This window comes from Mycobacterium sp. IDUB_19 (genome assembly GCF_055419445.1).
In genome coordinates, this window is the sequence record NZ_JBVAXR010000007.1 from 114,379 (window position 1) to 163,411 (window position 49,033).

General features: G+C 64.4%; 46 protein-coding genes and 1 pseudogene. 20 read left to right on the forward strand and 27 right to left on the reverse strand.

Annotated features, from left to right (window positions below):
- A pseudogene (locus ACZY0B_RS08610) lies at positions 1-718 on the forward strand (acyltransferase family protein); the annotation flags it as partial.
- 314 nt (positions 719-1,032) lie between these two features.
- Here ACZY0B_RS08610 and ACZY0B_RS08615 read toward each other — a convergent pair.
- Positions 1,033-1,677, reverse strand: a complete 645-nt coding sequence (locus ACZY0B_RS08615) for a TetR/AcrR family transcriptional regulator (RefSeq protein WP_463763737.1) — start codon at positions 1,675-1,677, stop codon at positions 1,033-1,035.
- A gap of 91 nt (positions 1,678-1,768) precedes the next feature.
- Here ACZY0B_RS08615 and ACZY0B_RS08620 point away from each other — a divergent pair, with 91 nt between their 5' ends.
- From ACZY0B_RS08620 to mhpA, 3 genes are read left to right on the forward strand one after another with little or no spacing between them, the layout of a single operon-like run.
- Positions 1,769-2,899, forward strand: coding sequence for a VOC family protein (locus ACZY0B_RS08620; protein WP_463763666.1), 1,131 nt, complete (start codon positions 1,769-1,771; stop codon positions 2,897-2,899).
- On the forward strand, positions 2,896-3,831 hold the full coding sequence (locus ACZY0B_RS08625; protein WP_463763667.1) for a fumarylacetoacetate hydrolase family protein: 936 nt from the start codon (positions 2,896-2,898) through the stop codon (positions 3,829-3,831). Before ACZY0B_RS08620 ends, ACZY0B_RS08625 begins: the two co-directional genes overlap by 4 nt.
- On the forward strand, positions 3,828-5,387 hold the full coding sequence (gene mhpA, locus ACZY0B_RS08630; protein WP_463763668.1) for a bifunctional 3-(3-hydroxy-phenyl)propionate/3-hydroxycinnamic acid hydroxylase MhpA: 1,560 nt from the start codon (positions 3,828-3,830) through the stop codon (positions 5,385-5,387). The genes ACZY0B_RS08625 and mhpA overlap by 4 nt, the downstream gene beginning before the upstream one ends.
- Here mhpA and ACZY0B_RS08635 read toward each other — a convergent pair.
- The 5 genes from ACZY0B_RS08635 to ACZY0B_RS08655 form a co-directional block, all read right to left on the reverse strand.
- On the reverse strand, positions 5,365-6,252 hold the full coding sequence (locus ACZY0B_RS08635; RefSeq protein ID WP_463763670.1) for a universal stress protein: 888 nt from the start codon (positions 6,250-6,252) through the stop codon (positions 5,365-5,367). The two genes, mhpA and ACZY0B_RS08635, sit on opposite strands and share 23 nt — an antisense overlap.
- Before the next feature lie 291 nt (positions 6,253-6,543).
- Positions 6,544-7,851, reverse strand: a complete 1,308-nt coding sequence (efeB, locus tag ACZY0B_RS08640) for an iron uptake transporter deferrochelatase/peroxidase subunit (protein WP_463763671.1) — start codon at positions 7,849-7,851, stop codon at positions 6,544-6,546.
- A 2-nt stretch (positions 7,852-7,853) separates the two neighbouring features.
- Positions 7,854-9,038 (reverse strand): iron uptake system protein EfeO, encoded by a 1,185-nt coding sequence (gene efeO, locus ACZY0B_RS08645; protein ID WP_463763738.1) that lies wholly within the window; start codon positions 9,036-9,038, stop codon positions 7,854-7,856.
- Between the two features lie 37 nt (positions 9,039-9,075).
- Entirely contained in the window at positions 9,076-10,683 is a 1,608-nt protein-coding gene (efeU, locus tag ACZY0B_RS08650; RefSeq protein WP_463763739.1) for an iron uptake transporter permease EfeU, read from the reverse strand.
- A gap of 93 nt (positions 10,684-10,776) precedes the next feature.
- The gene (locus ACZY0B_RS08655; protein WP_463763672.1) at positions 10,777-11,622 is read right to left on the reverse strand and encodes a DUF3097 domain-containing protein; all 846 of its coding nucleotides are present in this window, start codon (positions 11,620-11,622) and stop codon (positions 10,777-10,779) included.
- A 183-nt stretch (positions 11,623-11,805) separates the two neighbouring features.
- Here ACZY0B_RS08655 and ACZY0B_RS08660 point away from each other — a divergent pair, with 183 nt between their 5' ends.
- Positions 11,806-12,093, forward strand: coding sequence for a DUF3349 domain-containing protein (locus ACZY0B_RS08660; RefSeq protein WP_463763673.1), 288 nt, complete (start codon positions 11,806-11,808; stop codon positions 12,091-12,093).
- Here ACZY0B_RS08660 and ACZY0B_RS08665 read toward each other — a convergent pair.
- Genes ACZY0B_RS08665 through ACZY0B_RS08690 form a run of 6 tightly spaced genes read right to left on the reverse strand, consistent with a single transcriptional unit; the run spans position 12,090 to position 18,217 of the window.
- Positions 12,090-13,046 (reverse strand): patatin-like phospholipase family protein, encoded by a 957-nt coding sequence (locus ACZY0B_RS08665; RefSeq protein WP_463763674.1) that lies wholly within the window; start codon positions 13,044-13,046, stop codon positions 12,090-12,092. The two genes, ACZY0B_RS08660 and ACZY0B_RS08665, sit on opposite strands and share 4 nt — an antisense overlap.
- Positions 13,043-14,113, reverse strand: coding sequence for an ABC transporter ATP-binding protein (locus tag ACZY0B_RS08670; protein ID WP_463763675.1), 1,071 nt, complete (start codon positions 14,111-14,113; stop codon positions 13,043-13,045). The genes ACZY0B_RS08665 and ACZY0B_RS08670 overlap by 4 nt, the downstream gene beginning before the upstream one ends.
- 2 nt (positions 14,114-14,115) lie before the next feature.
- Complete coding sequence (locus tag ACZY0B_RS08675; protein ID WP_463763676.1) at positions 14,116-14,958, reverse strand: carbohydrate ABC transporter permease; 843 nt, start codon at positions 14,956-14,958, stop codon at positions 14,116-14,118.
- The gene (locus ACZY0B_RS08680; RefSeq protein WP_463763677.1) at positions 14,945-15,898 is read right to left on the reverse strand and encodes a carbohydrate ABC transporter permease; all 954 of its coding nucleotides are present in this window, start codon (positions 15,896-15,898) and stop codon (positions 14,945-14,947) included. Before ACZY0B_RS08680 ends, ACZY0B_RS08675 begins: the two co-directional genes overlap by 14 nt.
- On the reverse strand, positions 15,895-17,220 hold the full coding sequence (locus ACZY0B_RS08685; RefSeq protein ID WP_463763678.1) for an ABC transporter substrate-binding protein: 1,326 nt from the start codon (positions 17,218-17,220) through the stop codon (positions 15,895-15,897). Before ACZY0B_RS08685 ends, ACZY0B_RS08680 begins: the two co-directional genes overlap by 4 nt.
- Positions 17,210-18,217, reverse strand: coding sequence for a sigma-70 family RNA polymerase sigma factor (locus ACZY0B_RS08690; RefSeq protein ID WP_463763679.1), 1,008 nt, complete (start codon positions 18,215-18,217; stop codon positions 17,210-17,212). Before ACZY0B_RS08690 ends, ACZY0B_RS08685 begins: the two co-directional genes overlap by 11 nt.
- Before the next feature lie 187 nt (positions 18,218-18,404).
- Here ACZY0B_RS08690 and ACZY0B_RS08695 point away from each other — a divergent pair, with 187 nt between their 5' ends.
- The gene (locus tag ACZY0B_RS08695) at positions 18,405-18,761 is read left to right on the forward strand and encodes a DoxX family protein (RefSeq protein ID WP_463763680.1); all 357 of its coding nucleotides are present in this window, start codon (positions 18,405-18,407) and stop codon (positions 18,759-18,761) included.
- Here ACZY0B_RS08695 and ACZY0B_RS08700 read toward each other — a convergent pair.
- The 3 genes from ACZY0B_RS08700 to pncA form a co-directional block, all read right to left on the reverse strand.
- Complete coding sequence (locus ACZY0B_RS08700) at positions 18,758-19,417, reverse strand: hypothetical protein (RefSeq protein ID WP_463763681.1); 660 nt, start codon at positions 19,415-19,417, stop codon at positions 18,758-18,760. The genes ACZY0B_RS08695 and ACZY0B_RS08700 overlap by 4 nt on opposite strands.
- A 142-nt stretch (positions 19,418-19,559) precedes the next feature.
- Positions 19,560-20,360 (reverse strand): ketosteroid isomerase family protein, encoded by an 801-nt coding sequence (locus ACZY0B_RS08705; RefSeq protein WP_463763682.1) that lies wholly within the window; start codon positions 20,358-20,360, stop codon positions 19,560-19,562.
- Positions 20,360-20,920 (reverse strand): pyrazinamidase PncA, encoded by a 561-nt coding sequence (gene pncA / locus ACZY0B_RS08710; RefSeq protein ID WP_463763683.1) that lies wholly within the window; start codon positions 20,918-20,920, stop codon positions 20,360-20,362. The genes ACZY0B_RS08705 and pncA overlap by 1 nt, the downstream gene beginning before the upstream one ends.
- Positions 20,921-20,998: 78 nt before the next feature.
- Between pncA and ACZY0B_RS08715 the strand changes: the two genes are divergently transcribed.
- Positions 20,999-21,946, forward strand: a complete 948-nt coding sequence (locus tag ACZY0B_RS08715; protein ID WP_463763684.1) for a DoxX family protein — start codon at positions 20,999-21,001, stop codon at positions 21,944-21,946.
- Here the strand turns inward: ACZY0B_RS08715 and ACZY0B_RS08720 are convergent.
- Genes ACZY0B_RS08720 through ACZY0B_RS08730 form a run of 3 tightly spaced genes read right to left on the reverse strand, consistent with a single transcriptional unit; the run spans position 21,915 to position 26,001 of the window.
- Complete coding sequence (locus ACZY0B_RS08720) at positions 21,915-22,472, reverse strand: gluconokinase (protein WP_463763685.1); 558 nt, start codon at positions 22,470-22,472, stop codon at positions 21,915-21,917. The genes ACZY0B_RS08715 and ACZY0B_RS08720 overlap by 32 nt on opposite strands.
- Positions 22,442-24,436, reverse strand: coding sequence for a DUF7064 domain-containing protein (locus tag ACZY0B_RS08725; protein ID WP_463763686.1), 1,995 nt, complete (start codon positions 24,434-24,436; stop codon positions 22,442-22,444). The genes ACZY0B_RS08720 and ACZY0B_RS08725 overlap by 31 nt, the downstream gene beginning before the upstream one ends.
- Before the next feature lie 59 nt (positions 24,437-24,495).
- Positions 24,496-26,001 carry a carboxylesterase/lipase family protein gene (locus ACZY0B_RS08730; protein WP_463763687.1) on the reverse strand — a complete coding sequence of 502 codons (1,506 nt, stop codon included), beginning with the start codon at positions 25,999-26,001 and terminating at the stop codon, positions 24,496-24,498.
- Positions 26,002-26,079: 78 nt separating this feature from the next.
- Between ACZY0B_RS08730 and ACZY0B_RS08735 the strand changes: the two genes are divergently transcribed.
- Positions 26,080-26,784 carry a hypothetical protein gene (locus ACZY0B_RS08735; RefSeq protein ID WP_463763688.1) on the forward strand — a complete coding sequence of 235 codons (705 nt, stop codon included), beginning with the start codon at positions 26,080-26,082 and terminating at the stop codon, positions 26,782-26,784.
- A gap of 9 nt (positions 26,785-26,793) precedes the next feature.
- Here ACZY0B_RS08735 and ACZY0B_RS08740 read toward each other — a convergent pair whose 3' ends face one another.
- Genes ACZY0B_RS08740 through ACZY0B_RS08750 form a run of 3 tightly spaced genes read right to left on the reverse strand, consistent with a single transcriptional unit; the run spans position 26,794 to position 30,236 of the window.
- Positions 26,794-27,753 carry an SDR family NAD(P)-dependent oxidoreductase gene (locus ACZY0B_RS08740; RefSeq protein WP_463763689.1) on the reverse strand — a complete coding sequence of 320 codons (960 nt, stop codon included), beginning with the start codon at positions 27,751-27,753 and terminating at the stop codon, positions 26,794-26,796.
- A gap of 7 nt (positions 27,754-27,760) precedes the next feature.
- Positions 27,761-28,972 carry a cytochrome P450 gene (locus ACZY0B_RS08745; protein WP_463763690.1) on the reverse strand — a complete coding sequence of 404 codons (1,212 nt, stop codon included), beginning with the start codon at positions 28,970-28,972 and terminating at the stop codon, positions 27,761-27,763.
- A 49-nt stretch (positions 28,973-29,021) separates the two neighbouring features.
- The gene (locus ACZY0B_RS08750) at positions 29,022-30,236 is read right to left on the reverse strand and encodes a cytochrome P450 (protein WP_463763691.1); all 1,215 of its coding nucleotides are present in this window, start codon (positions 30,234-30,236) and stop codon (positions 29,022-29,024) included.
- 92 nt (positions 30,237-30,328) lie between these two features.
- On the opposite strand from ACZY0B_RS08750, the gene ACZY0B_RS08755 reads away from it, so the two are divergent.
- The gene (locus ACZY0B_RS08755) at positions 30,329-30,958 is read left to right on the forward strand and encodes a TetR/AcrR family transcriptional regulator (protein WP_463763692.1); all 630 of its coding nucleotides are present in this window, start codon (positions 30,329-30,331) and stop codon (positions 30,956-30,958) included.
- Between the two features lie 5 nt (positions 30,959-30,963).
- Here the strand turns inward: ACZY0B_RS08755 and ACZY0B_RS08760 are convergent, their stop codons facing one another.
- The 3 genes from ACZY0B_RS08760 to ACZY0B_RS08770 form a co-directional block, all read right to left on the reverse strand.
- On the reverse strand, positions 30,964-31,782 hold the full coding sequence (locus ACZY0B_RS08760) for a mycofactocin-coupled SDR family oxidoreductase (RefSeq protein ID WP_463763693.1): 819 nt from the start codon (positions 31,780-31,782) through the stop codon (positions 30,964-30,966).
- Between the two features lie 13 nt (positions 31,783-31,795).
- Positions 31,796-32,878: an NAD(P)H-dependent amine dehydrogenase family protein gene (locus ACZY0B_RS08765; protein ID WP_463763695.1), complete on the reverse strand. Its 1,083-nt coding sequence runs from the start codon at positions 32,876-32,878 to the stop codon at positions 31,796-31,798.
- A 94-nt stretch (positions 32,879-32,972) separates the two neighbouring features.
- Positions 32,973-33,761, reverse strand: a complete 789-nt coding sequence (locus ACZY0B_RS08770) for an SDR family NAD(P)-dependent oxidoreductase (RefSeq protein ID WP_463763697.1) — start codon at positions 33,759-33,761, stop codon at positions 32,973-32,975.
- 211 nt (positions 33,762-33,972) lie between these two features.
- Between ACZY0B_RS08770 and ACZY0B_RS08775 the strand changes: the two genes are divergently transcribed.
- The gene (locus tag ACZY0B_RS08775) at positions 33,973-34,572 is read left to right on the forward strand and encodes a TetR/AcrR family transcriptional regulator (RefSeq protein WP_463763698.1); all 600 of its coding nucleotides are present in this window, start codon (positions 33,973-33,975) and stop codon (positions 34,570-34,572) included.
- Between the two features lie 10 nt (positions 34,573-34,582).
- Here ACZY0B_RS08775 and ACZY0B_RS08780 read toward each other — a convergent pair whose 3' ends face one another.
- Positions 34,583-35,686, reverse strand: a complete 1,104-nt coding sequence (locus ACZY0B_RS08780; protein WP_463763740.1) for an NAD(P)H-dependent amine dehydrogenase family protein — start codon at positions 35,684-35,686, stop codon at positions 34,583-34,585.
- A 399-nt stretch (positions 35,687-36,085) separates the two neighbouring features.
- On the opposite strand from ACZY0B_RS08780, the gene ACZY0B_RS08785 reads away from it, so the two are divergent.
- The 10 genes from ACZY0B_RS08785 (at position 36,086) to ACZY0B_RS08830 (ending at position 44,630) form a co-directional block, all read left to right on the forward strand.
- Positions 36,086-36,733 (forward strand): hypothetical protein, encoded by a 648-nt coding sequence (locus ACZY0B_RS08785; protein ID WP_463763741.1) that lies wholly within the window; start codon positions 36,086-36,088, stop codon positions 36,731-36,733.
- 200 nt (positions 36,734-36,933) lie between these two features.
- Positions 36,934-38,463 carry a nitric oxide reductase activation protein NorD gene (locus tag ACZY0B_RS08790; RefSeq protein ID WP_463763699.1) on the forward strand — a complete coding sequence of 510 codons (1,530 nt, stop codon included), beginning with the start codon at positions 36,934-36,936 and terminating at the stop codon, positions 38,461-38,463.
- Positions 38,464-38,494: 31 nt separating this feature from the next.
- On the forward strand, positions 38,495-39,289 hold the full coding sequence (locus ACZY0B_RS08795) for an AAA family ATPase (protein WP_463763700.1): 795 nt from the start codon (positions 38,495-38,497) through the stop codon (positions 39,287-39,289).
- Between the two features lie 50 nt (positions 39,290-39,339).
- Positions 39,340-39,468: a hypothetical protein gene (locus tag ACZY0B_RS08800; RefSeq protein WP_267734882.1), complete on the forward strand. Its 129-nt coding sequence runs from the start codon at positions 39,340-39,342 to the stop codon at positions 39,466-39,468.
- Positions 39,465-40,196, forward strand: coding sequence for a hypothetical protein (locus tag ACZY0B_RS08805; protein WP_463763701.1), 732 nt, complete (start codon positions 39,465-39,467; stop codon positions 40,194-40,196). The genes ACZY0B_RS08800 and ACZY0B_RS08805 overlap by 4 nt, the downstream gene beginning before the upstream one ends.
- Positions 40,197-40,217: 21 nt before the next feature.
- Complete coding sequence (locus ACZY0B_RS08810; RefSeq protein WP_463763702.1) at positions 40,218-40,649, forward strand: hypothetical protein; 432 nt, start codon at positions 40,218-40,220, stop codon at positions 40,647-40,649.
- A complete protein-coding gene (locus ACZY0B_RS08815; protein WP_463763703.1) occupies positions 40,646-41,704 on the forward strand; it encodes an NAD(P)H-dependent amine dehydrogenase family protein in 1,059 nt (352 codons plus the stop codon). Before ACZY0B_RS08810 ends, ACZY0B_RS08815 begins: the two co-directional genes overlap by 4 nt.
- Positions 41,705-41,716: 12 nt before the next feature.
- A complete protein-coding gene (locus ACZY0B_RS08820; RefSeq protein ID WP_463763704.1) occupies positions 41,717-42,952 on the forward strand; it encodes a cytochrome P450 in 1,236 nt (411 codons plus the stop codon).
- The gene (locus tag ACZY0B_RS08825) at positions 42,949-43,365 is read left to right on the forward strand and encodes a hypothetical protein (protein WP_463763705.1); all 417 of its coding nucleotides are present in this window, start codon (positions 42,949-42,951) and stop codon (positions 43,363-43,365) included. The genes ACZY0B_RS08820 and ACZY0B_RS08825 overlap by 4 nt, the downstream gene beginning before the upstream one ends.
- Before the next feature lie 80 nt (positions 43,366-43,445).
- A complete protein-coding gene (locus tag ACZY0B_RS08830) occupies positions 43,446-44,630 on the forward strand; it encodes a cytochrome P450 (RefSeq protein ID WP_463763706.1) in 1,185 nt (394 codons plus the stop codon).
- Positions 44,631-44,706: 76 nt separating this feature from the next.
- Here ACZY0B_RS08830 and ACZY0B_RS08835 read toward each other — a convergent pair whose 3' ends face one another.
- Both ACZY0B_RS08835 and ACZY0B_RS08840 read right to left on the reverse strand, forming a co-directional pair.
- Complete coding sequence (locus ACZY0B_RS08835) at positions 44,707-47,289, reverse strand: sugar epimerase family protein (protein WP_463763707.1); 2,583 nt, start codon at positions 47,287-47,289, stop codon at positions 44,707-44,709.
- Between the two features lie 19 nt (positions 47,290-47,308).
- Positions 47,309-49,033 (reverse strand): SDR family NAD(P)-dependent oxidoreductase (locus tag ACZY0B_RS08840; RefSeq protein ID WP_463763708.1); only part of this gene is annotated, 1,725 nt, incomplete at its 5' end.

Below are 49,033 nucleotides of genomic sequence, written 5' to 3' on the forward strand. Positions count from 1 at the left end.
GTATCAGCTCGGAATCGCTTGGCGCGAAGGGCTATTGGGTGGCCGCAGGCCAGTGCTTCTGGCAGCAGGCTCGGCGGTCGCACTGGCGCTATTGATCTGGCTAGCACGGTATCCGGTGAGCATGATCGGCGTTCCCGGTGAAGCAGTGCAGAATACGACGCCACCGACCGTGGCCATGCTTGCCTTCGCATGCACACAAGCCGGATTGGTGGTGGCATTGGCGCCCGCGCTCAACCGCGCGCTGCGCGCCGGCTTCGTCAAGCGGGTACTTTCCGTGGCGAATAACAATGTGATGGCGCTTTACCTGTGGCACATGATCCCGGTCGTGATCGTGGCCGTCGTCGCCTACCCGGCGGGGCTGTTGCCCCAACCGACGGAGGGAACAGCGGCGTGGTGGCTGGCCCGGCTGGAATGGGTGGTCATCCTCAGCCTGGTGACAGGAGCCGAAATGGTGTTGTTGTGGTGGCAACGACGCGTTTTCGCGGCACCGCTGCCCATGCTCGGTGTACCGCTGACGGCTCGCTGGGGCGAGGTCGTCATGTGGGTCGGTGCCGTGATGGCTGCCTTTAGCTTGCACGTTTTCGCCTATGCGGGCTTCGCGCCGGACGGGCAATTTCCCTGGCTGAACGTGCTGGTATTCGCCGCCGGGGTGGCGCTGGTAGCGCTTCGCCCCGACCGGACGCCGTTGGGCCGATCACGTCCGGCGCTGTGCACCTAATTTGAACTTTAAGTATGGGTAGCCTAACCTATTTCCAACGAGGATGGGAAGGTCTGCCCGTGACACTTGCGTTGCCGATTGATCCGCATGCCGACGCGTCTCGGCGTGCGTGGCTGCCGTGCCCCAACTGCGACTGGGGCCGCGACAAGTGCGCGGAGTGCCGAAGCAGCCGCAATTGCCGTTCACATTGGCAATTCCTGTTGAGCAACTACGCGACACGCGTCAATCTCCAATGCCCGGGCTGTGCGACCCTGTGGTCGATCGACACCCGCAATAGCTAAAGTTCGAGCCGGCAGTCACGATGACGCCCCGGCTTAGGTCTCGGCGAGCGTGTGGTCGGGCAGCGGACGCCGGCAGACCGCGTGCGCCTCGTCGGCGCTGAGCCCGAACAGGCGCAGCACGTTTTCGGTGACGACGTCGGCGGCGTGTGCGTCGTCGCGGCCCGGGTCGTCGCGCAGCAACTTTCCGAGCCCCAGCAGCGCACCGCCGGCCATGGCCAGAGCGAGTTCCGGATCGTCGACGTGGAATCTGCCGGCATCGACGCCGGCCTTGATATCGCGCAGCGCGCGGGGAGCCAGCCCGCGTTCGGACGACAGCAAGGCGGGCCCGTGTGCCAACAGAATCTCGCTCTCCTGCGGGCGCCGACGAAACAGCCGACCGGTCAGCCGGAAGCTCGCGGCGAAGGTTTCGGCCGGATCCTGGATCGACTCGGTGAGACGGTCCAGCATCGCCCCATGGGTGTCGAGCACGTCGGCGATCGCGGCCTCGAACAGCTGCTCTTTGCTGTCGAAGTGGTTGTAGAACGACCCCATCCCGACGTCGGCGGCCTGGGTGATCTCCAGAATCGGCACGTTGACCTTTCCCTCGGCGATCAACCGCTGCGCGGCCTTGATCAGGGCCGCCCGGGTGCGCTGCTTGCGCCGCTCCAAGCGACTGGGCGCCTCGGCTTCCTCGGGCATCACGCTCATCCCCAAAAGTATGCATCACTTTTGAGGATTTCGTCAGAAACCTTGACTGAGCGTTGACCCGTATGTGACGATTTCGTCAGTTATGTTGAACACCGAAGATGCGCACCGGGACCTGCACAGCGAGCAGGGTGCACTCCCCGGCGAACCCACCGGCCGGTCACCGAATCCGTTGATCAAGGTCGTCGACATCGCGTGGCTGGAGTTCGAGAAGCCCGACCTGACGCGCGCCGAGGCGTTCGCGCGGGCCTTCGGGTTTGCGCCGGCACAACACGGTCCCGAAGAAATTCAGCTGCGCGGCACGCATGCGGGTGCACCCTGCGTGATCGTGCGGCGCGGGCGGCGAACGCGATTCACCTGCGCGGCCTTTCGGGCCGGTAACGAGGCCGAGGTGCTGCGGCTGGCCGAAAAATCCGGCACCCGCGCGCGGCCGCTACCGGAGACCATCGGCGGCCTGTCGGTCGACCTGATCGACCCCAGCGGGATGCCGGTGCGCGTGGTCGCGGGTATGCACGAGCTGCCGGAACTGCCGGGCCAGCGGCCCCATACGTTCAACTTCGGCGACAACGCGCAGCGCATCAACACCGGGCAGCGTCCCGCGCGCGTTCCCGCTCGAGTGCAGCGCCTGGGCCATCTGGTGGTGCAGACGACGAAGTACCTCGAGACCCTGAACTGGTATCTGGACAACCTGGGGATGGTCGTCAGCGATTTCTTGTTTTTCCCGGGGCAGCGCGAACGCGGGCCAACCATGAGCTTCATCCGCTGCGATCAAGGATCCATGCCCGCGGATCACCACACGCTCGCGGTGGCGTTGGGGCCGGCGAACCGTTACGTCCATTCGGCTTATCAGGTCAGCGATCTCGACGCGCTGGCCGCGGGTGGCGAATACCTGCAGGAGCGTGGCTACTTCCGGTCGTGGGGAATCGGCAGGCACATCCAGGGCAGCCAGATCTTCGACTACTGGCGCGATCCCGACGGCTTTTTGGTCGAGCACTTCGCCGACGGCGACCGATTCGACAACACCGTCGAACCCGGCTGGGCGCCGTTCAGCGCGTCGGGCCTGGCCCAGTGGGGGCCACCGGCGACCAAAGACTTCCTGGGGACTGACCTGAAATCGGCCCGCCACGAACTGGTTTCGATGATCGCCGCGCTTCGCGCTCGCAACGAGTTTGACATCAGCCGCCTGATCGGCCTACTGAAAGTACCCACATCATGACCGTTTCCGTATTGCGCACTGCTGACGCCTGGTGGCTCAAAACCGAAGCCGGCGCCGCGAAGATCGACACCACCGCGACCACCACCGGAGCGCTGCTGTCTGATCGGGCGGCAATCGAAGCTGCCGCAAGCGCGGACACCGTCGCCGTGGATGACCTCACATTCCTCTCACCGGTGACCCGACCGTGCCGAGTAGTGGCTCAGATGACGAACTTCGAGTCGCATGTCAGGGATGCGGGCATGGACCCGTCGTCGATTCCCCTGACGTTCTTCCGCAAAGCATCGGCCTCGATCAACGGCCCGTTCGACGACATCGTCAAACCCCCACACGTCCAGCTGCTCGACTACGAGGTGGAGATCGGGTTGGTGATCGGACGCGCAATTCCGGTCGGCACAACAATTTCGGAGATGAACTTGGCCGAGTTCATCGCCGGACTGGTCGTCACCAACGATGTTTCCGCCCGCGATGTCCAGCTTCCGCAAACCCAGTTCTACGAGGCCAAGTCCTATCCGACGTTCACGCCGGTCGGTCCCGAGCTGGTGTTGCTGACGGCCGAAGAACTCGCCCGCTTCGGCGATCTGCGGTTGCGTCTGAGCGTCGGCGGAGTCGAACGACAGAACGCGCTTGTCGACGGGGACATGTTGTATCGGCCGTTGCAGGCGCTGCAGTCGCTCACCCAGTTCCAGGAACTCGCCCCGGGCGACTTGGTGCTCACCGGCACTCCGGCCGGCACCGCGCTGAGCGCCCCGAGCAAGCCGGTGGCGATGATCGGAAACCTGTTGCCGACGACTCTCAAGTGGAAGGTGTTCTTCAGTCGTCAGGCCGGCAACCCGAAGTATCTGCAGCACGGTGACATCGTGGAGGCATCGGTAGCCACCGACGACGGAGCCATCGACCTGGGAACGCAGCGCAACACCGTCCGATTCGCGTGAGCACTAACGCTATTCGGATCATTCCCGTCGTTATCGTCGGCGCCGGACCGACCGGCATCACCGCAGCCACACTGTTGGCGCAATACGGCGTGGACAGCGTGGTCCTCGATCGCTGGCCCGGCGTGTACTCACAACCACGTGCCGTGCATCTGGACGACGAAATCTACCGTGTCCTTGCCCGGCTCGGCATTGCCGACGAGTTCGCGGCGATTTCGCGGCCGACGCTGGGATTGCGCTTGCTCGACGATCGATTCCGGGTCCTTGCCGAGTTCACCCGCGACACCTCGCGCAGCCGAAATGGGTTCCCGCAGGCCAACATGTTCGATCAGCCGGAGTTGGAGGCGGTGCTGCGGTCAAACCTGCTGCGCTACCCGCACGCCCAACTCCGGGGCGACGCCGAGGTTACCGATGTGACCGACACCGGGACACATGTACGCGTCACGTTCACCGACCGCACCGACGGCACCGTGCACCAGATCGATACCGACTACCTGCTGGGCTGCGACGGCGCCAACAGCCTGGTGCGCACCCGAATAGGCTCAGCTGTAAGAGATTTGAACTTCGAGCAGCGGTGGCTGGTGGTCGACGTCGCCACCGGCACCGACCTGCGCCAGTGGGAAGGCGTGCACCAGGTATGCGATCCGGTTCGCGCGGGAACCTACATGCGCATCGGAGCGTCCCGCTATCGCTGGGAGTTTCAGTTGCTCGCCGGAGAATGTGCCGACGACTTCACCACCCTGACCGCTTTGCGGCCACTGATCAGGCCTTGGACTGCCGAGGCCGCGGAGGGCGAACTGACGCTACTGCGGGTCACTGAGTACACATTCCGCGCTCGGATCGCCGAGCGGTGGCGCCGGGGCAACATCTTCATCCTCGGCGACGCGGCACACCTCACTCCCCCGTTCATCGGCCAGGGCATGGGGGCAGGCGTGCGCGACGCGATGAATCTCGCGTGGAAGATTGCCGGCGTTCACCACGGCACCCTCGCCCCAGACGTGCTGGATAGCTACGAACAGGAACGCAAACCGCACGCGCGGTGCATGATTCGCTTGGCGCTCAACGTCGGTCGCGCGATGACCGGCGGTGCCCGGGTGGGTAACGTGCTACGCCGCGTGGTGCTGCCGCGGTTGCGGCTGGTTCCTGGCCTGCGCGACAAGGTCGTCGACTCCACCACGCCGGCACTGCCGTCTTCCGCGCTGGTGTACGCATCGCGCCGACCCCGTCAACTAGCCGGCACGCTGTGCCCGAACCCGCAACTGCACGACGGTCAGCGGCTCGACGACGTGTTGGGAACCGGTTTCGCACTGATCACCACCCGCAGCCCTGGTGTCGCAGAACACGCCGCCATGCGGCAGCGCGGCATCGTCGTGCTGGTTACCCAGCCGGGCGATGCGCTCGCACAGTGGCTGCGCGGCGGCCGCGCCACGGCCGCGCTGGTCCGCCCCGATCGGACGGTCATGCGTGCCGGGCGCGACGTCTCCACGCTGTGCACGTGGGCATCCCGAGTCGTTGATGCCCGATTCGGCCAGGCCCTTACGCCGGCCGGGCGACGATGACAGGCACCCGCACCGAGTGCAGCACCGTGTTGCTGACCGAGCCCAGGATCAGACCGGTGAGACCACCGCGGCCATGACTGCCCACGACCACCAGCTGCGCCTCCGTGGATTTCGACTGTTGGATGAGCTGTTGAGCCGGCAGATCGCGGGCGAGCACCCGGCGCACCGTGACATCGGGATAGCGTTCGTGCCAGCCCGCCACGGCTTCGGCGAGACTGCGCTCGGCTTCGGCCTCCACCGCCTCCCAGTCGAATGCCGGAAGTTCGAGCACGGCAACGTCACTCCATGCGTGCAAGGCCACCAGGTCGACGCCGCGGCGAGACGCTTGGTCGAATGCGATCGCCGTTGCGAGTTCGGAAGCCGGTGAACCGTCGATTCCTACCAGGACGGGACCGCGCACCGGGTCCGGCACATCTTCATCACGGATGACCGCGACCGGGCAGCTGGCATGGCGCACCACGGTCGAACTCACCGAACCGAGCAGACCCCGCGCCAGTAGCCCGCGGCCGGAGCTGCCCACCACGATCATCTCTGCCTCACCGGACATCTTGATCAGGGGCAGCGCCGGGGTCGAATACACCGACTCCGTCTTGATGGTGACCTTGCGGTCGGCCGGCATCGCCTCCTCGGCCAGCTTGAGCGCATGAGCGATTTCCCTGCGCCCCTCGTCTTCCAGCTTCACCAACAGTGATTCGGGGTATGGAACCGGTGGATAGGTAGCGGCGGGAGTAACCACCGCGTGGAACAGGGTCAGCGGAATGTTGTGCATCGCCGCATCACGGGCCGCCCATACGACGGCGGCGTGCGACGCGGGCGAGCCGTCGACCGCGACGACGATACCGAGTTGCTTGGCAGGTGCCGACATTTCGTACTCCTTTGGTCAGGAGTAACGCTATTGACCGGGACCTCGCCGGTCGTGAGACTTTGGTCCCCAACTCGCGGGACTTCAGGACCCCCCTTTGGCTTTCAAGGTTTTTTTGCGGCGGTGGGGTTGCCTTGGCGCTACAGGACAGCCGGTCGAGCTCTCCACGCCGTTAGTGCTCGGCAGACGCCGATGCGTGACGGTCGGTCGGATGGATTTACCGAGACGACACGAAACATCACACGCCTGAAACGCCGCGGCCACCCTTGGCCGCTGCGCGCTCACGAAATTTGCTCAGCTGAACAGACTTTGCCCGATGTAGTGGCCCTCCGCCGGTGCGGGCGGCACCGCGAAGATAGCTGATCCGATGTGGCGGATGTACTCGTTGAGCAGATCGTTGGCTCCTAGCCGGTTCTGCAGACGAATAAAATCTTGCGGCTCTTTTTGATACGAAATGAACAGCAATCCGGCGTTCAGTTGGCCATTCGGGTCGAGGCCGTCGGTGTAGTTGTACGGCCGTCGACGGATCATGATGCCGTCATTGTTTTCCCGGGCGGCCAAACCGACGTGTGACAACGGATCGATGAGCGGGTTACCGTCGGCGCCTTTGGCAGTGAAGTTCGGTGTGTCGAATTCGGCCTTACCGCTCAGCGGTGAACCTTCCTCCTTGGTACGGCCGAAGATCTTCTGCTGGTTACCGATCCGGTCGACGTCCCACGTCTCCAGCAGCATCCGGATCTTGCGGACGACCTGATAGGTACCCCCGTTCATCCAGGGCTGATCGCTGTTGTCGACCCAGACGAAACGTTCGTATTCCGCGTCGGTGCTGACGTTGCGGGTACCGTCCTTGAACCCCAATAGATTTCGTGGAGTCTGCTGGCCGGGGCCCGCCGATGCTCGCCCGAAACCGAGCACGGCCCAGAACGGCGAGACGATATTGCGCCCGAGGCGGGCCAGGTTACGAACGGCGTGATAGCAGACCTGCGGGTCGTCGGCGCAGGCTTGCACCGACAGGTCGCCGCCGTGCAGACGCGGATCCAGGTTGTCTCCGTTGAGCGGAGGTAGGTCGGTGAATACCGCGGGACGCCGCGCGGCGAGCCCGAATCGATCGCCGAATAGCGACGGCCCCAGTCCGATCGTGGCGGTGAGACTGGCGGGACTCAGCCCGTAGGCCTCCCCGGTATCGGTGGGAGGCTGCACTTCGACCTGCGGCTGGACAGTTCCGACAGGCTTGCCCTGCTGCAGCACCGCGACGGCGGCCGACCAGCGTGCCAGCAGCGCCTGTAGATCCGCGCGGCCGGCGCCGGCGGCCAGCGAGAACGACATGAATACTGCGTAACGCTGTGGGAGCGTGGCGATTCCGCCCTGGTGGACCTGGCCGTAAAAGGGGTAACTGCGACGTAGGTCGACGGTGTCGTCGTCGCCTTGGTGATGCGCGTTCGCGGAGGCATAGCCGGCGAACCCGCCGCCGATGGCACCGACGGCGGTCCCCGTCAGCCCGGCCAGCATCGTGCCGCCGATCATGCGCCGGCGCGATACCGATGCGGTGTCGGCCGACGGCTCAGTGTCGTCGGAGGGTTCGGCCAGCTCGTCGTCAGCCATTATCAGTTGGCTGAGACTACTTTTTGAGCAACCGTGGACAGGCTCTGGTGCAGCGGCTGGATCACCGCCGTCAACTTCGGTGCATCGCTAGCCTGCAGTGCGGCAGTGTAGGTTCGGTACCCGCCCAGCGCCGACGGGTCGCGATATCCGTCCAAGACATTGAGCACCGCCCGGAACTGCTGATCGATCTGATTGACCAGATTGGTGTCGATCCTCTCCAGCCCCGGCCGCAGCGAGGCGTAGGCCTGTTGGGCGCCTTCGACGTTGCCCGAAAAGTCGACCAGGTCAATGTGACTGAAGGCCTCTTCCTCGCCGGTGATCTTGGTGTTCTGCACCTCTTCGATCAAATCGCTTGCACCGTTCGCCAAATCCTCAGGCTTGTATTGCAGGCCGGCGACCACGTTGCTCAATTTGCCGACATTACCCACCAATTCGGTGCTCAGAGCCTTGGTGCCGGGAGTGATCGCCCCGCCCTGCCAGAGATCGCGTTCGATGGCGTGGAAGCCCTTCCACCCGACTTTGGCATCGACGGGAGTGGAGGCCCGCATGTCCAGCAGATAGTCCAGGCTGCCCGCGTTGTCGCCCACCGCGAAGCCCGGCAGGACGAAGCCCTCGACGGTGGATTCCGCACGCTCCCAGAACAGTCGGGCCTTGGCGTAGGCCGCCTTAGACGCGTCGAGGTTGCCGGACTGTATCGCCGCATCGAGCGCCTTCACACCGTCACCGAGCTGACCGATCTGACTGACGATGTATGTCGCGTACTCCTTTGTGCCCTGGCTGAGGATGCTCGCCACCGTGCCCGTCGGCCCTGCCGGCGCCTGACCCGTCACCGTCAATGTTTGATACTCGGAGCTCGCACCCGGGCAGTACAGCTGATAAGAGCCGCCATCCAGAGTGACGGTGAACGACACCGGATCGAGGCCGGGCGCGAGGTTCTCCTTCTCCCCGACGATGCGCTGGTCCCTGAGCAACTCCATTTCGGTGATGCCAGGAGCACTGGTGTTGACCACGGTGAAAGTCACCGGACCGGCCGGCACGCTGGCGGTATCCAGTGCGCAACCGTCTTTTCCACCGTTGTCGGCCATCGTCACCTTGACCGCCTTGGTTCCGCCGGGTTGACCGGCTTGCCCGGATTTCGAAGCGCTGGACTGCCCGTTCGAGTGACTGCAGGCAGCCACCGGCAACACCGTCGTCGCAACAAGAACCGTTGCAGTCAACCAGAATTCACGAGACCGGCACGTTGCCCGGGCGGCGCGACTCACCATCAATCGATTTCCTCTCATCTGATTGCCTGCGGCCCACGCGCACCGAGGCTATCGCGGACAACGCGCAAGCCAGCGCAAAACCCGCTATTACCAGTGGAAGCCAGACCGCCCAGAGCTGCCGCTCCCCACGATTCCGATCGCTCGCGACGATCCCCGCCGCAGTCGAGTGGTCTTCGGCGCCGGACGTGGACCAGTCCGTCGGCAGCCCGCCAAGACTGACGGTCTTGGCCCCGGTCAGCCCACCGCCGGTCAGGATCGCCGTGCGGTTGCTGATCGCTTGCGCGCTTACCACGGAATCACCTTGCGCGAGCACGGTATACACGGTGGTCGTTGACCATTGCCCCTGAAACGGCCCCGGAGTGCGGCCAACCGCGAGACCGACCGGCAGCCGGCCCCCCGTCATGCTTAACAACTGATCCAGGGTGATTGCCGGCGCACCATCGGCCCCCTCAGCCTCGGGAGCCTGCCATACCTGTACCGGCAAGCCGTCCACGGTTTGGTCGCCTGCCGGGGCAAGCGGGATGCTGCGTTCGTTCCCGATGCCCTCGGAGACGATCAGCGTGCGGCCCTGCGGGCTCCCGGCCAGCGACACCCGAGCGGTGTGGCCGGCCCGGTCAGTGACGGTGCGAGTCCTCGCGCCGGATGCGGTGCCGCCGGCGGGCACCGCGATCGCCAGCGCTGCCGCGACCACCACCAGCACCGCCGTGGCCGCCGCCAGCAACCGGCACCGGGTTCGCGGTGTCGCGGCAAGGCGCGAGGGCCATAGGAATACGACGAGCACGGGCACCGCATAGAGCAGCCAGCCCAGCACCTCGACGAGTCGAGGGTCGGTGGGTATGCCGAACACGCCGGCGAGCAAGGCGCCCAGGACCGACTGGCTGGGTATCCAGGCCGAGAAGTCGAGCACCTGTTGCTGGCCGATGGTCACCCAGCCCGCCTCGTGCGCGGTGCGTAGCGCGCCCAGCACCAGTCCGGCGGCGATCAACACCAAGAACACCCCGGTGATCCGGAAGAAGCGGCCGAGGTTGAGCTTCAGGCCGCCGAAGTAGAGACCGATGCCCAGCACGATCGCCGCCCCGATCCCCACCGCCCCGCCCAGCACGGCGAACCACCGATTCCCGTGCGACGTCTCCGCGGCCGCCAACAGGAACACCGACGTCTCAAAGCCCTCCTTGAGGACCGCGAGAAAAGCCATGACAACGAGTGCCAGCTCGCCGCCGCGATTCAGCGCCTGTTGAGCCTCACGCTCGAGTTCACCCTTGAGCCGCATGGCATTGCGGTTCATCCAGATGATCATCGACGTCACGAACACCACCGCGATGGCGTTGATGACGGTCTCCATCATTTCCTGCTGGGCCTGCGGCAGCGTGGCCGAGAACAGATCCAGACCGACGCCAACCGCGACGCTGATCAGCACGGCCAAGGCCACACCGGCAAACATCGGCCGGGTCGATTGCCCGTTTCGCTTGAGGAAGGCGGCAACGATGCTCACTATGAGCGTCGCCTCCAGGCCTTCGCGCAGGCCGATGAGGAACGTGCCGAGGAAAACGCCGAATACGCCCTGCATGCGCCCGATTCCCGTCCCGTCCATCGGGACTTTCGACTTAGCCTAACCTAACTTTCGGTGGTAATTACGAGCAATGCCTCGCCGGCTCGGCGGCTAATCCACTTCGTCGGGGTCAGGCTCGGTCACGAAGTCGATGAGCTCTTCGACTTTGCTGATCAGCGCGGGTTCCAGATCGTTCCAGTCGCGCACCCGCGAACGGATGCGCCGCCACGCCCTGGCGATGTCAGCCTGGTCGGCGTGCGGCAAACGGAGCGCCTGGCACGCGCCGTGCTTCCATTCGATGTGTCGCGGCACGTCGGGCCAGGCCGACAGGCCGAGCCGCTGCGGCTTCACCGCCTGCCAGATGTCGACGTAGGGATGGCCGACGACCAGGGTTTCGGGGCCACCCGGTCCCCGGCGCACAGCCTCGGCGATCCGCGCTTCTTTCGAACCGGTGACGAGGTGGTCGACAAGAACGCCGAGCCTGCGGCCCGGGCTGGGGGCGAACTCCGCCACGATGCCGACGAGGTCGTCCACGCCACCGAGGTGCTCGACGACGACCCCTTCGATGCGCAGGTCGTCGCCCCAGACCTGCGCGATGAGCTCCGCGTCGTGGCGGCCCTCGACATAGATACGGCTGGCTCTCGCGACTCGGGCGCGAGCGCCCGGTACCGCGACGGAGCCCGATGCCGTCCGGTTCGCGGCTGCAGGCGCCCCGCGGGGCGGTTCGGTGAGGATCACCGGACGGCCCTCCAGCAGGTAGCCGGGCCCCAGCGGGAAGCCACGGACGTGGCCACGGCGGTCTTCCAGCTCGATGCGTCCGTACTCGACCCGGACCACCGCACCCACGTAACCGGTCTCGACGTCCTCCACGACGAGGCCCAGCTCAGCTGGGTGTTCGGTCGAACGCGGTTTGCGCCGACCGGCGGCCAGAACGTCGGTTCCGTAGCGATCCATCACGCCGCAATACTAGGAACGCTCACGGCCGAAATTCGTGATCGGCGCGCCCACGCCCACCGATGGGAATGTGCGCTAATGAAGCGGAAAGATTGACGCATACGTGTAAGGACTGCGTTGTCTCAACTACAAACGATATGGCCGCTGCTACCTTTACTTGGAGCGCTTGGTTAGTGAGGTGGAAGCATGGGGATGGCCGATCTGGTGTCGAGGGCTGTCGCGTTTTTGCGCGCCGGCTACCCGGCTGAGATGCCGGCGACCGGTTATCTGCCGCTGGCGGCGCTATTGCCCCGGCGCGTCACCGATGACGAGATCGTCACCATCACAGGCGAATTCATCGCGCCGGGAACAGCACCCATCACGACCGTCGATGTCGGAGTCGCGATCTTCCGGATCACGAACGCAATGCCGTCACTGGATGACATCAACCGCGTCGAACGTCACCTTGATGCGATTGGGTGCGCGCGGCGTTAGTCCGATGCGACCGGCCCGCCGCAGGCCTTCAGATAGCCGGCATAGTTCCACGTCTTCAGGAACGCCTGGCCCGCGAGCAATCCGCGCTGGTAGAGAGCATCGCGTTGTTCGGCGGTGATGTCGAAGTCGATCGGGCTGACCTCGTCGGCGGGCACGAAGATGGTGCGTCGCACCGTGCACGGATCGTCGATGTACGCGTTGTCCTGATTGCTCACCAATGTCTCTATTGCGGCAATGCCCAACGACACCGGCCCCTGCACGGGATGCGTGGGCGGTATGCCCGGCCGCGCCGACAGCCGGATCCCGAATGTCGGCCACCGCGGCTGCGGCCGGTCGAACAGCTCCACCGGAAAGCTCGACAACAACCCGCCGTCGACCCAGGTAGCGCCGCCCACCCGCACCGGCTCGAACACGTAGGGAATCGCCGCCGAGGCGTGCACCGCGCGGGCCACCGGGAATTCGTCCGGGTCGATCCCATAGGAGTCGAGGTCCCACGGGATACGCACCAGCCGGCGCCGGGACAGATCGCTGGCGGTGACGACCAGCGACCAGGCAAACTGTTCGGGCTCCTCGCCGGTGCGCAGGTCGCCGAAGGTCCGCACGCCCAGGTCGCCGAGCAGGCCGGCCAGCAGGTGCTCGAGGTAGGCACCGCGGTAGACACCATCGGATACCAGCAGCGAGAGGCCCCCGCCGATGAGCGGGACATGCCCGATCAGGTTGCGGTCCAGGAACTTTCGGTAGTCGAGCGAGCGCATGATCTCCTCGAGCCGGGTCAGCGGTTCGCCGGCCGCTTGCAGGGCTGCCACCAGCGATGCGACGATCGCCCCCGCGCTCGTGCCGGCGACGCGTGGAAACCGGTAGCCGGCTGCGGCGAGCGCGTCCACCGCCCCGACCAAGCCAATGCCCCGAACGCCGCCGCCTTCGCACACTAGATCGACCGAGTCCGTGCTCATGAGAACCGCTCGCCGTCAACACCAAAGAAATGCAGGTGTCCGGGTTCCGGATGCAACCGCACCCGGCTGCCCTTCTGCGGCGGGTTGTGACCGTCGACGCGTGCAACGACGTTTTGTGCGATTACCTTGCCGGCGTCCGCGATTCGGCCATACAGGTAGGCATCCGCCCCGAGCTCTTCGACCACGTCGACTTCCATTTCCACCCCGAGGCTGCCCAGTTCAAAGTGTTCCGGACGAACCCCGACCACGACCTCACTTGCCGCACTTCCGATTTCGCGTGGCAGCTGGATGGGCCAATCCCCCAGCGAGACAGTCGAATTTACGATTGGAAGAGTGAACAGATTCATCGCTGGAGATCCGATGAATCCGGCCACAAAGACGTTGGCCGGGTTACGGTAGAGCTCGCGTGGCGCCGCGAACTGTTGCAAAAGGCCGTCGCGCAGTACTGCGACGCGGTCACCCATCGTCATGGCCTCGACCTGGTCATGGGTGACATAGACCGTCGTGGTTTTGAGCCGGCGCTGCAGGGCGGCGATCTGATTGCGGGTTTGTACCCGTAATTTGGCATCGAGATTGGACAACGGTTCGTCCATCAAAAACACCTGGGGGCGGCGCACGATCGCGCGCCCCATCGCCACCCGCTGGCGTTGGCCGCCGGAGAGGTCTTTGGGTTTGCGATCCAGATACGGTTCCAGGTCAAGCAATTTCGCCGCGTCCAGGACCCGTTCTCTGATCTCGGCCTTCGGAGTCTTGGCGATCTTCAGCGCAAAGCCCATGTTCTGTGCCACCGTCATGTGCGGGTAGAGGGCATAGTTCTGGAACACCATGGCCACATCGCGATCCTTGGGATCGACGTTGGTTACGTCACGGTCGCCGATCCGGACGCATCCGGCGTCCAGCGTTTCCAATCCGGCCACCATCCGCAGCGAAGTGGTCTTGCCGCAACCCGATGGCCCGACCAGGACGACGAACTCGCCGTCGTCGACGGACAGATCGAGACCGTCCAGGGCCGGCCGATCCGAACCCGGATAGCGTCGTGTTGCCTGCTCGAAGCTCACCGAAGCCACTGTTACCCACTCATTCCGGTCACCGCGATACCACGGACAAACGAACGTTGGGCGACCGCGTAGATGATGACCAGCGGCACCATGATCAGCATCGAAGCCGCCATGATGATCGGCCAGCGCGCGACGTACTCCCCCCGCAGCCGGACCAGGCCCAGAGTCAACGTGGCCAGGCTGTCGCGCTGAAGCATCAGCAACGGCCACAGGAAGTCGTTCCAGACGTTGACCCAGGTGAGCACGGCGAGCACCATCACCGCCGGCCTGGCATGGGGCAGCAGAATCCGCCAGTAGATCTGCCACGGCGAGCAACCGTCGAGAATTGCCGCCTCCTCGAGATCGCTTGGCAGTGTTTGGAAGAACTGCCGCATGAGATAAGTGCCGAACGCGCTGCCGAACAAGCCCGGCACGATCATCGCCCAGGGAGTGTCGACCCAGCCGGCGATCCGCATCAGAATGAACTGCGGGATCACGGTGACGGTCAGCGGAACCATCAGCGTGCCCAGGTACAAAACAAACAGCGTGTCGCGGCCGCGAAATTGCAGGCGCGCGAAGGCATATCCGGCCAGTGAGCAAAAGAAGACCTGTCCCGCTGTGATGCATCCGGCATACAGCACGGTATTGAAGAACATTCGCCAAAACGGCATCACCGCGAACACCTCGGTGTAGTTGGACCACCGCGGGTGGGCGGGAAGCAGCTTCGGCTCGCTGATCTCACCTTCCCTTTTCAGCGAACCCGAAACCGCCCACGCAATCGGGAAGAGCCAGAACCACGCGATGCCGATCAACGCGGCGTAGACCGGAACAGCGCGAATTACGCTGCGCTTGACCACGCGCTCAGCCAAGGCCACGAGAAGCCTCCAAGGAACGCTGCCGGGTGATCCGCAACTGCAGCACGGTCAGCACCAGCAGGATGGCGAACATCACCCATGCCAGTGCCGAAGCATAGCCGAATTCCAGGAAGGAGAAGGCGTGCTGGAACAGCATGATGCCCAAAACATAAGTCGACGTTTCCGGGCCGCCGTTGGGTCCATTGAGGACATAGACGACGTCAAACGCCTGGAACGCGTGGATGATTGAAATGACGACGACAAACGAGATCGCCCCACGGATCAGCGGCAGCGTGATGAATGCGAATTGCCGTATCTCGCCCGCACCGTCGATCTTGGCTGCCTCATAGACGGTCTCCGGAACTCCTTGCATTGCGGCCAACAAGATGACGGTCGCGAACGGAACGCTCCGCCATACGCTGATGACACACAGTGACGTCATCGCCCAGTTGGGGTCGACCAGCCACGGGACCGGGCCGAGCCCAACCCAACCGAGCATGATGTTGAGCAGCCCGTTGTCGGTGTTGAAGACGAACTGCCACACGACCGCCATCACCACCGACGAGATGGCCAGCGGCATGAAAACGATGGTCCGGAAAATCCCGATGCCCTTGACTTTCCGGTTCAGCACACCGGCCACAACCAGACTGATGACAACGGTCGGCACTACCGTTCCGACGGTGAAGACGACGGTGTTGCGGACGGCGATCAGAAACAGTGGGTCCGACGTGAAAAGTTGTTCGAAGTTCGCCCACCCCACGAACTTCGCCGGGTTGAACACATCCCAGCGGTGAAAGCTCATATATAGCGAGAAGCCGAGTGGAAAGAACATGAACACGGTGACGGCAAGCAGGTTAGGTGCGACGAACAGGCGCCCTGCCCATGCGCGTCGACGCCAAGGACGGGGTCCGTTGGGCAATTTCTTCTCGCCGGCCGGCGTGGATTCAACGAATGACGTCATGGGTTTCGCACTACCTCGTCGACTGCGTCCGACAATCCGGTCAGCGATGTCGCCGGGCGGGAACCGCGCAACACGGGTCCCATGTTGCGATCGATCAGCGCCGCGATTTTTTCCCATGCCGGCGTAACGGGCAGGCCTTCGGAATAGGAAGGTCCTTCGGTGAGCACGGCGAGGTTGCGAATCCTGTTGTGGGCCTTGGCGAATCCGTCCGACGCGAGCACAGACCGCAACACCGGCACGAAGAGGGAGGATTCAGCGATCACCGCCTGCCCAACGGGGCCGGTGGCGAACTTCACGAATTCCCACGCCTGCTCTTTGCGTTTGCTGCTCGCCGAGATGGCCAGTCCGGTGGTGCCGATATTGGAGCAGGCGCTATGCCCGCTGGGCAGGGACGGCCCCACCGGCAGCGGGGCAACATCGAAATCCAACCCCTCGGCCCCGATGAACGTCTGGTATCGCCAATGACCACCCAGCGCGATCGCTGCCTTGCCCGACGCGAACAGATCAGGCGTCGACATCGACTGCACCTCGGAGGCATTGGGTGCCACCTTGTGCCTGTTAGCGAGGTCGGCGTAGAACTGCACCGCCTCCATGAACGCCGGGTCATCGAAATTGAAATGGGTCGGATTCCGCCGCGGCGACGACCACGGCACGCCATTGTTCAAGGCGAACAACCCGGCCGAGTAGTACGAGACAAAGGTGTTGACGAACCCCCACTGCGTGACCCGCCCCGAGCCGTCCCTCCTGGTCAACGCCTTGGCCGTGTCCAGGAATTCGGCGAAAGTCCACCTCTTGTCCCAGGCTGTGGGCGGAGCCGCCACGCCGGCGTCGGCGAAGAGCCGCCTGTTGTAGAACAAGAAATTTCCGGACCACTGCTCCGGAAAAGCGGATTGCCCACCGTCGTACGCGAACGTGTCGTACAGCGACCCAACGCTGTCCGCCTTCAACTGGGCAGCAAAGGCTTGGTCGCGCGCCAATGGGTCGTTGAGGTTCAGCAACACTCCCTTGGCAGCCAACTCGGCATAGCTCAGATCCCACGTCTGCAGCACATCCGGACATTTGCCGCCCGCGCAAAACGTGGACAACTGTTGCATCACTCCGGGCCCAGACCGCACCGCCCGAACCTTGATGTCGGGATGGCGGCGCTGGAATTCGCCGACGACACGTAGGCGGGCAGCGGCCTCGTCGGGGTTAGCGGCGAAGAAGAACGTCACGGCGTCGTCGTCGGGAGCGCAGCCGCCGGACCACGGCGCCAAAGCCGCGGCGGTGAGCGCGCCAGCGCCCCGCATCAGGCTTCGCCGTCCGAACGGCTTACCGAGCATCGTGCTCCCGTTCTCGCCCCGTGGCCGACCACCTCGCCGGCCGTGTCTGATGTCCTTGGTACCCGATGGGGCTGGAATGTGCCTGAGACGCGCGCCGCGGCAGCGCAAGAACGGCGCGGCGCCGCCGGCCGGCGTCGGCGCTGATGTCGATCTCGTGGATGCGGTTGTCGGCGCCTATGCCGAGCTGCAACACGATCTCTGCGCGCCCGCGCGGCGCGATCACGATGCCGGGAGCACCGTCGATCAGCATGACGACACCGGCCCTTGCGCGCGCGGCGAATCGACGGGTCTCCTCGGCGACCTCGCGGGCCCCACTCAGCTCGGCCGGCACGTCTGCCGGAATCAGCACCCGATCGACCCTGCGCACCACGTCGGGCGCCAGCAGCTCGAGCAAGGTGGCGATGTCACCGCCGCGGGACGCCGCCAGAAACGCCTCGACGATCTCGAGGTGCTGGGTCACGCGGCCTGGTTGGGCGGGCGCGCTCTCGTGCAGTCGCGAACGGGCCCGACTCGCCAACTTCTTCGCGGCCGTTGGCGATCGGTCCAGCACGTCTCCGATCGCCTCGAAGGGCACGGCGAAAACGTCGTGCAGGACGAACGCGACACGCTGCGCCGGCGATAGACGGTCCAGCACGACCAGCATCGCGCGGCCGACCGAGTCGGCCAGCAGCACCTCCTCGTCCGCCGATGCCGACGCGGCGGCCGCAAGCCGGTCGAGTTCTCCCGCGTCGGCCAGCGGTCGCTCGGCGCGGCGTTTGCGCGCTCGAAGCTGGTCGAACGCCTCGTGCGCGGTGATCGTCGTGAACCAGCCGGTCAGGTTGACGATGTCGCCGATGCTGTCCGCTCGACTGACCTTCAGCCATGCTGACTGCACCGCATCCTCGGCATCGGCGATCGAGCCGAGCAGCCGAAACGCCACCGCCCGCAAGTGCTGACGGTCGGCGTCGAACCGTTGTGCCAGATCGGCGAGGTCTACCCGATTTTTGGTTGTGCTCATGGGGTCACCTTTTCCGCGCGGGAGTCGTCAAGAAGATGACCGCACCGATGGAACTCCGGGTCCCAAGCAGACCAGCACATGACCCTACCGAATGTGCGCCGCAGCGCGCGCAGCAGCCTTCCGGCTCGCTGGTGCGGAAATAGCTGCACCCCAACGGATTGAAACGAATGAAAAGGACCTGGTTCGAATGCACACCGCATCCCTGGTGATCACGCTGATCACCGCGATCATCACCGGCGCCATCGCCATTGCCGACTTCATTCCGGCGCGATTCGTCGTGGCAAACTCGGCCGAGGTCGGTGTGCCTCGTTCGTGGTTGCCGGCGCTGGGGGCGACCAAGCTGGCCGGGGCCGTCGGACTGGTTTCCGGGCTGGTGGGTTTACCCGCCTTGGGTATCGCGGCCGCGGCCGGCCTGGTGCTGTTTTTCGTCGGCGCGGTTGCGACTCACCTCAGGGCACACGTCGTGTACAACATCGCCTTTCCCGGCGCGTTCCTGTGCCTGTCGGCGGCGTCGCTGGCGCTGTTGGTAGCGCAGCGCTACTAGCTGGTCATGCGGCTCTTGACCGCGTCGTCCTGCTTCTTGGCGACGTCAAGCACGAAGTCCTGGGGAGCGGCATCGTTGGGCCCGCTGTCGAACTCCAGGTCGACGACGACCTTGCCCTCGGCGAACACCACGTACGTCACCGATTTGGTGTTATCGGGCGACGGGCCGACGACGATGATCCCGTTCGTGCCCACCGCGAACGGCTGTGCAGTACCCGTGACGTACTTGCCCAGCGAGGACGGGCGGTCTTTGGCCCCCTGCGTAGCCGAAGCCACATCGGTAAAGACCACGAGGAGGTCGTCGATGGTGTGAGTTTTGGCGTTGTTGCTGAACGTCACCGCCACACCGGCCACGCCCCCGGGGTTCTGTTGCGGCGGACCCAATGTCGTGTCGGCGCCGATGTCGCTGGCCGAGATCAACAAGTTGGAGTAGTCGGCCAACGGCGCCGTTCCCGACGGTGGCGCGCTCGATGCGGACGATGATGCCGCCGAGCTCGATGACGCCGCTGAAGTCGACGAGGACGTCGCCGACGACGATGACGACGAGGAAGATGACTTTTCGTCTTTGCCACAGCCTGTCGTGACTGTCAGCAAGGCGGTGATCGCCACCCCGACACCGACGGTTCGTACCACGCTCATCGTTTGCCTCTGTTCCATGACAGCTATTTCTACGGCACCCATCATGTCCGCGGCAATACATGCGACCATGCGATTCGCGTTGCCGTGCGAGCAGCGGTGACCTGCAAGCTCAGCGGGTGCTCAGGGGCGGTGCTGATGGAGACGGAATCGGCGCGCGTGGTCAGGCAGGAAAATAGCGGATCTGGTCGATCACTTTGCCCCGCCAAGCCACGTCGGCGAACACGATGCCGCGCCCGTGACTTGAATTGAGCGAGACGGCGACCGTGGCGCCCGCTCCAATTGTCTTGGCCCAGGTAGCCCCGTTGAGCGCCTCCGCGAATTCGGCGACATCGAGGGGCTCTTTGTCACCCAACGTGATTGCGGCAGAAGGTGATAGCGCGTGCGCAGCGACTGATGTATCGCCACGCGAAACGGCGCCGAGGAATGTCTGCACCAGCCGTTTGTGCCGCGCACCCGCCCTGCGGAAGCCGCTCATGAAACCCGCGGTTCCCGACAGCCCTTGATTGCCCAGTAGATCTCGCGACAGTTGTACGGCAGGCGACATTGCTCCCGATCCGGTTCGCAGGAACTGCAGCATCATCGCGGGCAACTCCCAATACGCCCGCAGGCGATCAATCTGCCACTCCCCGTCTGCTTCTCGGAGGTCGTAGCGCAGCAACGCCGGAATGTACATCGTGACGGCCGAACCCATCGCCACCTCAAGCTCGAGATCACGCAGCACGACAGTGCCGAAGACGATGTCGAGATCGCGATGGAATTTGATGTCGCGCGGACCGATGAAGGTGTCGTAGAAGTTCCCGATCTGCACGCGGCCCACGTGCGGTCGCGAGCCGACCGGGTCTTCGATTCGGCCGTCGCCGGTGAACAACCCCACCCATCCATCGCGGTCATGCGCGGCGGCCGCCCGCGGCGACCGATCCACGGCAGCCAGCAGAGATTCGCGATCCATTGGCACCACCATCAGATGACCTCAATCAATTCGACTCCGGCACTTCGCATCTCGGCCAACGCTTCCGCGGCCGAAGTTGGCGCCACCGCCGCCGTGAGGCCGACCAACACCCGGGTGCTCAAACCGTTGCGTGCCGCGTCCTCGGCCGTCCTGCGGACGCAGTGGTCGGTGGCGATGCCGACAATGTCGACCTCGTCGACGCCCCGCTGGCGCAACCACTCGAGTAGCGACGTTCCGTGCTCGTCGGAGCCCTCGAAGCCGCTATACGCCGCGGCGTGCGCACCCTTGCGGAAGACCGCCTCTATCGGCCGGGTGTCGAGGTCGGGACGAAAGTCCGCTCCGGGGCTTCCGGCGACACAGTGCGGCGGCCAGGACGACGAATAGTCGGGGTGCTCGGAGAAATGGTCACCGGGGTCGACGTGGAAGTCCTTGGTCGCCAAGACGTGTTGGTAGCCGCGATCGCCGGCCAGATAGTCGTTGATTGCGCCGGCCAGTGCGGCGCCGCCGGCTACCGGCAGCGAGCCGCCCGCGCAGAAGTCGTTTTGCACGTCGACGATGATCAACGCTCGCACGCGCTCCACCATATCGCCGCCAGCTGGGGCGATGGGCCGGTCGGTTTGTTTGCCGATTCGCCGGGTAACCCCCCTGCCATGGTGATCCGCAGAATTGCACGGCCGCTGTTGTCGGTTGCCTTCATCGGCCAAGGAGTTGAATCGCTGCTCAATCCCAAGTCAGCTGCGGAAGCCGCGGCGCCCGCGGTGGACGGCCTGCAGGCGTTGCCTGATCAGGTCGCCCGCAGCATGCCGAACGACCCGCAGACGTTCGCGCAGGTGACCGCCGCTGTTCAGATCGGGGGCGGGCTGCTGCTCGCCACCGGCAAGCTGCCGCGGCTTGCGTCGGCCGTATTGGCGGTCACGGTGCTGCCGGCCAACTTGGGCACCTACTCGTTCTGGAACGAGACTGACCCGGAGCGCAAAGCCGAGCTGCGCCGCGAGTTCCTGAAAGATCTGAGCCTGCTGGGCGGATTGATGATCGCGTCCGCCGATACCGCCGGCAAGCCGTCGCTGGGATGGCGCGGTCGCCGGGCAGCCGAGCGTCTCTCTGAGCGGGTGTCATCGGCGCTACCGGGATCCGACGACGCGTCGTTCGACGGCGACCTCGGCGAAAAAATCGCGCACGGACTGCAACTCGGCGCCGAACGGGGCCGCGAACTGGCCAACACCGCAGCAGAACGAGGCGCACCGTACGCCGAAGCCGCCCTGGACCGGGGCCGCGAGTTCGCCAGCGCCGCCGCCGAACGAGGAGCGCCGCTGGCGAAGAAAGCCCGCAAGCGGGGCGAAAAACTGGCCGCCGAGGTGGCCGAGAAAGCCGAAAAGGCACGCAAGCGCAGCGAAAAGCTGGCGGACGAGGCGGCCGAGAAGGCCGGGCCGCTCGCGAAAGAGGCACGCAAGCGCGGCGAAAAGCTGGCCAGCACGACCCGGGTACGCGGCGAGGAGCTGGCCGAAACGGCGCGCACGCACGGCAGCCAGCTGGCCGATGCCGCGCGCGAGCGAGTCGGCGGGCAAGTCAAGACCCGTCGTCGCAAGCGCCCCTGGTAGCCGCCAGGAAGATGTCGACGATGGCGTCGACATCTTGCCCGATATCCACCGTCACACCGGACTCGTCGGCGCCCAGCGGTTGCAACGCGTCGAATTGCGACCGCAGCAGCGCCGCCGGCATGAAATGGGCGGGCCTGGCTGCCAACCGCGCGCTGATCACCTCCGGTGAACCGCGCAGGTGCAAGAACTCAGCGCGCGGACAGTGCGCCCGCAGCTGGTCCCGGTACCTGCGTTTGAGCGCCGAACAACTCACCACCCCACCATCGCGATGGTCGGCCAACCACTCCCCGACTATTTCCAGCCAGGGATGGCGATCGTCGTCGTCAAGCGGTTGCCCGGCACTCATCTTGGCGACGTTGGCCGGTGGATGCAGACCGTCGGCGTCGACAAAGGGCACGCGCAACCGTTGTGCGAGAGCGGAACCCACCGTCGACTTGCCCGATCCGGAGACGCCCATCACCACGATGGGTGACGCGGGGGCGGTCGGCACCGCGGCTAGGTCTGCTGCGCGAGGTTGCGATTCCATTCCATCCAGCCGACGCCGGTGCGGCCGTCCGTGGTGTCGATGCTGACCCAGGCGCGCGCGAACTCGCTTACCTGTCCGTCGGGGCCGGTCAGCAGCACGGGTGCCTGGCCATGAATGTCCACGTCGCCGGCGATCCCACCCGGGTTGAGGCTCAAGGTCATCTTGAGCGGTAACCCGTTGTCGCCGAAGGCTCGCGGATTGGTCACGGTGTGCAGTTCGGTGACGTTTCGGTCGGGGTCCTGGATATAGCCGATACCGATCGGGGGAACATTCGGAATATTGATGTCCAAGGCGTGCAAGTGGGTGCCGTCGTCGAGGTGCAGCGCGCTCCACATCCAGTCCATGCTCCACCAGTCGCGCACACCCCACGAGTGGTCACGTTGTCCGGGAACGGAATCCATCCGGTAGGTGGTGTCGTTGACGGTGACGGTTCCCGTTACGGTGCAAGGGATTTCGTAGCGGGTAGTAATCCGGTACTTGTACGGGGTGCCGTCGGTGGTCCACACCAAATTCATCGTCATGTCGACGGGAGTTCCCGATTCTCCGCGCAATAGCGCCGACGGGTCCGGATAGGACTGGCCCTGCGCCCGCACGTCGACCCGGTAGGTCTGCAGTGGCGCGGTGGCAGCATGGCCGATTTCAAGGGCGTCGGTGTGCAACACCCACGGGTCTGCCGGCAACGGAACTTCGTAATCGAGAACGGCCACGGTCGGGAGGTCGGGCCCGCACAGTAGCACCTGAACCCAGGCAGCCTGCTGGTTCGCGACCAGACCGATGCGGAACCAGCCGCCGAATCCCTGTGCCGCATCGACGAAGTCGGCATACCAACTCTCACTCCAGAGTGGTTCGTCGGTGGGAACGTGGGCGAGTTCGTCATCGTCCGAGGGCCGCAGCGGCTCCGGCGCCTCCGCATCGGGCAGCGTCGCCAACGCGTCGGTATCGAGCACGTGATCGCAGTGCCGTTGCAACATCGTCATGAACATGCGGTCGCCGCGCTCGGTGCGTTCCACCAGCATCGATGACACAATCGCCATCATCACGCCGAAAAAGCCTTGCCGGCGGACACCTTCGGCGACCTCGGCAAGCGTGATGGGCGCTTGCGGCCCGAGCGCCTCGTGGTAGGCCCGCAGCAACGCGTCGTAATGCGCCCGACGATCTTCTGCCGGCAGTGCGCAACCGAGGAAGTAAGCCAGGTCGGTCAATGCCGGTCCCCAGGAGACGGTCTGCCAATCGACCACGGTCAGCGCGCGGTCCGCTCCGTCGATGCCGAACAACATGTTGTCCAGTCGATAGTCGCCATGGACCAGGCCCTGCACCGCGTCCCGCTCCCCTTCGGCGGCAAGGTAGCCGTCAAACGCGTCGACCAGGCGTTCGCACACCATGCGGTGCGCCGGCGCGATCTGCTCGCCGTAGCGGTCGAGGAAGCCGGCGTAGAGCGGGGCGATCATTGCCTGGTTCAGCGGAGATTCCCGGTTGAGCCACGGCGCTTCGGCCAGTGCCGCGTCACCGAGCAGCGGGCCGTGCAGGCGCCCCAACTCGACGACGCCAAGTGTGGCCTGTTCGATTGTGGCACCGGCGATTTCGTCACCGACGACCGCCGGACCGGCGTCGCCGAGCAGCAGGTCGAAAACCCCGGTCGAGGTGTCGATCGCGGCGTGATAGCAGGGCGCGATCGGGCCCCCAAGGCGTGGCGCGATATCGCCGTAAAAGCGGACTTCGCGCTCGTAGAGACCCAGCGCCAACCCGGTTTGCCGACTCACCGGATCGCTGGCCGCGACCTTCAACACCACCGACCCCGGTCCCGCGGCCCCATCCGCGTAGCCGAGCCGCACGCGGTAGCACTCGCTCATTTGGCCGGTACCGATGCGCTCCACTTCGAAGTCGGCGACCTCTCCGGCACCGATCGCGGCGGTCAGCCACGATGCCGTGAGATCACTGGGTCGTTCGACTGGCTGGGTCTCCATTGACGTCCTCTGCCGAGTTTTTTCGCTGACAGTTTTTTGTGCCACGTCAGCGTGCCAGGTCACTGCGCCAATGAGAAGCCGGCCCACGCCATCCTGCGATGCGGGTGCGGATCAAACTCGATACGCCACTTGCGGTCGAAGACCATGACGGCGCGGTCGTCGGCGGTATAGGCGGGCCAGTCGTCACCGGGCACGCCGCTGCGGCTGAACGCTCGCCAACGACGCTGCACCTGGTTGCTGACCCGAAGCGCGGCGCGCTGGTCGGCCGCGGCGGTCAAAAATCCGCCGAGTCGGGTGCGATAGACGTCGAAGACGGCCAGCAACTCGGTGGCGTGGGTAGCTCCCAAACCCGACCAGCGCAGCATCCGCGGCGCGTAGTCGTACCGGTACAGGTAGGTGGGCGTGTGATTGCTGTGCGCCTCGGCGATCTGCCAGGCGGCCGAGCTGAAGGCGAAGTCACCGCCGAGCTGGATGCATGCCGAGGACGACGGGTAACCCGGATAAGCGGCGGTAATGCGTTCGCGGGCAGCCGGTCCCGCATCAGCCAGCAATTCTTCGATCATCGATTCGTTGGTGGGCAGCATTCGCAGGAAGCGGGTGAACAACCGGCCTTCCTCGGCGTTGGTGCCCACGATCAGCGGCACCCGATGCGCCCGTCCATGCTGCATCGCCTCGACGGGGTCTTCGGGCAGGCAGTCGTCGCCGATCACCGGCCCGATGGGAAATGCGCCCAGCCTGTTCTCCATGCCCTGATCGATCAGCCGGTGTTGGGCCTCCACGAGTTGGCCCCACGAGGCCTGCATCAGCGCGTTGGCGGCATCGCCCGGGTGTGCGCCCAGCAGGTTGGCGAACCGTGTCGCGAACTGCGCCGAAATCTCCCTCGACCGCACCAGGCCCGATGCCGGGCTTTCGGAGATCGCACGGGCGAACAGGCCCTCGGCTGCCGGCACGGCCAACAATGTGGCGGTGATGCACGCACCCGCACTCTCGCCGAAGATGGTGACGTTGTCCGGGTCACCACCGAATCCCGCGATGTTGTCGCGAATCCATTGCAACGCCAGCACCAGGTCGCGCAGGTACAGGTTGCTGTCGATGGTGATGTCCGGCGTGGACAGCGAGGACAGGTCAAGACATCCCAGCGCGCCCAGACGGTAGTTGACCGACACGTACACGCAACCGCGGCGGGCCAATGCGGCGCCGTCGTACAGCGGGGTCGCCGAGCTGCCCAGGATGTACCCACCGCCGTGAATGAAGACCATGACCGGCAGTGGTTCGTCGTGGGCGTTTTCCGGCGTGACCACATTGAGGGTCAGGCAGTCCTCGCTCATGGACTGGTATTTGCCGACACCGAGCAATGTGTAGCGGCGCTGTTGGGGCGCGCAGTCGGTGAAGCCGTGGCAATGACGCAAACCCGACCAGGGCGCAGCCGGTTGCGGCGCCTTGAATCGCAGCCGCCCGACCGGCGGCCGCGCATAGGGGATAGAACGCCAGCGGTTGACGCCCCCGCGGGTAAAGCCTTCGACAGTGCCGTTGACGGTGCGTGCGCGGATAGTGCGCTCGTGCATACGCCGACGGTAGCCGACGCTACGTATGTAGGGCGCGCGGAGCGCCTAAATCCATGGTGTGACGGTTAGCCTGTCGGGATGCGAATGGCCGCGCTGGTCACACTCTCGGTACTGGTTGCCGGATGCTCGCACTCGGGCGGAAGCCAGTCCGGGCAGTCGCAGACCCCGAACACGACGGCGGTTTCCGGTTTCTCCCCGACCACCGCGGCCCCGCCGGGGAGCAAACCGCCGGGGCCGTCGGCCGCACCAGCGGCCGGCGCGGCGATCTCTGACGTCATCGCATGGATCGAGGCAGGTCATCCCGCCGATCCGGCTCGCTATCACGCCGTCACGCGCGACGGCGTCACCACGCAGCTGGGTAACGACGTCGCCTTCACCGTGGCGGCCAGCCCTCCAGGCCGCCCCGTCGCGTGCACGACGGATTCCGCCCACACCGGCGGCACGCTGACCTGCCTGGTCGACCTGACCAATCCCCCACCCCGGCCGGAAACGGCGTACGGCGAGTGGAAAGGCGGTTGGGTCGACTTCGATGGGACGAACCTGCGGGTGGGGGCGGCCCGCGCCGATCCGGGTCCGTTCGTCAACGGCAACGGAGCCGAGTTGGTGGGCGGGGACACGCTGTCCTATGACGACTACCGTTGTCGCGCCGACCAGGCGGGCCTGTTCTGCGTGAACTACGCCCACCAGTCGGCCGTGCGGTTCAGCAGCGCCGGAATCCAGCAGTTCGGCTGCCTGCGGTCGGTGCCGCCGCCCGATGGCATCGGTACCGCGTTCGGCTGCTGATCTCGCAGCTCAAGAAGCCATGATCGTCGCGAAGAGCTCGCTCATCTCGTCGCCGGGTCCGCCGGGCACCGTGTATCCGGCTTCGTCGCGGATCTCCGCGAGGTGATCGCGCACATCCTCGATTGACAGTCCGGGACTGTAGAAGCCCTTGGTACGCCCGATGAAAAATCGGGAAACATGGCCTGCACCAACGGTATAGATCTCGCCCGATACCGGACAATCACGATGGATCAGGAAGGCGGCCACCGGTGCCACCAGAGCCGGATCCAGCTTCTTCAGGTATTCGTTCACCAGGTCGTCCAATACGGCCTGGGCCGCCGGATCGTCCGGCTGTCCGGCACCGTCGATAGAGTGCGCCAGCATCCGTGTGTAAGCGATCGGGGCGATCGCGTTGACCTTGATGTCGCGGTCTGCGCCCTCCGCAGCCAGAACGCGGGTGAAGCCGATCAACCCTGTCTTGGCGGAGCCATAGTTGCTCATACCGATGTTGCCCAGGATGCCGGCCGCCGAGGTCGTGTTGAGGATTCGCCCATATCCCTGCTCGCGCATCACTTTCCAGGCCGGCCTGGTGACGTAGAACGCGCCCCTCAAATGCACATCCAGCAACGGCTCGAAACGGTCGGAGGTCATCTCCTCGAACGGGAAGTCACGCACGATTCCCGCGTTGTTGATCACGATGTCCACTCGCCCCCAGGCGCTCAGGGCGGAGTCGATAATTGCCTGTCCCCCTTCGGAACTCGTTACGCTATGGCTGTCGGCAACGGCCTGGCCGCCGAGCTGCCGGATTTCGGCTGCTGCGGCCTCAGCCGCCGTGGTGTCGGAACCATCCCCCGTCACCGAACCGCCAATGTCGTTGACCACCACGCGCGCCCCGCGGGATGCCAGCAGTAGGGCGTACTCCTTGCCCAAACCACCTCCCGCGCCTGTGATTACCGCAACCTGATCGTCGAAACGCAGCTCGTTCGTCATCGTATCCTCACCAGCTGACCGGCAGCTCTTTCATCCCGTAGATGTCGGCTTCTTTGAACTTCAGGTCATCCGGAGCGACCGCCAATCTCAACCCGGGCAAGCGCCTGGCCAATGTAGTGAACGCCGACTGCATCTCAACTCGAGCGAGATTCGCCCCGATGCATTGGTGAACGCCATACCCAAACCCCAAGTGCCCGCGAGTATTCCGTTCCACATCGAAGGATTCCGGATTGTCGACGTAGTCGGCGTCCCAGTTCCCGGCGGGAATATTCATTAGGACCATGTCGCCGGCGTGGATCAGCTGACCGCCGAGTTCGAAGTCCTCGGTAGCCACCCGATCCACCTGGCTGTGCACGATGCTGAGATAGCGCATCAGCTCTTCGACGATGTTGGCGACGACGGCGTGATCGTCGGTGTCGCCGAGTAGCTTGAAGACCTCGGGATGTTCCAGCAGCGCAACCGTTCCCAGTGAAATCATGTTGGCGCTGGTCTCGTGGCCGGCAACCAGCAGGGTCATCCCGGAGAAGGCCGCAGTCTCGCGGTTGAGCTGGCCTGTCACGACGTAGTCGGCAACCAAGCGGCTGATCAGGTCGTCAGCCGGATCTTGCTCCTTGCGCGCCACCAATTCCAGGAGGTAGCCAAACATCGCGGCACCGGCCTGTGCCTTTTCGTCGTCGGATGCCCTCGTATCCAGCCCAACCGCGGTGTATTGCTGGAAGGACCCGAGGTCCTCGGACGGCACCCCCAGCAGCAAAGCGATCACCAACGACGGCACCGGCAAGCCGAAGTCACGCACCAGGTCGGCTGGCGCCCCGTTGCGGATCATCTCGTCAAGGTGATGGTCGACCAGTTCCTGTATCTGGGGCCGCATCGCTTCGCAGCGCCGGAAGGTGAAGTCGCCGGTCAGCATGCGCCGCAACCGATGATGCTCGGGGTCGTCGACCCGGGCGAACATGACCGGCGTGTTGTCCGTGTTCTTCTGCCTCAGGTATTCGGGGATCGTGTCGGCAGACAGACGCGGGTCGACCAGCGCCGCCCGGATGTCTTGGTACCGACTCACCACCCAGGCCGGTTGGCCGTGGTACACGGCCCGTCGCAGTCCGGATTCCTGGCGCCAGTTAACAAATTCAGGCGGCGGATGCAGCGGACAGTGCGCAGCGCGCGGCACAGGTATCACCGGAAGATCGGTGTCGGAGCTCAGATCGGAAGTTGTTGACATCAGGGGCGTTTCCCGATCGTTGAACGTGTATTCCAGCACGAGTACATCGTCACCAGCTGACCGGAAGTTCTTTCATGCCATAGATGTTGGCTTGTTTGAACTTCAGCTGCTGCGGCGGCACCGCCAGTTTGAGCGCAGGCAGGCGGCGTGCCAGCGTGGCGAACGCGACCTGCATCTCGACGCGGGCCAGATTCGCTCCGATGCATTGATGCACGCCGTACCCGAAGCCCAGGTGCCCGCGGGTGTTTCGGCCGGCGTCGAAGGATTCGGGATTGTCGACGAATTCGGCGTCCCAGTTCCCGGCGAGCAGACTCATCATGACGAAGTCACCGGCGCGAATCAGCTGACCACCGATCATCAGATCTTCGGTCGCCACGCGGTCGACCTGGCTGTGCACGATGGTCAGGTAACGCATCAGCTCTTCGACGATATTCGCGATCACGGCAGCATCGTCGGTCTGTCCGAGGCGCTCGAACACGTCGGGATGTTCCAGCAGCGCAACCGTTCCCAATGAGATCATGTTGGCGGTGGTTTCGTGGCCGGCCTGCATCATGATCACACTGTTCATGGCCGTCGTGGCATGGTCGAGTTGGCCCGTCGCCACATATTCGGTGACCAGCCGGCTGATCAAGTCGTTGCCGGGTTCGCGCGCTTTGCGCTCCACCAACTCCTCGATATAGGCGTACATGGCCCCGAATGCCTGGCCCTTTTGCTCGTCGGTGGACCTCTGGTCAAGCCCGGTCGTGGTGTGGCGCTGGAAGATCTCGAGGTCTTCGGGCGGCACCCCCAGCAGCAGTGCGATCACCAATGACGGTACTGGCAGCGCGAATTCGAGTACCAGATCTGCCGGCGCGCCGTTGTCGATCATCTGGCCGAGATAGTGGTCAACCGTTTCCTGAATATGCGGGCGCATCGATTCGCAACGCCTGAAGGTGAAGTTGGTGGTCATCATGCGCCGCAATCGCTGATGCTCGGGATCATCGGTTCGCGCGAACATCACGGGGACTTTGTTGTCGGCGTCCTTCGGCATGATGGATTCCGGAATGGTCTTCGCAGACAATCGCGGATCGACCAGCGCCGCCCTGATGTCCCGGTAGCGGCTCACCACCCAGACCGGGTTGCCCTGGAACATCGCCCGCTGCAGCCCTGGTTGCTCCCGCCAGTCCGCGAAGTCGGCTGGGGGCGCAAGCGGGCACCGCGCGGCCCGCGGGACGGGCAGCACGGGAAGGTCGGCGTCGGAGCGGACTTCGGAAGTTGTTGACATATCCCGCGTTTCCCATTAAGTGTCAGGTGCCTGCCAGTTATAGAGCGTAAAGCTACGCTCGTTGGCAGTCAACTGTCAGTTAGGCTGTCACAATGACCGCGGTTGAAGACCGACCGCTGCGGGCCGACGCGGCGCGCAACGTCGAGCGCATCCTGCGCGCGGCGCGCGAAGTCTATGGCGAGCTGGGGCCCGACGCCCCGGTGGAAGCAGTCGCACGCCACGCCGGTGTGGGTGAGCGAACGCTCTACCGCAGGTTTCCGGCAAAGGCCGATCTGGTCCGCGCCGCGCTGGATCAAAGCATCGCCGAGGACCTGACGCCGGTGATCGAGAGTGCCCGCCGCACCAATGATCCGCTGCGGGGTCTCACCCAACTGATCGAAGCGGCGATATCGCTGGGCGCCCGCGAACACAACCTGCTGACCGCCGCACGCCGGGCCGGGTCACTGACGTCCGACATCTCGGTTTCGCTCAACGAGGCGCTTGGTGAACTTGCCCGCGAAGGTCAGCGAATGGGCAGCATCCGTGCCGACCTGGTCGCCGACGACCTTCCCCGCCTGGTCGCGATGCTCTTCGGCGTGCTGTCGACGATGGATGCGGCCGGCGACGGCTGGCGACGTTATGTCGCCCTCGTTGTCGATGCGATATCGGTCAACGAACGACAGCCGCTGCCTCCGGCTGCTGAGCTGCGTTATGAGGTGGGGCCCAATAGCTGGCCGCTGTAGGCCCACTAGTTGATGGTCACCCCGGCGTCGACCTTGAACTCCAGCCCCGTCACATATCGGGACTCGTCGGATAGCAGGAACAGCACCGCGTTGCTGACATCTGCCGGCTCCACGGCCGGGGTGGGCATCGCATTGACGAAAATGGGAATCAGGTCAGGCCGTTGCTCACCCAGGAGCGGTCCGAACGACGACGGAACCATCCCGGTAGGCACACCGGTGGGAAGCACAGTGTTGACCCGCACATTCTGTGCCGCAAGTTCATTCGCCAAGGCCAGCGTCAGGCCAACCACGCCATGCTTGGCCGCCGTATAGGGCGTCTGCAGCGGAAAGCCTTTGATGGCACCCGCAGAGCTGACGTTGACCAGACTGCCTCCCCCCTGGTTGAGCAAGTGGGGTATCGCGGCCGCGCAGGTGTTCCACACCCCGATGAGATTGACGTCGACCACCGTGCGCCACTGATCGGCAGTCGTCTTGTCCCAGGGAGCCACCGTTAACACGCCGGCGTTGGCCACCGCCCCGTCGAGGCCCCCCAGCTCGCTGACGCCGTCGTCGACCGCGGCGCGCAGTTGTGCCTCGTCGCGAACATCGACAACACAACTAACGCAGTGGCGACCGAAATCTTTTACCAGTCTTACTGTTTCGGCCAGGTCGTCTTGGGTGGCCAAGGGATACTCGATCTGCGGCAACGATTGGCAGATATCGGTCAGGATGAGATCCGCACCTTCTTCGGCAAGCCGCAACGCATGGCTGCGCCCCATACCGCGGGCGGCGCCGGTAATCAGAATGCGCTTACCGGCAACGCGTCCCGGGAGCGATGTCGTCATGCCGCCGGTCCGGCTAACGCTCGTTCCACATCACACCGCGCATCGTCGCAGAGAGCGGGATGTCCTCCACCGCGACCAACCCCTGCGGCGCGCGACATACCCACTCGATCGCATTCACCGCCCTGCCGGCCGTCGAGATACACCCTGCGTCAGTCGAATCGTAAAGAGGATGGGATACGTGGGTGTTGATTTCCACCCGCGGTTCGCCCTCGACGACGACCCGGTGCACGCCGGTGTGCCCCTCGGGCGGGAACTCCCAGTCGGGCGCGGCGGCGGTGGTGAGCCTGGTGACGTGCTCGAGGGTGATCACCGGCTTGCCGTCGCGCACGCCCTCGGTGGCAAAACGCACCGCGCCCATCTGTCCCGGCTCCACCGTCATCATGGTGCAGTCGATTCGTTCTGGCGTGTACCACGGTTCGACGCGCTGGCGCACTTCGTCGAGTTTGATGTCGAGATGATCTGCCAGACTGCGGACCTGACCGCCCCACATCGACACGATCACCCCGGGCAGAAACATCATCGGCGAATCGTCGTCTTCAGTTGATCCGAAACCCATTGCAGCACCGGTGAATTCGGCATCATCATAATTTCCGTAGTCGAAGATCTCCTGCACGGTGATCGAATCCACCCGGGTAGTAAGGCTGACCGCCGAGTGCACAAGCGTGTCGCCGGAGAAGCCGGGGTCGATGCCGTTGACGTAGAGCGAGGTGTTGCCGGCCGCGCAGGCACGCTCCAATGGCTCGCGCAACCAGTCTTCGGCGTGGTGCGGCGTGACCAGCCAGACCATCGACGTACCGACGACGTTGGTGCCCGCGGCGAGGAACTTGCTCATCTGCTCGATGGCTTCCATCGGCCGGGTCTCCCCCTGCGAGGTGTAAACCACACAGTCGGCGCCGAGGGCCACCAGCGCATCGATGTCGTCAGTGGCGACGATGCCGGTCGGTGCGTCGATTCCGCACAGCTGCGCAGCGTCCTTGCCGATCTTGTCGGCACTGGCGGCGTGCACCCCAACAAGTTCGAGATCTGGCCTGCCGATGATCGCTCGCAACGAATGCCGGCCCACGTTTCCGGTGGAGAATTGAATGACTCTGCGCACTGTTACCTCATCCTTCCCGTGGACGATACTGTATCGCTTTCAGTCACCCGGCACACCTGGCGATTTCTCGCCCCGGTGCCGGCACCCCGCGGGCTTAATAATCGGGTATCGGGAGCGGCGAATTGTTAGAGTCGATGCCGCCGTCGACGTGGAAGGTCGCGTTGGTCGCGTAGCAGTCGCGCGTGGATAGATACACCGCGAGCCGCCCGAGGTCCTCGACGTCGCCCAGCCGATGCAGCGGCGTGGACTCTTGCATCTTCTCCAGCGACCCGGGCATCAGATCCAGGCTGCCCTTCAGACCGTCGGTGGCAAAGGAACCCAGGGCGATGGCGTTGACGCGAATCTTCGGCGCGAGTTCCTGTGCCATCGCGCGAGTAAGCGCTTCCAGGCCACCCTTCGCCACGCAATAGGCCGTCAACGCCCGGATACCGAACCGCGCCGAACCCGACGAGATGTTGATGATGGAACCGCGTCCGCCACTGAGCATGTGCGGTGCCACGAGCTGACTCATGATGAAGGCGGAGGTCACACACCAGTCGAACGTGTGCCGGAAGTCTTCGTCGGTGATGTCCAGAAACCGCGCGTAGGTGGAGCCACCGACATTGTTGACGAGGATGTCGATCCGGCCGAACCGCTCCATGGCCGTGTTCACGACGCGCTCTCCGTCCGAACGGCTCATCGCGTCCGCAACCAGCGGCAGCCCCGAGCCGCCCGCGGCCTCGATACCCTCAATCGTGCCAACGATATCCGCCTTGGTACGTGCGGTCCCGACAACCGTGGCCCCGGCCTCCGCCAAGACGCGGGCAATACCTGCCCCGACACCCTTCCCGGCGCCCGTGACGATCGCGACCTGTCCGTCCAGCCTGAACTGCTCCAACGCCATGCCGAACTCCTTCGATCGTGTGTGACGTCTGCGCCGTTCAATCTATGAACCTTGCTGACTAAAGTCAATGAACACGAAGGATGGCCGTCGGTAGCGATGGGGACGGCCCGACAATGGCCAAGTTATGCAAGCCATTTTGGCTGCAACACGGCATAATGATTTGGTTAGCCTCGGTACTCTTGCATGAGTCAGGTCAATTGTGAGGAAAGAAATGGCTGTGACGGATCGGGTGTCTGCGCGAGAAGCCAAGCGCTTGCAGACGCGAGAGCGCTTGATGGGCGCCTCGATCGCGGAGTTCGCCCGCGCCGGGATGGCCGAGGCCGACGTCAGTGCGATCGTGGCCGCCGCAGGAGTTGCCCACGGGACCTTCTTCTTCCACTTCCCCACCAAAGAGCATGTGCTGCTGGAGCTGGAGCGCCGCGAAGAGGACCGCATTGCCAAGCAGTTCGCGCAATTCTTGAAGTCCAAGCACGATCTTGTTTCCGCATTGAATGAGGCGGTCCGCCTAGTGGTCGGATTAGAGCGCCGACTCGGCGATCGGCTCTTCAATGACTTTCTTGCGCTGCACTTCTCGCAAACCCGTCCGCAGACCGAAGACGGCAGGGATCACCCCTTGATCGTGTTGGTCGCCCAGGAAATCGCACGTGCGCAAGAACGCGGCGAAACGGATACGCAAGTTAATCCGATGAACAGTGCGGTGTTCTTCTTGCTCGGTCTCTACGCACTGTTGATCACCACCAACCACTGGCCGACCGGCCACACCCTGCTGGAAGATTACGTCGCGAGGACTTTGCGCGGTCTTCAGCCGTGACCCAGGCGCGTCACGGGCGTATCACGCCACGCAGCGGCATCAGTCCGAGCTCGTTGTGGGACATGAACCCCGGTGACGCATCGCAGACGGCGGGAATCGCGTTCGCGGGGCCCATCGCGGTCCAGGTATAGCCGGGCAACGCGTAACCGCCGTCCCGGTCCTGGGCCCCTTGCAGGATCAGCTCGGTGGACGAATCGCCTTCGATCACAATCCGGTAGTGATAGTGCTGCGGCCAATCCTCCTGTGGCTCAATGGCATCGAAAGAATCCATTGTGTATATCTCGTGAAAGACGATGAGGGGCTTGGCATCCACCCACGCTGTCCATTTGTGATGCTGGCGGGCGACCGTGCCCTTCTCGATCACGCCCTTGAAGCCCGGCATATCGCTGGTCGCGCCTCCCTCGAAGGGGATGTCACGGGTGGCGACCCCGAGCTCCACCTCGGTCGTGTACTTGTCGACTGTTTTGCCCATGCCTTCCACAATCATTGCCATCGACTGGGCGAAGAGCGGCCAGGCCTGGCCCAGTAGATTCGGGCCGTCCTCGAATCCGGCGGGATCGCTCCCCATCCCCATCTCGTGCAAGTACTTCAGGGTGTCCCTGCCGAAATTCACGACTTCGTAGATATGGATAGTGTCGATCTGGCTGACGATCCGGGCCAACGTCAGAACAAGCAGGTCTCCCGCGAATCCGGGGTTGATGCCGCCGGCGTGAAACGATGTACCGCCCTCTAGGCATGCGGTGTGGATCTTGTCGATGTCCGCCTGACTGTGCTCGGTTCTGTACCACCATGCGCCACCCGATGCGACCACGTTCTTCCCGCCGCGCAGCAGGCGGCAGACTTCATCGGGATCAGACCACAGCGGCGCGTAGAACACGCAGTCGGCATCAAGAGCCTCTATGGCCGACTTGTCGTCGGTGGCGAGCACTCCGGTCGGCGGTTTGCCGCAGAGCTCACCCGCATCCTTGCCGACCTTCTCCGGACGGTTGCAAAGCACTCCGACCAATTCGTAGGCCGGGTTGTGGGCGAAATGGCGCAGCGCGACCGTTCCTACATTGCCGACGCCCCATTGGATTACGCGATACTTCCGGTCGGCGGGCGACTTTCGCGTCACTGTCTTCTCTTGGGTAAGCGTCATTGCTGCTCCTTTGGATGCACCGACAGCGGCCGTGCGCCCGCTGAGCGTAGGCATTTCTCCAACAGCGTGTCAACGACTTACAGCTGACTTCTGTCAGCTGGGGAGCTTGCTACCTGCCTCTGGGCAGTCGTGGTATCGCCGTCAATCACTGCAAAATAACCATGAGTCCAGTCATATCCGACATAGCCGGGAGTGCTGCGAGGGCTATATTGCTGACTAAAGTCAGTGCTATAGTCCACAAACGTACTCAATCAGCCTCGACAACGCGGAGGGTTCGTGAACCTGCCGAAGCTGCGCCAGCGCGACGTGGGCGGCATCGCCACGGCCGGCGGCGAGAGCGGCTCTGCCCTAACGGGACTGACGTTCGACGAACACATGGAGCAGTCGGAGCTCGCGCAGCGCCGGGCCGACAAATGGCTCATCTCCGGCAGTCTTCTGATCGGCACCGCGGCCCTGGGCGTCTTCGGGCTGCCGCTGTTCCTGCGGGGTGTGCAGTTGCTGCGCCGCGCGCAGCGGGATGGGCTCTCGGTTCGACCGATGCTGGTCACGTTGCTCGGCTATCTGGTCATCATCGACGCCGCGATCAATACCGTGGGATGGGCACTTGACCTGGTGGCAAACCACAGCCTGCTGGCCCGCGTGCTGTTGAACGGCTGGGGCAACATGTTCGATGCGGGCTACTTCTGGCACTACAACGAGCTATGGGTCGGCGGCGCGGCGGGCCCCGGCGAAAAAGCGCTGGAGGTCGGTCTCATCCTGACTGTCTTCACGATGCGGATTGCCGCTGCCATCGGCTTCCTGCAAATGAAGCGCTGGGGACATCAGTGGATGGTCGTCACCTGCTGGATGGGTGTGGTGATCTGGGTCGGCTACGTCTTCAACATGACCATGTTCGCCGACGTGCGCTTTGCCGGAGTGGTGTTGCCGGTGGTCGGCTGGTGGCTTTACGACATCTTCTACATCACGCCCTTCCTCGCGATCCCCTATCTGCACACCGTCAACCGCGAGCTCTTCTCCGACTGAAAGCCGCCGATGATCACGCATCAGTCGGCCGAAACTGCACCACCGAGGAGGTCAAATCATGGGTTATCTCTGGGAGATACTTCGATATGTCGCGGCATGGGGCGGCACCGGCCTGATCATCTGGTTCTGGTACTGGCTCTTCTCCAACATCGGCACGTTTTGAGCAGCGCACCCGGGACAGGATGCGTGGGACTTGGCCAATGACCGACAGTTCCGATGCCCATGCGCTCGCGCTGGAACGTAGTTGCGCCGTGACCGCGGTCGCATTCAGTGAGCAACGCCGCGAAGGCGTCCGGCTCGTCACGGGCACCCGCCGCGGTTTCGGGCTCAATGCGGCGCTCACGTTCGTACATGTCCCCTACCCCGCGCTGTCGGATTGGACGCGCAGAACGCTGACCTGCGGGGTGGCCCTGCAATGCTCGCCATCGAAAGAGCGCATCACCGAATACCGGCTAAACGAGCTATCCGCTCGCGAACTGCGTGCGCTCACACTTGTCGAAGCCGGCGTCGCCCTCGGCTGGATAGCGTCGCGTTGGCCGGGCCTGCTACCCGAGATGCGTCGCGTACTACCGGAAGTGCATGCCGAAGCGGGTGACATGGCTGCCTCCGAGATCCTCAACCGTGCAGTTGCGCTGGCGGCCAGCGAGCGGGCATTGACGCTTCATCCGCTGCTGGGCAATTTGCCACTGGCCTACACAACGCCGCAGGGCTTGACCGACAAGTTGCGCCGCAGCTTCGGCAGGATGCCTTGGACCACAACGCAGAAGCGTCTTCCTCGGCCGTACTCGGTTGCCGTCGGCGGCGACGGCGGCGTCCGCAACCCCAACCTGCCACCGCCGAGCCGCCCGCAAGACAACGACCTCGACATCACACCGGACCACCGGCCCGGGATTCCGTATCCCGAGTGGAACGCATGGACACAGAGTTTCATGCGAGACCACGTCGCGGTTCTGGAGCACGCCCACGCCAGTCACATTCGCCAACCTGGATCGATCTCCAGCGACCTTCGGAAATGGTTTGAAGAACACACTCATCGCGCGATGAAGAATCGCCTAGAAGACGGCTCCGATCTGGACGTCGAACAATACGTCAGGCACTACATCGACACCGTGACCGGCGAGGCGAGCCAACCACGTATCTTCCGCGACCTGCTACCCGGCAGTCGCGACGTCACCACCGCGCTGCTTCTCGACGGGAGTTCGTCGTTGGGAGTGCACGGCGGACGCGTCTTCCGGTTGGAATTGGATTGTGCCGATGCGCTTTCGCGCGCGATGAACCGCGCCCGCGAGCGCCACGGCATCTTCGTATTCACCGGAAACACCCGGCACCGAGTCGAAGTCCGCTGCCTGAAGGACTTCGAGGACCGCCGGTTCGTGCCACCGGGCGGTCTCGGGCTTAAGACGGGCGGGTACACCAGACTGGGTGCGCCACTTCGCCATCTGACGAGCCGACTGCTCGCACAGCCGTCCGAGCGACGGCTGCTGATCGTCATCGGTGACGGCCTGATCTCCGACGAAGGTTACGAGGGGCGTTACGCCTGGGCAGACGCCGCGCACGCCGTCGAGGAGGCAAACGACGCGGGCGTGTCGCTGTACTACGTCGGCGTCGGACCTACTCGAGTCGATCCCCTGCCGGAAGTGTTCGGACCTCGTCGATCCCAGCGCATCCGACGAATCGAGGAACTCCCACGGGTGCTGGCCCACGTACATCGTGAGCTTGTTGCCGCATGATGCACGGCCGGCTTTCAAGAAAGGAGAACCGATGAGCACCGACACGTATTTCGCGAACGGCAACGAAGTTCAGCTTTTCGAACTGGCATTTCAGCGGCGCTTGCCGGTGATGCTCACCGGTCCGACGGGGTGCGGCAAGACCAGGTTCGTTGAGCACATGGGCGTGCTGTTGCGACGCCCCGTGGTCACCATCAGCTGCCACGACGACCTCACCAGCTCGGATCTCGTCGGCCGATTCATGGTGACCGGTGGTGACGTCGTGTGGACCGACGGGCCTCTCACCCGAGCAGTGAAGGCCGGCGCGATCTGCTACCTGGACGAGGTCGTGGAGGCCCGGCACGACTCGTTGGCGATCCTTCATTCGCTCACCGATCACCGTCGCGCCCTGTATCTGGACCGAGCAGACGAAGTAGTCAGAGCGCCAGAGACATTCATGCTCGTGTGCTCCTACAACCCCGCCTATCGCAGCTCGCTCAAGGAACTCAAACCATCCTTCCGGCAGCGGTTCGTCACCCTGGGAATGAATTATCTGCCCGCCGACCGCGAGGCCGAGGTGATCGTCGCGGAGGCGGGCGTCGGAATGGCAACGGCCATGCGACTGGTGCAGTGCGCGATCGCTATCCGCACCGCGGACGAGGCGTTTCATTTCGAGCCGCCGTCCACCCGGGTATTGGTGACCGCGGCACAGTTGATCGCCGTGGGGGCAACCGAACTGGAAGCCGCGGATGCCTGCATCCTGGCCCCGCTGAGCAGCGACGGTGCCATCAATGACGGGCTGCGTGAAGTTGCGGCAGCCAGGTTGGCCACCTCGGACACATCGCCCTAGAGAACGGCCCCAGCAATGACCGTGACGACCCTAGAAAGGAAACAACCGCGATGAACCAACAGGAGCAGAAGCGCAAGAGAGCGCTCATCGTCTTCCAAATAGTCATCTACGGCTACCTCCTGGTGATGTTCGGGGTCCAGCTCTACATGTCGTTTGCACGCGGGTGGTGGGACCTGTGAATCTCCCTCTGCGCAATCGGCTTTCGGGTAGCGGATCCCCCACCGCCGAGACGGGCGGCTCGGTCAGCCTCGAGGATCACCACGACGAGTCCCGCCAAGCGCAGCGTCGTGCCGACAAGTGGATGATCGTCGGCGCCGCCTTGATGGGGATGTGGGCTCCGGGCCTGATCGGATTCCCCATCTTCATGCGCGGCGTGTGGCTGCAGCGCCAAGCACTGCGCGCCGGCCTGTCGGTTCGGCCGATGATCGTGACCCTGATCGGTTACCTGGTCCTGATCGACGGCATGCTCAACAGTCTGGGGTGGGCCCTGGACCTGGTTGCCAACCACACGTTGATCAACCGGGTGTTGATGGTCGGCTGGGGCAATATGTTCGATGCGGGCTACTTCTGGCACTACAACGAACTCTGGGTCGGCGGCGCGGCGGGGCCGGGCGAAAAAGCTTATGTCGCAGGGCTAATTCTCACGGTGTTCTCCATGCGGGTTGCCGCGGCGATCGGGTTCCTGCAGATGAAGCGCTGGGGGCATCAGTGGATGGTCGTCACCTGCTGGATGGGCGTGGTGATCTGGTCTGCCTACGTGTTCAACATGACCATGTTCGCCGACGTGCGCTACGCCGGCGTCGTGTTTCCGGTCATCGGCTGGTGGCTCTACGACATCTTCTACATCACTCCGTTCCTCGCGATCCCGTATCTGCACACGGTCAACCGCGAAATCTTCTCCGACTGACCAGGTTTAAGGAGCATTGCCATGACCGCAGAGTCACCTACCGACGAAAAAGAACCGACCGCCGACCTCGAGCCCGGGACAACGCCGTACTACGCACGCATGCACAAATGGATCAAACGTGCCGTCTTGGTGTGCCTGGTGGCACTCGTGGTCGAAGGCGCCTTCACGTTGCCGTTCATGGCGGTGTACTACGGCTACCCGACGCTGAGCCTGACGGAGATCTGTAGTGAGCTGCTGAAGATTCGCTACTCCAACGACACTCTGGAGTGCAAGTACCCCTACCCGCCGTTCGGACCGCCCGAGGGCGCCGAGGGTAAGGCCACCGCCCAGGACGTCTGGGGTATCCAGCCGATACCGAAATACCATCGACTGGGCTTTCGCGAACTGGTCCGCATCCACGACGAACGACTCGCCCGTCAGGCTGCGCAACAGCACGCCGGCTCGAAGCCGTGACAGACCGGTTGCGCGTCGTTCAATGGACGACAGGCAACGTCGGCAAGAAGTCAGTGCACGCGATAGCCGAGAATTCATTGTTGAACCTCGTCGGCTGCTACGCGTGGTCTTCCGACAAGGTCGGCCGTGATGTCGGTGAGCTATGCGGCATCAAACCTATGGGCGTACGCGCAACCGACGACGTCGACGCGCTGCTGAACCTGGAGCCCGATTGTGTTGTCTACAACCCGATGTTCGCCAGTGTCGATGAAGTGACCCGCATTCTCGGAGCGGGGATCAACGTCGTGACCACTTCGGAGTTCATCACCGGACACCAACTGGGCCGTGACCGGGAACGGATCAGCGAAGCATGTGCGCGCGGTGGCTCGACCATCTTCGGAAGCGGCATCAACCCGGGGTTCATCCAGCTCTTCGCGATCGTCACGGCCGGTATCTCCGACCGGGTGGACCGCATCTCCATAGTCGAATCATTCGACACCACCATCTACAACTCTCCGGCAACGGAGATACCAATGGGTTTCGGCTATCCGATCGACCAGCCCGACCTGCACGCGATCACCGAGAAAGGATCCGGCATCTTCCGCGAGGCGGTCATCCTCATCGCTGACGCCCTCGGAGTCCAACTCGACGACATCCGGTGCGAAGCCGAATATGCTTACACCACAGAGGATCTGCTGCTGCCCGGTGACTGGACCATCAAGCAGGGTTGCGTCGCGGGCATCGACGTCCGGTGGAAGGGATCTCTGGAAGGGCACGAGGTGGTCGAGGTCCGCGGCGTGTGGACCAAAGGCCAATCCCTGGAACCGTCTTGGTCGACGAGTTTCGGCTACACCGTCACGGTTCAGGGCCGGCCAACTATCAAGAGCACGCTGAGTTTCGAACCCCCGGCGGACTTCCACGGCGAATCGATCGACGACTACATCATGCTCGGCTTGACCATCACCGCCATGCCGGCGATCACCGCGATACCGGCCGTCGTCGCGGCACCGCCTGGGATCGCCACGTACAACGACCTGCCCCTGCTGCTTCCGCGCGGAGTGCTGGCGCGCAACTGAAAGGACGTGCAAATGACCGCCACCACCGGTGCGCCCAGTATCTTCGAGGCAGGACTTCCCGCGCTCGAGTATGACGTCACCGAATCGCCGCACGCGGTCTGCGACCGGATCCGGGCGGCACAGCAACGGGCGCCGATCGCCATCGGTCCGCTCGGTCCCGAAGTGCTCTCCTACGATCTCGCCCGAAATATTCTGCGCGACACCCGGTTCGTGATACCCCCGGGCCTGCATCTGAGCGCGCAAGGCGTGACATCAGGTCCACTCTGGGACAGGGTAGTCGGGAGCATCATCTGTGCGGAAGGCGCCGAACACCATCGGCTGCGAAGCCTGGTATCACGGGCATTCACGCCGCGGGCCATCTCGCGTCTGGACGAAACGATCGGCGAAGTGATCAACGAGCTGATCGACGGCGTTGCCGCCGCGGGCCGCTGTGACATCGTCACAGATATCGCCCGGCACTATCCCATTCCCATCATCTGCGCCCTTCTTGGTGCCCCACGCGCAGATTGGACGCATTTTGACCGATGGGCCGAAGAGATCTTCAAGATGGTCAACTTCTCGGTCAATCTTGTCGACGAAATGCCGGCCGTCCTTCGCGGCTGGGCCGAGCTCGACGCCTATGTCGATGAGATGGTCGCCGACCGACGACATCATCTGACCGACGACCTGCTCTCCAATCTCATTCGTGCCGAGGACGACGGCGACCGGCTCAACGCCGACGAATTACGTTTGACGGTGGCCGGTTTGCTGCTTGCGGGCACGGATACCACCCGCAATCAGGTGGCCGCTTCCATGCAGGTGCTGCTCGATCACCCGGATCAATGGGCGCTGCTACGCGATCACCCAGAACTGGCCATGGCGGCGGTCGAGGAGAGCATGCGCCACTCGCCCGCCGTGTGCAACACCGTCCGCACCGTGCACGAGGACGTCGAGTTGGGCGGATACACCTTCCCGAAGGACACCTACATTTTTGTGAATTCCTTTGCCGCCAACCGTGATCCCGACATCTACCCGGATGCCGATCGCTTCGACATCACCCGCAAGGGCGCGCCGGCGGTGTTGACCTTCGGCGGCGGCGTGCACTACTGCCTCGGCGCGAACCTGGCCAGACTGGAGCTGGCCGAAGGACTGAAGATTCTGGCGCGGCGTATGCCCGATGCCCGCCGGGTCGGACCTGCTCCATGGAAGCCGATGCTCGGCATGAGTGGACCGATAAGTCTGCCCATAGAGTTCGGCCCGCGACGATGAGCGACTCATCGCGGTTGCATCACGTCGTGTTCGCGGTGGCGCGTGAACGGCACGACGCCGTGGGAGAACTGTTCAGGGAGCTGGGTTTCAGCTTCGAAGCCATCAACTTGGACGAACTCGGGCTTCGAGTGCTCTTGGATTGGAATCGGGGCATCGAGCTGATCAGTCCGAACCCGGGATCGACCGCTACGGTGGCGACGTCGGTGCGCGAATTCCTGGCGAGCAATGGTGACGGTGTTTTCACGGTAGTGGTCCAGGTTCCCGGAGCGTCGGCAGCGGAGAACATTGCCCAGCGTTATGGCTCGACCACCCGCTTCCGGCAAGGCTTCGAGGGTGACGGCAACTATCTCGAGGAAATCGACCTCTCGGTGTTCGGCCTACCGCTCACCTTTCTGTCTACCAACCTGCCATGAGCGTTCTGAACGCCCTACCACCCGAGTTGAATCGTTGTCAGCCAGAGGTATTCGCGAGACACCAGTGAAAGGAACAAGGGATGGCCGAGGCTCACGACTCCCAGGGGATTCCGGTGCTCGACTCGACCGATCTGCCCATGGCGCTCGACCGGGGCACAGGTTGGTCCACACTGCGGGAAGCCGGCCCGGTGGTGCTGAGTGACGGCTGGTACGCCCTGACTCGCCGCGCGGATGTGCTTGCAGCACTGCGCAATCCGAGCGTATTTTCTTCCAAGAAAGCATTCGAGGTGGTCGGCAGCCCGCTGCCGCTGGTGCCGGCGGCGTTCGATCCCCCGGAGCACACCCGGTTTCGCCGGATTCTGCAGCCGTTCTTCAGTCCGCATGCGCTCGCCGCGATCCTGCCGTCGATTCAGGCCCAAGCGATCGACATCATCGACTCGATCGCCGAACGTGGCGAGTGCGAGGTGATGTCCGAGCTGGCGACTCCATATCCGTCGCAGGTCTTCCTGACGCTGTTCGGACTACCGCTGCAGGATCACGAGCGACTGATTCGGTGGAAAGACGCCATCATCGAACTGAGTATCCCGAATGCCGCTGGCGAATCCCCTGATCTGACACCGGCCCTGGAGCTGTTTTCCTACCTCACCGAGGCTGTCGCCGAGCATCGGCAGGATCCTGGCGACGATGTTCTTTCCCAAGTGCTGGTGGGCGAGGAAGCGCTGACCGACGACGAAGCCCTCGGCATGGCTTTCTTCTTCGTCCTCGCGGGTCTGGACACCGTCACATCGGCTATCGGGGCGGCCATGCTGGAGCTGGCCCGCCGTGGCGACCTGCGAGCGTGGCTGTGTGAAAACCCAGACCAAATAAGCGTTTTCGTCGAGGAGATCGTCCGATTGGAGTCGTCGGCTCCGGTCGTCCCCCGGGTGACGACCGAGGACGTCACCGTAGCCGGTATCACGTTGCCGGCCGGCTCTCGAGTGCGGCTCTGCCTCGGCGCGATTAACCGGGACGGCAGCGACGCGACATCCGGCGATGACCTCGTGGTGGATGGCAAGGTGCACAAGCATTGGGGCTTCGGCGGTGGTCCGCACCGTTGCGTGGGTTCGCATCTCGCCCGCATGGAGATGAACGTCGTCGTGACCGAATGGCTAAGCCGCATTCCTCATTTCGAACTTGCGCCCGGATACCGGCCCGAGATCACCTGGCCATCCCCAACCAACACATTGCCCCAGCTACCACTGCGAATTCTTGCCAGCGAGACCTAGCCATTTAGCACCGAGCGTTGACTTGTTGCGGAAGATCACCACGTTTTGGCCCGACTACCCGACGCTCGGTGCAAGCTCAGAGCACGTGAATCTCGCCGGTAGCTCCGTCAACCTCGACCAGGGCGCCCGGCGGCAACGACTTGGTAGCTCCGTGCACGTCGACCACACACGGGAAGCCGAATTCGCGAGCCACCACCGCGGCGTGTGACATCGGGCCGCCGAGTTCTGTCACCACTGCCGCCGCGTAGCAGAAAGCCGCCGTGTACCCGACGTCGGTGACCTCCGCGACGAGTATCTCGCCGGGTTGCAGATCATCGATGGTCTCGGGCCGCACGATGCGCACCCGGCCGCGCACCCGTCCCCCGCACACGCCGACTCCGCGCAAGGAGTCGCCGCTGGAAAGTACCGGCGACGACGTGGCGGACGGCTCCCAGTTCCCACTGAATACCGTCGGCGGAGCGACGGCGGCCAGCCTGCGCTGTTCGGCTCGGCGCCGGGCCACCAGTCCCGCAACGTCGGCCGGCAGCGCGTCGAGTTCGTCGACCAGTAGATAGAACACATCGTCGATGGTGTCCAGGATGCCGGCGTCGACCAGCCGGCGCCCGTACTCGCGCAGCAGGCCACGCAGCACCCAGTTGGCCCGGACCACTTTGTCGCGACGAGCTTCACGGTCGCGGAGTTGGTGTGCCGCCAGCTGCGCTACCGGCTTGGCCCGCAAGGGAATCCGCGGATGCCGCGGCTGGGGCGCGCCAGGCGCACTCATTGCCCTGGCCACCATCCGGACCAGCAACTCGGGATCGTCGGCGTAGCTGGTCGACAGCATCTCGAGCTCCGCCGGACCACGATGGCCGATCAACGCCAGCTCGGCCAGCACCGCGGCGTGAAATTCCGGCGCGTCGACGGCGAGCTTGTCCAGCCGCTCCCCCGGTTCGGTCAGCAACCGAACCACGTTTGGATCACGCTGTGCCGCAATCACCAATCTATGCATGGCCTCCACCGAACGCGCACTGACCAACTCCGGACCCGCGGGCGCAGAGGTGTCTCGCCCGCATAGCCCGCGCAGCAACACATTGAACGCAGCGCACAGCATGAATGACGCCGAGGCCAGCACCCAACCCTGCACAACGTGGTCGCGTGCCAGCACGATCAGGCTCAGCAGCCGGCGGTCGTCGAGTTCGGTGACATCGTCGGCCAACCGCTCCAGGCGATCGACATCGGCAATAAAATCGTGGGTATCGTGCGACGCCCCAGCGCTCAAGCCCACCAGATTGACGCCGAACACCCCGATATTGCGCCCGTTGCGCAGTAGCTTTCGCGCCCGGCTGATTTCGGCGGGACGCTGCTCACCGAAGACCGGCAGCGAAGCCATGCTGGGGCCGAAGAACCCGCTGTTGCTCACGATCATCGACGGTTTGGCGAACGGCACGGTTTCGGCCATGAAGTGCGCCGACGTGATCGCGCCATACAACCGGTGGGCGAACACCGCGACGGTGCGCATCGCGATTTCGCGCTGCACCATGCCGCCCGGCCGCAGCCGCTCGGCAATGATGGCGCCGCCGGCGCGCAGCCCGCGCACCGTCGCCGACGCCGATGACGGCGAAAACGGGCCCGGCAGCGCCTCGGACAAGTTGGTGGCCAGAAAGGTGGGAAACCGCGGATCAATCGGAGTGTCGAACTCGCCGTTAACGCCCTGGGGGCCGGCCAGTTCGGGACTCACACCGTCATCCGCGGCCGCGTCGACGGCGGGCAGGTCCGCAATGTTGGCCAGTCGCCACGGCAGCGACACGACACGCTTGCCCAGTGTGATGCGGCCGCGCACCGCAAGCGCGAAATCCTCGATGCATTCGTCGCAGTTCCATGCCGGCCGGAATCCCCACTGCTCATGCAACCGTGAGGTATCCATCAGCGGGGCGGTTCGGACCAGCTCCAGGTCGGCGACCGCAGCCAGCCGGCTTAGCCGCAGTACCGGCCGGCCGAGCCCGGCAGCGATTTGACGAAATGTCTGCTCACCTGGAGCGGCGAGATTGATGGGGCCGCTGGGGATTTCGGCGTCCAGGACGGCGCGGTTGAAGAGCCGTAGCGCATCCTCGAGGTGGACGACCTGCATGCGGCGATCGGCAGACCCGTTGGGGAATGCCGGCAAAGCCAGCAGCCCGCGTACCCAGTTGTCAACGTTGCGACCGACGATGAGCGCGGAGCGAATCGCGACCCACTCGGCGTCCGATGCGCCGAGCAGGTCTTCGACGCGGGCCTGATGCACACCGTCGGTCAGCACCGGAGCCATCGGCGCCTGCTCGGCCTGCGGCGCGTCTGCCCGGCCATAGACGTGTGCCGAGGACGCGAAAACAATGCGCCTGGAACCGGTCTCGGCCATAGCTTGCAGGACGTTCAGTGTTCCCCCGACGTTGACCTCGTGGCCGATACGTTCGTCCAGGCCGGGGCTACGCTCCCAGGCGAGATGCGCGACGACGTCCGCGCCGGCAATGCCGCGTTTGACGGCTCCCGCGTCCCGGATATCCGCCTCGATGAAATCGGCGGCGCTCGACCAGCTTTCCGGCCGGCGCCGGGCGATGCCTACGACCTCGTGCCCCTGGCTGAGCAATCTGCCGGCAAGACCGCGGCCGAGCACACCACTGGCCCCGGTGACCGCGATTCTCACTGACTGCCGACTTTCATGGCTATTCGTCGTCGTCGTCGTCCATCAACGCCGCATTGACCAGGGCCTCGAGGTCCATGTCCGCGATGTCCTTTTCGGTGCTCACGCCAGCGGCTGCCGCCTGCGGGGTGCCGTCTTCGGTTGCCAACGCGAGCAACAACTCCAGCACCCCCGCCTGCCGGAGTCGCTTGACCGGAATCGACCCCACCACACGCTGAATGTCGGCTTCGCCAGGGGCGGCGGGGGCGCTTTGCTCCGAAGTCCCCACGAGCTCTTGGTGCATGTAACCGGCCAGCGCGGCGCAGTTGGGGTAATCGAAGATCAGCGTGGGTGAAAGTGCGAGACCGGTAGCGGACTTCAACCGGTTACGCATCTCGACAGCGGTCAGCGAGTCGAAGCCGAGCTCCTGGAACGCTCTTTCCGGATCGATCGAATCGGGGCTGGCGTTGCCCAGCACCGTGGCGATGTTGGAGCGCACCAGATCCAGCAGAACCGCGTATTGCTCATCCTCGGGTATACCTTCGAGACGTTGCAGCAGAGCTGATTTCGACTTCGCTGCGGCCAGCGAGTCGTCAACCTGGCGCCGGGTCGGCGCGTTGATCAGATCAACGAACATCGGCGGCAACGTTCCCCCGTCGAACTTGACCCGCAGCGCCGCAAGGTCGATGTGGGCGGGCAACAGGAACGGTTCGTCGACGATCAGCGCGGTGTCCATCAATTCCAGTGCCTGATCGGAGGACATCGCGACGATGCCGTCGCGGCCGAACCGGGCACGGTCGGCGGCGCCCAGCGCACCGGTCATGGCACTGGTCTGGTCCCACAGGCCCCAGCCCAGGGACATCGCCGGCAACCCGTGCGCACGCCGGTGCACGGCCAGCCCATCGAGGAACGAGTTGGCGGCCGCGTAGTTGGCCTGACCCGACGCGCCGGCCAACCCGGCCATCGACGAAAACAGAACGAAGGCGGACACATCGAGGTCGCGGGTCAACTCATGCAGGTTCCAGGCCCCATCGACCTTGGCCCGCAGCACGGCGTCAACCCGTTCCGGGGTCAACGAGGAAATCACTGCGTCATCGAGCATCCCGGCCGCATGAATCACGCCGGACAGCGGCCGCTGTACCGGGATATCAGCGATCACCTTGGCCAACGCCTCGCGATCGGCCACGTCGCAGGCCACCACCTGCACCTGGGCACCCGTCGCGCTGAGCTCGGTCATCAATTCCGCGGCCCCCGGCGCATCCAGGCCACGCCGGCTCACCAAGACCACGTTGCGCGCACCACGGCGAGAGACCACGTGGCGGGCCAACGCCGACCCGGCCATGCCCGTCCCACCGGTGATCAGCACGGTGCCGGCTGCCAGCCCACTACCTGGCCCAAACGGAACCGTCATCACGACCTTGCCGACGTGGCGGGCCTGACTCAGGTAGCGCAACGCCGCCGGCGCGCGTCGTACGTCAAATCTGGTCACCGGCAACGGCCTTAGCACGTCGTCGCCAAACAGTGCGGCCAGTTCGTCGAGCATCTGCTGAATGCGCTCGGGACCGGCTTCGAAGAGATCGAAGGCACGGTACCGCACACCGTGGTGTTCCTCGGCGACCTCGCCGGGGTCGCGGATATCGGTCTTGCCCATCTCCAAGAAGATCCCGCCGGGAGCCACCAGCCGCAGGGACGCGTCAACAAAGTCGCCGGCCAGCGAGTCCAGCACCACATCCATGCCCCGCCCGGCGGTGACCGCACGGAACTTGTC

What these genes read in the sequence shown, in the direction of transcription:
- efeB (WP_463763671.1), bottom strand. Translation starts at nt 7,851, where the DNA reads ATGGCTGACGACGAGCTGGCCGAACCCTCCGACGACACTGAGCCGTCG.
- ACZY0B_RS08700 (WP_463763681.1), bottom strand. Translation starts at nt 19,417, where the DNA reads ATGGAACAGAGGCAAACGATGAGCGTGGTACGAACCGTCGGTGTCGGG.
- ACZY0B_RS08685 (WP_463763678.1), bottom strand. Translation starts at nt 17,220, where the DNA reads ATGCTCGGTAAGCCGTTCGGACGGCGAAGCCTGATGCGGGGCGCTGGC.
- ACZY0B_RS08770 (WP_463763697.1), bottom strand. Translation starts at nt 33,761, where the DNA reads ATGGCGTTGGAGCAGTTCAGGCTGGACGGACAGGTCGCGATCGTCACG.
- ACZY0B_RS08635 (WP_463763670.1), bottom strand. Translation starts at nt 6,252, where the DNA reads ATGTCGGCACCTGCCAAGCAACTCGGTATCGTCGTCGCGGTCGACGGC.
- ACZY0B_RS08665 (WP_463763674.1), bottom strand. Translation starts at nt 13,046, where the DNA reads ATGAGCACGGACTCGGTCGATCTAGTGTGCGAAGGCGGCGGCGTTCGG.
- ACZY0B_RS08750 (WP_463763691.1), bottom strand. Translation starts at nt 30,236, where the DNA reads ATGTCAACAACTTCCGAAGTCCGCTCCGACGCCGACCTTCCCGTGCTG.
- ACZY0B_RS08830 (WP_463763706.1), top strand. Translation starts at nt 43,446, where the DNA reads ATGGCCGAGGCTCACGACTCCCAGGGGATTCCGGTGCTCGACTCGACC.
- ACZY0B_RS08660 (WP_463763673.1), top strand. Translation starts at nt 11,806, where the DNA reads ATGGGGATGGCCGATCTGGTGTCGAGGGCTGTCGCGTTTTTGCGCGCC.
- ACZY0B_RS08695 (WP_463763680.1), top strand. Translation starts at nt 18,405, where the DNA reads ATGCACACCGCATCCCTGGTGATCACGCTGATCACCGCGATCATCACC.
- ACZY0B_RS08715 (WP_463763684.1), top strand. Translation starts at nt 20,999, where the DNA reads ATGGTGATCCGCAGAATTGCACGGCCGCTGTTGTCGGTTGCCTTCATC.
- ACZY0B_RS08705 (WP_463763682.1), bottom strand. Translation starts at nt 20,360, where the DNA reads ATGGTGGTGCCAATGGATCGCGAATCTCTGCTGGCTGCCGTGGATCGG.
- ACZY0B_RS08735 (WP_463763688.1), top strand. Translation starts at nt 26,080, where the DNA reads ATGCGAATGGCCGCGCTGGTCACACTCTCGGTACTGGTTGCCGGATGC.
- ACZY0B_RS08620 (WP_463763666.1), top strand. Translation starts at nt 1,769, where the DNA reads ATGTTGAACACCGAAGATGCGCACCGGGACCTGCACAGCGAGCAGGGT.
- ACZY0B_RS08625 (WP_463763667.1), top strand. Translation starts at nt 2,896, where the DNA reads ATGACCGTTTCCGTATTGCGCACTGCTGACGCCTGGTGGCTCAAAACC.
- ACZY0B_RS08690 (WP_463763679.1), bottom strand. Translation starts at nt 18,217, where the DNA reads ATGAGCACAACCAAAAATCGGGTAGACCTCGCCGATCTGGCACAACGG.
- ACZY0B_RS08615 (WP_463763737.1), bottom strand. Translation starts at nt 1,677, where the DNA reads ATGCCCGAGGAAGCCGAGGCGCCCAGTCGCTTGGAGCGGCGCAAGCAG.
- ACZY0B_RS08800 (WP_267734882.1), top strand. Translation starts at nt 39,340, where the DNA reads ATGAACCAACAGGAGCAGAAGCGCAAGAGAGCGCTCATCGTCTTCCAA.
- ACZY0B_RS08755 (WP_463763692.1), top strand. Translation starts at nt 30,329, where the DNA reads ATGACCGCGGTTGAAGACCGACCGCTGCGGGCCGACGCGGCGCGCAAC.
- ACZY0B_RS08785 (WP_463763741.1), top strand. Translation starts at nt 36,086, where the DNA reads ATGGAGCAGTCGGAGCTCGCGCAGCGCCGGGCCGACAAATGGCTCATC.
- ACZY0B_RS08790 (WP_463763699.1), top strand. Translation starts at nt 36,934, where the DNA reads ATGACCGACAGTTCCGATGCCCATGCGCTCGCGCTGGAACGTAGTTGC.
- ACZY0B_RS08820 (WP_463763704.1), top strand. Translation starts at nt 41,717, where the DNA reads ATGACCGCCACCACCGGTGCGCCCAGTATCTTCGAGGCAGGACTTCCC.
- ACZY0B_RS08825 (WP_463763705.1), top strand. Translation starts at nt 42,949, where the DNA reads ATGAGCGACTCATCGCGGTTGCATCACGTCGTGTTCGCGGTGGCGCGT.
- ACZY0B_RS08720 (WP_463763685.1), bottom strand. Translation starts at nt 22,472, where the DNA reads ATGGAATCGCAACCTCGCGCAGCAGACCTAGCCGCGGTGCCGACCGCC.
- ACZY0B_RS08795 (WP_463763700.1), top strand. Translation starts at nt 38,495, where the DNA reads ATGAGCACCGACACGTATTTCGCGAACGGCAACGAAGTTCAGCTTTTC.
- ACZY0B_RS08810 (WP_463763702.1), top strand. Translation starts at nt 40,218, where the DNA reads ATGACCGCAGAGTCACCTACCGACGAAAAAGAACCGACCGCCGACCTC.
- ACZY0B_RS08740 (WP_463763689.1), bottom strand. Translation starts at nt 27,753, where the DNA reads ATGACGAACGAGCTGCGTTTCGACGATCAGGTTGCGGTAATCACAGGC.
- ACZY0B_RS08745 (WP_463763690.1), bottom strand. Translation starts at nt 28,972, where the DNA reads ATGTCAACAACTTCCGATCTGAGCTCCGACACCGATCTTCCGGTGATA.
- ACZY0B_RS08775 (WP_463763698.1), top strand. Translation starts at nt 33,973, where the DNA reads ATGGCTGTGACGGATCGGGTGTCTGCGCGAGAAGCCAAGCGCTTGCAG.
- ACZY0B_RS08730 (WP_463763687.1), bottom strand. Translation starts at nt 26,001, where the DNA reads ATGCACGAGCGCACTATCCGCGCACGCACCGTCAACGGCACTGTCGAA.
- efeU (WP_463763739.1), bottom strand. Translation starts at nt 10,683, where the DNA reads ATGCAGGGCGTATTCGGCGTTTTCCTCGGCACGTTCCTCATCGGCCTG.
- ACZY0B_RS08725 (WP_463763686.1), bottom strand. Translation starts at nt 24,436, where the DNA reads ATGGAGACCCAGCCAGTCGAACGACCCAGTGATCTCACGGCATCGTGG.
- ACZY0B_RS08760 (WP_463763693.1), bottom strand. Translation starts at nt 31,782, where the DNA reads ATGACGACATCGCTCCCGGGACGCGTTGCCGGTAAGCGCATTCTGATT.
- ACZY0B_RS08680 (WP_463763677.1), bottom strand. Translation starts at nt 15,898, where the DNA reads ATGACGTCATTCGTTGAATCCACGCCGGCCGGCGAGAAGAAATTGCCC.